Below are 44,251 nucleotides of genomic sequence, written 5' to 3' on the forward strand. Positions count from 1 at the left end.
ACCAGAAACGTCCCGACTGAGTCCAACAGTGCAGACCCGTCCTCCGGTGCAGGTCACCCCTACCTTGAAAAACGATTCCTCCCGGGCCTGAAGGCTCGGGGCTCCTCGCTAGATCCCGCTGAGTACAACCACTTCACGTCGGCCGCTCCACTGTCCCGCCGCCGTGCGCGAGCATTGTCCGGCGTGCGGATCGCCCGTGCCGGCCCGTCCGGATGCGCGGCGCGCCGCGAAGGACGATCCTGGAGACATGTCCGGACGGGCTCCTTTGGTTGTGCATCCGGCCCTGGATACCAGTGGCCGCCAGGTGACCGCGCGGGGTGAGAACCTCGGCGTGGCGTTCTCGGACGAGGACCTGATGGAGTTCCTCGGCCGGGCCGGTCTGCCGGACGCGGAGGATCTGCTGGACGATCCGGCATGGGTGAAGTGGCGCGGAGGCCAGGCGCACTTCTACGGAGCCGGATAGCGGGCCGGGACCGCCGGGAACACGCCGGGGCGTCGGGCGGAGATCGCCCGGGGTGCCCGGCCGTCGCGTTGCTCCGAACGGGGGGCGCGCTCACTCGACCCGGTGGGCGGTCGCGGGGGCGCGTTCCACCGGCACGGACTCACACGTTGCTCCGGCATGGACAGCACTCACAAAGCGTTGCGCCACGTTCCCGTTCGTGCGGGTGCCGGTACCCGCACGAACGGGAACGGGAGCGCCGGCACGGTGACGGGCATCGGCACCGGCAGGCCCTACGGCGATCCGGTCGGCCGTCAGGGCGGCAGGATCGGCCACCCTGCCACCCATCCGCCGATCTACGCCCAGCTCGTCGCGGAGTGGCGGGCCGAGGGCCGTGGGGTCCCGGAACCCCGCGAGGTGCTGTGGGCCACCTTCGCGACCCCCGTCGCGGAAGGGGCGAACGACGGATCCGTCCCGCGGTCCCCGTACGCCGGGGCCTGACCGGCTGGTGAGCGCTACTGCGCGGCCGGGGGCTCCAGGACAGCCAGTGTGCCGTTGGCCTGGCGCAGCGCCAGCTCCAGGGAGAGGTCGGAGTGCAGGGCGCCCGTCCCGTCCGGCGGGATGATCCACTCCAGGGGTCCCGCGGAGCGGTAGGGCGGCGGTACGGCGATCCAGGAGCCCTTGCCGAGGTGGCGGAGTCCCGACCCCACCCACCGGCTGGCCGGGTCGGGGGGCAGGAAGAAGCCGACGCGGTGGGCCGCGCAGTCGACCAGGGTGGGCCCCGGCACCTGGACCGGGTCGGACCACAGGATGTCGAGGGCCAGCAGGCCGAGCTGCTCGGGCACGCTCAGCACGTCCCAGTAGCGCCCGGCCTCCAGGAGTACACCGCCGTTCCCCTGGTCCCACTCCCGTTTGCACGCCCTCGGATTCGTGGCCGCCGCCGCGAGCCACTCCACACTCTGCATCCACATCGCGTTGGTCATGGATCACCCCGGGATATTCCCCTCAGCTCGGCAGGCGCGGAGGGAGGCACGGGCCGAGGGCCCGCAGTTGTCCGTCAGGCCCTCGGCATATGCATGTTGGTAGATATCTCCACATGGCGGAAGGGGTGGCGCGGTATGGCGTTTCCCGATGACCGTTCTACGACGGCTGCGACGGTGCGCGGAGCGATGCCAGGGAGGGGGCGTGGAGCGGGGTCGTGTGCCAGCGCGCCGTGAACGTGCGGTCCGGAAGGGAGCAGGTCACGGTCATGCGGTGCGGGGTCTCCAGGAACAGCACGTCGACGCGCAGGGTGCCCGGGTCGGTCCAGCCCCCGCTCACCGCCGTGGGCGTCGGGCCGGGATCGACGGTCCAGCCGGTTCCGCCGAGCCGCAGCTCGGACCGCCGGTCGCCCTCGACCAGGGTGACGAGCCGGCCCTTGTCGCCCTCGGCCACGACCACTCCCGTCAGCGTGCGCTGGTCCGCGCAGACGCCGCCGTCCGGCACGAAGACCGTGTCCGACCAGGCGTCCGCGGGCTCCGGCGGCTCGGGCTTCGCCTCGACCGGCGGCAGGGCGAGCCGGGCGAGCCGTCGACGCAGCGCACCGTCGGCCCCGCCCCCGGCCGGCAGTGGTGCCGAACCGAACGCCGGCAGCAGATGCCGCCACATCAGGTCCAGCACCTCCTGCAACCGGTCGGTCGCCGCCGTCGTCGCGATCACCGCGTCGTGCTCGGGCAGCACGACGCAGAACTGGCCGTACGCCCCGTCGCCGCGATATCCGTGCCGCGCCCGCCAGAACTGGAGTCCGTAGCCCTGCTGCCAGTCCGACCGGGCCCCCTCGGGGGTGCCGTCCGCGTTCGCGACATGCGCGCGGGACGCCTCCGCGATCCAGGAGGCCGGCAGGAGCCGCCGACCCTCCCAGACACCTTCGCGCAGATACAGCTGCCCGAGCCGGGCGATGGCGTCGGTCGCGGCGTGGAGCCCGCTGAAGCCGATCTCCCGGCCGGCCCGGTTCCGCGTCCAGGCGGTCTCCCCGATACCCAGGGGGTCGAACAGCCGGGGCCGCAGATACGCGGTCAGCGACAGACCGGTCACCCGCTGGACGATCGAGGCGAGGGTGTAGGTGGCGGACTGGTTGTACGCGAACACGGTGCCGGGGTCGCGGTCCGGCGGGATCAGCAGGAAGCCGCGTACGGCCTCCTTGCGGTCGAGCCGGACCGCGTCGGCCCAGGTGTCGGTGAGGTGGCCGCTGGCCATGGCCGCGACATCCCGGACGAGCATGGCGCGGCTGCGCGGATCGGTGATGTCGGCCTCGAACTCGGGGAAGTACGAGATCACCGTGTCGTCCAGGTCCAACAGGCCCTCGGCCGCGGCGAATCCGGCCGCCGTGGACGTGAAGCTCTTGCTGAGCGAGTAGAGCAGCTGGATGCGCTCGGGCGTGTACGGCGCCCACCAGCCGGAGGCGACGAGGTGCCCGTGACGCAGGATCATGAGGCTGTGCGGTTCGATGTCCGGGGCGGCCTCGACGGCGTCGAGGAACGCGGTGATGCCCGAGGCGTCGACTCCCTGCTCGGCGGGCGGACTGACAGGCAGCGGACGGGCACTCATACGGACGGCCTCCGGGTGGCTCGGGCGGTGGACGGCGACTGGGCACGATGATCAAGGGCATTGCTTGCAGGTGGCATCTTTCCCGGACGTCTCTCCCATGTCCATGACCGACGGCGACAGCACGCCCGGGTTCCAGCTCCGGCACCAACTCCCTTCTCCAGCAGGCGACATGCCGAGCATCGACTGTGCGGTGAATCAGTAGGAAACACGGCCTGAACTGTTCGTACGAGTGCGCGACAACGGCGCGGCCGAGCAGAAACAGATATTTCGATCCGTCTCCCGTTGAACACTCTTCGTCACGCCGTGCGTATTTCCGGGAAAGGTGAGGCCGGGCACGCAGCGAGGGATGACGATGGTGAAGGCGCAAGACTCCGCGGGCGAGTTGATCGCCGGGAGGTACCGGCTGCTCGAAGTGGTCCTGCGGGAAGAGGGCCGGGCCTGCTGGCACGGTGAGGACATCGCCTTCGGGCGGCCGGTCGTTCTGACCTGGACCCGCCTCGCGGAGCACCGTCGCGAGGGGGCGCGTGAGCCCGCCGCCGACCGGATCATGCGCGCGGCCGAGATCCTCGGACCGGCCTGCCCCGGCGGGGTGGCCGCGGTGCTCGACGTGGTCGAGGAGCCCGGCTTCGTGTGGACCGTCACCGAGCGGCCCCCGGGCGCCCCGTTGACCGAGCTCCTCGGGCGCGAGCCGCTCGATCACGTGCGGGCGGCCCGCGTCGGGCTCGGTGTCCTCGATGTCCTCACCGCCGCCCATGGCGAGGGAGTCCACCACGGCGAACTCGGCCCGAGCCAGGTGTGGGCCGACGAGCACGGCACGGTCACGGTGACCGGGTTCGGAGTGACGGCGCCCACTGACTCGACGCGCGTCACCTCTCCCTCGTACGCCTCCCCCGAACAGGCCCGTGGTGAGGGCGGCGCACCCGCGGCGGACCTCTGGGCGCTGGGCGCGATGATGTACGCGCTCGTCGAGGGCCGGCCGGCCGTTCAGGACCGGGGGCAGATGGACGCCACGCTCCGGGCCGTGGACCGGCTGCCGGTCAGGGCCCCGGTGAGCGCCGGCCCGCTGGCGCCCGCGATTCAGGGCCTGCTGCGCTGGGACCCAGTGGAGCGGGTGCCCGAAGCCGTCGTACGCGAGGCACTGACACGCATCCTCCGGCAGAACCTCGAAGAGACCACGCCGCCCGAGGAGCTGCCCGGGTTCCCCGATCCCGGCGAGGACCTTCTCGAGAGGGACGCGGACGAGGGGCGCACCCGGCGAGGCCGGTTCGCCGGTCGGCCGGTTCTGCTCGGCGGGGCGCTCGCCGCCACGGTCGTCGCCCTCGCGGTGCTCGCCGCGGTGGACGGGCTGCCGGGCGGCGACGACACGTCCGCGTCCGGCTCGGCACCGTCACGGACGGCCTCCGGCACACCGTCCGCGCCCTCCACCGGTTCCGGCGCGCGCCCCGGCGGGACGCCCTCGGCGTCCGTCACGCCGTCGCCCTCCCCCACCGCGGGCGCGACGGTACCGGCCGGCTTCTCCCTCTACCGGGCGCCCCAGGGCTTCGCCGTCGCCCTCCCACGGGGCTGGAAACCCCTGGAGACGCAGTCGTCCGACGACCTCGCCTACCGGGTGACCTTCGGCGCGAGCGGTGATCCGCGCACGCTGGCCGTCACCTACAGCACCCAGCTGGGTCCGGACCCCGTCGCCGTCTGGAGCGACCTGGAGCCCGCCCTGCGCGCCGTCTCCACCGGCTACGAACGGGTGGGCGACATCCGGCCGGTGACCTATCGCGGCCGGAAGGGCGCCGACATGGAGTGGTACTCCGTGTCCCGGGGAGAGCAGGTGCGCACCTTCGGCCGCGGCTTCCTCATCGGCGGCAGCCGGGGCTTCTCCCTGCGCTGGACGACGCCGGCCGACGACTACGGCACCAAGGCCAACCGGCAGGCGCTGGACGTCTTCCTCAAGTCCTTCCAGCCGAACGCCAACTGAATCAGCGTCACTCCGTATTCATGTCAATGCCCTTCCGGGATACGGAAGTCGGGTCTGCGCTGGGCCAGCCACAGGGCGACCTCCTCGGCGATGGGCTGCCCGGTCTCCAGCTCGACGAAGCCGAACTGGCCTCCCTGGTTGCACTCCAGGAACCACCAGATGCCCTCCGCGTCCTCGGCGAAGTCGAAGGCGGCATAGGCGAGTCCGGTGAAGGCCAGGTAGTCGTGGACGGCGCGGGCGATGCGATCGGGCACCGGTGCGGGCTCCCAGCCGTTCCCCGTCTCGCCGAATCGCCCGTCGACCTGACCGGGCTCGGCCGCCTTGCGGGCGGCGAACAGCCGGGTACCGATGCCGGTGAGCCGGATGTCGGCACGCTTGGGAATGTAGCGCTGGAGCAACGCGGGGCCCGCCGCCACACCGGAGAAGTCCGTGTCGGGTCCGACCAGCGTGGTCGGCAGGGCCGCCGGGGGCTCGCCGGGCGGCGGCCCCGAGGCGGACTTCACCACCACGTCCCGGTGCTCCTGGACGAACTGCTGGGCCACCCGAGGAGCGGTCGTGATCACCGTGGGCGGCACCGCGAATCCGCTGGTGTGGGCCACCCGCAGCTGCCAGGGCTTGTGCCGGGCCTGCTCGGCACGGCGCGGGTGGTTCATCCAGCGGGTCGAGGCCGAGTACAGCATGCCGAACAGGGCTTGCCTGGTCTCGGCGGTGAGCCACGCGGAGGGTTCGGCGGCATGGGCCGCCGGCTCGCCCGGCCTGCGCACCCACACGGAGCGCAGGCCTCCCATGCTGAGCACATGGCCGTTGACCGACAGATAGCCGTCGAAGTCACCGTGGGCGTAGTCGGCGGACAGCACCGCCTTGCCGGGCAGGTCGGCGGGATCGAGGCGCACCATGGGCACGCCCCGCTCATGCAGTTTGGCCACCACCATGTCGGCGGTGACGTCCTGCTCGGCCGTGAGTATGAGAACCGTCATGCGCGCGGGCTTCCGTCAGTCGTCGAAGTGCGTCTGGGAACCGGCCGTCGACGTCGTGGTGCCGGTCGCCATCAGCAGCGCGCGATCACTGACGGCCGGGCGGCCGTCGGGCAGCACGTTCAGTTGCAGGGACACGTCGAAGTGGTACGGGGGTATTGCGGCCGACTGCCCTGAGGGCAGGGCGTAGTTGAGAGTGAACGGTCGCACGAAAGATCCTCCCGCGGTCGCACGATGGTCGATACCCACCCGTACGTGACACGGCCGTAAGGAATTCATCACTTTCTGCCACATCGGGGTGAAGGTCATCACATCGCGTCGTTTCTGGGTTTGCACATTTCGGATTTACTGGGGTGTCCGCTGGGCCGCGGTCTCCGAGTGTCACCTTGATTCCACGCAGACCTTAGGCCATAGCTTCATCCTCCGTGACATCAACGCCCCACCACCCCAGGAGAGTTCCCGGTGACCGAAGCCATCACCTCATCCGAAGACGCCGTCGAGCAGACCGACGTTCCGGACCTCATCGAGCGCGACGCGCACGACTTCGGCGCCTACGCGCGCAACGGTGGCTGGGCCTTCGCGCTCAAGGTGGCGCGCAGCGTCCGTCCCGGCGGACAGTCCGCCGACGACACGCCCAAGGTGTCCGCGAAGGAGTTCGCGGAACTGGCCGGATGTTCTCCCGAGCGCGTCATGCGCTACTACAAGGCCTGGGACAGGGCCGCCGACGACGGGCTGGTCCCCCACTTCGAGACCCTGGTCCCCGGCGAGGACGTCGAACTGCCGGACGGGGAGGCCTGGTCGGCCTACTACGCTTCCCGCTCCAGTGCCGCCTCGGAGCGCGGCACCGCCATCACCCAGGCCGCCGAGGCCGAGGGCATCCGTCCCACCAAGGCCCTGGAGGTGGCCGAGAACCCGACCGCACTGCGGGCCGCGATCCTCGCCGACCCCTCCACCGCCAAGGCCGCGCGGTCCGCGCTGCTGGACCGGGTGAAGGAAGACCCGGCGCTCCAGACCGAGTTGGCCCGTGACATCGCCCGCACGGAGGAGCTGAAGAAGGCGGTCGCCACCGAGAACCGGGCGGCCGACCGCATCGGTTATGTGCGCCAGATCGCGGAGAAGGGCCAGATCAGGACACCGGCCGGGCAGACCCTGGACGCTCCGGCCGAGCTGCGCTCCGAGGCCGAGCGGCACCTGTCCCTCCTCGACGAGCTCGACGAGGGCGAGGACGCGGGTGAGTGGGCCGCGGAGGCGTACGACACCATGAAGAACCTGGTCGTCGAGACGGTGGAGGCCGATCCCGAACTGCGCGTCCAGGAACGCCGGACGAAGTTCTACAGCAGCCTGCAGAAGGCCACGAAGGTCTTCGAGGAGCTGACGTTCGACGACGCCGACGACATCTACGAGGACGACATGGTGCAGCGCCTGGAGGAGCTCCAGCAGGCGATCGGCACCGCCATCGCGGCGCTGCGCGGGGCGGCCGCCCGGGACTGAGCGGGCCGCGGGGCCGCGCGGGGACGGGGGGTGTCCCCCCGCCCCCCGGGGGGGGCGGGGGGGGGGGGGGGGGGGGGGGCCCCCGGGGGGGGGGGGGCGCGGGGGGGTGGGAAAACACCCGGGCGCCCGCGGGGGGGGGGGCCCCCCCCCCCCCCCCCCCCGCGGGCCACCCTACCTCGCCCTTCGGGTCCCTGGGGGGCGTCCGGGGGGCCCCCCCCGGGCCCCCCCCCGTTCCGCTGTCCTTTCGCGGGGTCACCCACCGCCACAGGTCCTTTGCGGTCGGCAAGACCCGGACCCGCGGACACGTGGCGTCGGGCACAGCCGGATAACAAGGTGGACAGAAGGGGTTTTCTAGTTGGTCTACGCGCGTTAATCTGCGGCGAAGCCAGCGCCGAAGCTGAACCGTCGGGCGCTGTATGACAGGAGCACATGTAATGCGCCGGGTTACCCGCATCGCGCTCGCAGGTACTGCGACCGCCTCTCTCGCCCTCGCTCTGTCCGCCTGTGGCGGCACCTCCACCTCGAGCTCGTCCTCGTCGGACGCGAAGGGTGACAAGGGCCTCGCCATCGCGTACGACGTCGGCGGCAAGGGCGACCAGTCGTTCAACGACGCGGCGTTCGAGGGTCTGAAGAAGGCCAAGGGCGAGTTCAAGTACGACACCGCCGACGTCGAGCCCACCGACGGCGAGACGGACGCGGACAAGGAGCAGCGCCTGGTCTCGCTGGCCAAGCAGGGCTACAACCCGGTCATCGGCATCGGTTACGCCTACGGTCCGGCCGTCAAGGCCGCCGCGGCGAAGTTCCCGAAGACCACCTTCGGCATCGTCGACGACTCCACCGTCGAGGCGAAGAACGTCGCGGACCTGGTCTTCTCCGAGCAGGAGGCCTCGTACCTCGCCGGTGTCGCCGCCGCCAAGGCCACCAAGACCAACACCGTCGGCTTCGTGGGCGGCGTGGATGTTCCGCTGATCCACAAGTTCGAGGCGGGCTTCGAGCAGGGTGTCAAGGACACCAAGCCCGGCGTCAAGGTCCTCTCGCAGTACCTGACGCAGACCGCCCAGGAGGGTGGTTTCTCCAGCCCCGACAAGGGCAAGACGGCCGCCGAGGGCCAGATCGAGAAGAAGGCCGACGTCGTCTACGCCGCGGCCGGTCTGTCCGGTCAGGGTGTCATCGAGGCCGCCTCCGCCAAGAAGGTCCTGGCCATCGGTGTCGACTCCGACCAGTACCAGCAGGAAGCGCTGGCGAAGTACAAGGACTCGATCCTGACCTCCGCCACCAAGGACGTCGCCAAGGCGGTCTACAGCCTGGCGAAGTCGGTCGAGGACGGCAAGCCCGAGAGCGGTATCGTTCGGGGCGATCTGAAGTCCGGTGAGGTCGGCCTGGCCGATTCCAACCCGGAGTTCAAGAACAACACCGCGATCCAGGACGCCGTCAAGGCCGCCCAGGAGAAGATCATCAGCGGTGCGATCAAGGTCAAGACCAGCTGACGAGCAGGACCTCAGGAGCAGCCAATGCGGTCCCGGGGAAGTTCGGGCAAGTCTCTGTGCCGTCCGGCACGGAGAGGCGCCTGTTCCGCCCCGGAGTCGCTTGGTAACCGCGGGGTTACGTCCGCTCAACGGGATACGAGGAGTCTGGCTCCCCGTATCCCGTTCTCGCGGCGCGTGGCCCCTTTCGTTGCCGTAGGGGCGCTACGCGCGTAGACGACCCCCTTTCCCTCAGGAGAGTGCGCCATCAACGCGTCCAGCAGCCCTCCGGCCGGCGCGGTCAACGGTCAGGCGACCGCTGTCGAACTCGCCGGGATCACCAAGCGATTCCCTGGTGTCGTGGCCAACCACGACATCCACCTCAGCGTCCGCAAGGGCACCGTGCACGCCCTCGTCGGCGAGAACGGTGCCGGCAAGTCGACGCTGATGAAGATCCTCTACGGCATGCAGAAGCCGGACGAGGGCACCATCGCCGTCGACGGTGAGAAGGTCACCTTCTCGTCGCCCGCCGACGCCATCGCCCGCGGCATCGGCATGGTCCACCAGCACTTCATGCTGGCCGACAACCTCACCGTCCTGGAGAACGTCGTCCTGGGCAGCGAGAAGCTGTACGGCATCGGAGGCAAGGCCCGCCGCAAGATCGTGGAGCTCTCCGAGCGCTACGGCCTCGGGGTCCGCCCCGACGTCCTGGTCGAGGAGCTCGGCGTCGCCGACCGGCAGCGCGTGGAGATCCTCAAGGTCCTCTTCCGCGGTGCCCAGATCCTGATCCTGGACGAGCCCACCGCCGTCCTCGTGCCGCAGGAGGTCGACGCGCTCTTCGACAACCTGCGCGAACTCAAGGCCGAGGGACTGTCGGTCATCTTCATCTCGCACAAGCTGGGCGAGGTCCTCTCGGTCGCCGACGACATCACGGTCATCCGGCGCGGCACGACGGTCGGGACCGCCGTTCCGTCCGAGACGACCCCGCGTCAGCTCGCCGAGCTGATGGTCGGCAGCGAACTGCCGACGCCGGAGACGTCCGAGTCGACGGTCACCGACCAGGCCGTGATCGAGGTCGACGACCTGACGGTCTTCGCCAAGGGCTCGGTGTCGATGGGCAAGAGCTCGGCGAGCCTGCTCATGGACCAGGTGGAGCGCGGCGCCGTGCGGCTCGTGCTCGACCATGTCTCCTTCACCATCCACGCCGGTGAGGTGATGGGTATCGCCGGTGTCGAGGGCAACGGCCAGACCGAACTCATCGACGCGCTGATCGGCCTCAAGGGCGCCGACTCCGGCGTCATCCGCTTCCAGGGCGACGACATCACCGCCCTGTCGACGCGCAAGCGCCGCGAGGGCGGCATCGGCTACATCCCCGAGGACCGCCACCGCCACGGCCTCCTCCTGGAGGCCCCCCTCTGGGAGAACCGCATCCTCGGCCACGTCACCGAGGCGCCCAACGCCAAGGGCGTCTGGCTCGACATCAAGGGTGCCCAGAAGGACACCCGCCGCATCGTCGAGCAGTACGACGTGCGCACGCCCGGCATCGACGTCACCGCGGCCTCCCTGTCCGGCGGCAACCAGCAGAAGCTGATCGTCGGCCGCGAGATGAGCCACAAGCCGAAGTTCCTCATCGCCGCCCACCCCACCCGCGGTGTGGACGTCGGTGCGCAGGCGCAGATCTGGGACCAGATCCGCGAGGCGCGCCGCGAAGGCCTCGCCGTCCTGCTGATCTCCGCGGACCTGGACGAGCTGATCGGCCTGTCCGACACGCTCCGGGTGATCTACAACGGCAAGCTGGTCGCGGACGCCGACCCGGCCACCATCACCCCGGAGGAACTCGGCTCGGCCATGACCGGCGCCGCCTCCGGACACCTGGAGAACGAGGAGCTCGCCGAACAGGCCGAGCTCGAAGAGCCCGCCGAGACCCCGGCAGACGCCCCGGAAGACGAGGCCCGCTGATGAAGAAGTTCGACAAGGAGCGCCTGCTCCTCGGGGTGGCCGGACCGGTCATCGCGCTCGTCGTCGCCGTGGCGCTGACCTCGGTCGTGCTGATCGCGTCGGGCAAGAACCCGATCGAGCCGTACACGCTGATGTTCCAGCAGGCGACGTACTCCGACATCCAGGTCCTGATCATCAACCAGGCCTCGCTGTACTACATCGCGGCGCTGGCGGTGGCCATCGGCTTCCGGATGAACCTGTTCAACATCGGTGTGGACGGCCAGTACCAGCTCGCCGCCATGATGGCCGCGATCGTCGGCGCGCATGTCGCGCTGCCGGCCGCGCTCCAGGTGCCGCTGCTGATCCTGACCGCCGTCTGCACCGGCGCCTTCTGGGCCGGTATCGCCGGTGTCCTCAAGGTCACCCGCGGGGTCAGCGAGGTCGTCGCGACGATCATGCTCAACGCGATCGCGACCTCCGTCATCGCCTACCTGTGGCTGCCCGACGTCTTCGGCGTCAAGCTCGGCAACAACAACACCACCGGCGTGATGCACAAGTCGGGCTGGATTCCCGGCTTCAGCATGGGCGACGCGGGCGAGATCTACGGTCTGGTCATCCTCGCGGCGGTCCTCGGCATCGGCTACTGGATCGTCCTCAACCGCACCCGCTTCGGCTTCGACCTGCGCGCCTCCGGCGCCTCCGAGTCCGCCGCCGCGGCCAGCGGTGTGAACTCCAAGCGCATGGTGCTGACCGCCATGCTGCTCTCCGGCGGCCTGGCGGGTCTCGCGGGCCTGCCGATCCTGCTCGGTGACACGCACACCTACAGCCTGAACTTCCCGACCGGTATCGGCTTCCTGGGCATCGGCATCGCACTGCTCGGCCGCAACAGCCCCGTCGGCATCGCCTTCGCGGCCCTGCTGTGGGCCTGGCTCGAGAAGGCCTCGCCCGAGCTCGACTTCCACGGGTACGACAAGGAGATCGCGGTCATCATGCAGGGCCTGATCGTGATCTCGGTCGTCGTCTCCTACGAGGCCGTGCGCGAGTGGGGTCTGCGCCGCCAGCAGCGCCGCGTCGGCGCGGAACTCGCCGCGGGCCACGCCCTCGGCGCCACCGACAACACCGAGAAGGAGGTGGCTGGCCGATGACCACCGCAACCGACGTCAACCAGCCCACGCTGCAGCCCGCGGCTCCCAAGGGCCGCCGGCTGTCGCTCCCCGTCCTCCTGCTGGTGATCGCGGGCGCCCTGGCGCTGACCTCGATCGTCCGCATCATCACCGGCGCCGACGGCATCACGAACGTCAGCCAGATGTCCACCGCGCTGGAGCTGGCCGTCCCGATCGGCCTGGCCGGTCTCGGCGGTCTGTGGGCCGAGCGCTCGGGCGTCGTCAACATCGGCCTCGAAGGCATGATGATCCTCGGCACCTGGTTCGGTGCCTGGGCCGGCTACCAGTGGGGCCCGTGGACCGGCGTCCTGATCGGCATCATCGGCGGCGCCGTCGGCGGTCTGCTGCACGCGATCATCACGGTCACCTTCAACGTCAACCACATCGTCTCCGGTGTGGCCATCAACATCCTGGCGCTCGGTGCCACCCGCTACCTCTCCCCGCTCGCCTTCGAGGGCGTCCAGGGCGGTTCGGCCAAGCAGTCCCCGCCCGTCGAATCGCTCGGCCACTTCACCGTGCCAGGGCTCTCCGACTGGCTCACCACCCTGAATTCCAAGGGCTGGTTCTTCGTCTCGGACATCGCGGGTCTGCTCGGCGGCCTGGTCACCGACGTCTCCTGGCTGACCCTGATCGCCATCGCGCTGATCCCCGCCACCTGGTGGATCCTGTGGCGCACCTCGTTCGGTCTGCGCCTGCGGTCCTGCGGCGAGAACCCGATCGCGGCCGAGTCGCTCGGTGTGAACGTCTACAAGTACAAGTACCTGGCCGTGATCATCTCCGGCGGTCTGGCCGGCCTCGGCGGTGTCTTCCTCTCCATCGTCGCCAACCCCTTCTACCTGGAGGGCCAGACCAGCGGTCGCGGCTACATCGGTCTCGCCGCGATGATCTTCGGCAACTGGATGCCCGGCGGACTCGCCCTGGGCGCGGGCCTGTTCGGCTACACCGACAGCCTCAACCTGCGCGGCGGCTCGGAGAACGTCCACGCCCTGCTGCTGCTCGGCGCCATCCTGCTCGCCATCGGCGCGATCTGGCTCGCGGTCAAGAAGAAGTACGTGTCCGCCGTCATCACCCTGGTCGTCGGCGTCCTCGTGTTCCTCTGGTACTCCATGACCAACGAGGTGCCCAACCAGATCGTCTCCGCCACCCCGTACGTCATCACCCTGCTCGTCCTCTCACTGTCGGCGCAGCGACTGCGCATGCCGAAGGCGGACGGCCTGCCGTACCGGAAGGGACAGGGCAAGTGACCTCCGCCGGCGCGGACTGCGCGAGCGTCGACTGGGAGGAGCTGCGGGAGGTGGCCCGTACGGTGATGTCCCGCGCGTACGCCCCCTACTCGGGCTACCCGGTCGGCGCCGCCGCCCGCGTCGACGACGGCCGGATCGTCTCCGGCTGCAATGTCGAGAACGCCTCCTACGGCCTCGGCCTGTGCGCCGAGTGCGGTCTGGTCTCCGAGCTGCACACCACCGGCGGCGGCCGGCTGACGCACTTCACCTGTGTCGACGGGCGGGGCGAGATCCTCGTCCCGTGCGGTCGCTGCCGGCAGCTGCTGTTCGAGTTCGGCGGGCCCGAACTGCTCCTGGAGACCCCGGCCGGAATCGTGCCGCTCTCCGAGATGCTCCCGCAGGCCTTCGGCCCCGGCCATCTCACCAGGTAATGCCCCGCGGCCCCTCCCGATCGACCGATCCCAGGGAGGGGCCGCTTATCTTTTGGAAGGAACGCCATGGCCATGGACGCCGTCTCCGTCATCCGCACCAAGCGGGACCGCGCCGAACTCAGCGATCCGCAGATCGACTGGGTCATCGACGCGTACACCCGTGGCGAGGTCGCCGACTACCAGATGGCCGCCCTCAACATGGCGATCCTGCTCAACGGCATGAACCGCCGTGAGATCGCCCGCTGGACGGCCGCGATGATCGCATCGGGCGAGCGCATGGACTTCTCGTCCCTGTCCCGCCCGACCGCCGACAAGCACTCCACGGGCGGCGTCGGCGACAAGATCACGCTTCCGCTGGCCCCGCTGGTCGCCGCCTGCGGTGCCGCGGTGCCGCAGCTGTCCGGGCGCGGCCTCGGCCACACCGGCGGCACCCTGGACAAGCTGGAGTCGATCCCGGGCTGGCGCGCGCTGCTGTCCAACGAGGAGATGCTGCACGTCCTCGACAGCACGGGCGCGGTCATCTGCGCGGCCGGTGACGGTCTCGCCCCGGCCGACAAGAAGCTCTACGCGCTCCGCGACGTCACCGGCACGGTCGAGGCCATCCCGCTCATCGCCTCCTCCATCATGTCCAAGAAGATCGCCGAGGGCACGGGCTCGCTGGTCCTGGACGTGAAGGTCGGCTCCGGCGCCTTCATGAAGAGCATCGAGGACGCCCGCGAGCTGGCCTCCACGATGGTGGGCCTGGGCACGGACCACGGTGTGAAGACGGTCGCGCTCCTCACCGACATGTCGACGCCGCTCGGTCTGACCGCGGGCAACGCGCTGGAGGTCCGCGAGTCCGTGGAGGTCCTCGCCGGCGGCGGCCCGGCCGACGTCGTCGAGCTCACCATCGCCCTGGCGCGCGAGATGCTCGACGCGGCCGGAGTGAAGGACGCCGACCCGGCGAAGGCGCTCGCCGACGGCTCCGCGATGGACGTGTGGCGCCGCATGATCGCCGCCCAGGGCGGCGACCCGGACGCCGAGCTGCCCACCGCACGCGAGCGGCACGTGGTGAGCGCCCCGGCCTCGGGTGTGCTGACCCGCCTCGACGCGTACGACATCGGTATCGCCGCCTGGCGCCTGGGCGCCGGACGCGCCCGCAAGGAGGACCCGGTGCAGGCCGGCGCGGGCGTCGAGCTGCACGCCAAGCCCGGTGACACCGTCACGGCGGGCCAGCCCCTGCTCACCCTCCACACGGACACCCCGGAGCGCTTCGAGTACGCACTCCAGGCGGTCGAGGGCTCGTACGACATCGCGGCGGCGGGCACGGACTTCACGTCCACCCCGATCGTGCTGGACCGGATCGCCTGATCGCACGTCCGCTCCGCTCCACGACGGGGACCGGCGCCCTCGCGCCGGTCCCCGTCGCGTTTCACCCGAGCACGGCCGCGATCACCACGAGCACCGGCACGGCCAGGATCGTCGAGAGCAGGATCGACTCGCGGGCCAGGGTCTCGCCCACCCGGTAGCGCGAGGCGTACGTGAAGAGGTTCTGCGCGGCGGGCAGGGCCGAGGTGACCACCACGTCGAGCAGCGGCGCGCCGCGCAGACCGAACACCCCGACGGCCAGTGCCCAGGCGGCCAGCGGCTGGCCCACCGACTTCAGCACGACGGACAGCAGCACCGGACCCCGGTCCGAGCCGCGGCCCGGCAGGCTGCTGCCGCACAGCGAGATCCCGAACGCCAGCAGCACCGCGGGCACCGACATGCCGCCGATCAGCTGGAGCGGATCCAGAACCGGGTCCGGCACGGTCAGGCCGGTCGCCGACACCGCGACGCCGCTCAGCGAACCGACCGCGATGGGATTGCGCAGCGGTGTGATCAGCCGCCGCCACAGCGGACCCTTCTCGCCCGCCCCGGACAGGTCGAGGACGGTCAGGGCGATCGGCGTGACCATGATCTGCTGGAACAGCAGCACGGGTGCCACCAGCGAGGCATCGCCCAGCACGTACACGGCGATCGGGATACCGAGGTTGCCGGAGTTGACGTAACTGGAGCAGAGCGCGCCGATCGTCGTCCGGCCGAGGCCCCAGCGGCGTACGGCCCCCACCGCGACGAAGACACCGGCCGCCGCGGCCGTGCTCATCGCCGTGACCAGCAGCCGGCTGGAGAAGATGACCGACAGGTCGGCCTGCGCGAGCGTCGTGAACAGCAGCGCGGGCGACGCCACGTGGAAGGCGAGCTTCGTCAGCACCTCCCGCCCGTTGTCCCCGAGGTGGCCCCGCCGCCCGATGACGTATCCGACGCCGATGACGACGGCGATGACCGCGAAGCCCGTCAGCACGCCCTGCACGGCGCCTCCTCGGCGGGGAGGAAGCCGTCGGATATCGCGGGCGGAACTGATTCATGGGGCATGCATCCAACCCAACGGGGAGGAGCGGGCGCAGGTCAATGTGATCCTCCGCGCCGCCCGCGATGAGTTCCGTGTCCCCGGACGGTCTACTGACCGTGGATTCCGCGACACCCGCCGTACTCGTGATGCCAGGACTCGTCACCCGGGACGAGGTGCCCCGGCTCTGCGACGACGTCCGCGCGCTCCTCGAGGTGACCGGGGCCGGGGTCGTGGTCTGCGATGTCGCGGGCCTCGGGCCGCCCGGCCTCGCCGCCGTCGACGCCCTGGCGAGACTGGAGCTGGCGGCCCGCCGGGCCGGAGGCCGGATACGGCTGCGCGACCCGGACCCGGCCCTGCGCGCCCTACTCGACCTGGTCGGCCTCCGCTTCGAGATCTCCGACAGCTCCGGCTCCCGCGTCTCCGTGAGCGCCGACGGCCCCGGGACCTTCGGCCCCTTCGGATCCGTCGAGGTGGAGGGGGAGCCCGAAGAGCGGGAACCAGCGGGCCGTGTCCAGGAAGCAGTGGAACCCGGTGATACGGCCCTTTGAGATCTCCAGCGCCTGCACCGCCCAGGGGGTGTAGCCGCCCGCTTCCTCGTCCGGCTTGTACTGGGCGAAGCCCGGCAGGCCGTTGACCTCGACCGGGATCAGGCGCGATCCGGCGCAGGCGGCGCCCAGCGTCGTCATGAAGCCGGTGATGTCGTCCGTACCGCGCAGCCACAGGTCGAACGGCGGCATCGTCATGATGGCGTCCTCGTGCAGGAGCGCCGTCAGAGCCGTCATGTCGTACCCCTCGAACGCCGCCACATAGCGCTCCAGGAGCTTCTGCTGCTCCTCGTCGAGCGGGTCCGAGGTGGCGGCCTCCGCGCCCGCCCCGTCGCGCTCGGCGAGGGTGGCGCGGGCCCGCTGGAGCGCGCTGTTGACCGACGCGACCGTGGTGCCGAGCAGTTCGGCGACCTCGCTCGCCCGCCACGCGAGCACCTCGCGCAGGATGAGCACCGCACGCTGCTTGGGCGGCAGCTGCTGGAGGGCCGCCATGAAGGCGAGCCGCACCGACTCCTTGGCGACCGCGGCCTCCGCCGGGTCACCGGCCGCGAGCGGCAGCACACGCGCGTCGGGCATCGGCTCCAGCCAGGTGTTGTCCGGGCGGGGGGTGAGCGCCGCCTGGGCGAGCGGCGAGGGGGCCGTGAGATCCATCGGACGAGCCCTTCGGTTGCTCGCGTTGAGCATGTCCAGGCAGACGTTCGTCGCGATCCGGTACAGCCAGGACCGCATCGAGGAACGGCCCTCGAACTTGTCGTAGCTGCGCCAGGCGCGGACCATCGTGTCCTGCACCGCGTCCTCGGCCTCGAAGGACGAGCCGAGCATGCGGTAGCAGTACCCGGTCAGCTCGACCCGGTGCTTCTCCAGCCGGACGTCCAGGTCTGCCGTCGTCGCCGTACCGTCGCTCATAGCCAACCCACCCCTGTGGCCGTTCCGTTCCGCGCGTCGTTGCGCCAGCACTTCGGAAGCTACCGCAGCCCACTGACAATGGCGTGCGGAGCGAGGAAAGGCGCAGCTCACAGGAGGTGTGTCGGAGAGGGGTCCGGGCTCAGTGGGCCAGGGCAGGCGCGCGGCGGGAGGCGGTGCGCGCCGCGTGGGAGCCGAACAGGGTGATCGAGACGACGCCCAGAACCGCGAGCAGGCCCATGGTCACCGTGCCCGCCCAGCCCCCCGCGTGGAAGGCGACCGCGCCGAGCGTGCTGCCGGCGCTGGAGCCGATGTAGTACGCGGACTGGTAGAGCGCCGAGGCCTGCGCCCGCCCCTCGCGCGCGGTGTGGCTCACCGACGACGACGCCACCGCGTGGCCCGCGAAGAAGCCCGCCGTGATCAGGACCAGACCGAGCAGGACCAGCGCCAAGGAGTCCCCGAGGGAGAGGAGCAGACCGGCGGTCGTGGTGCCGCCCGCCAGATAGAGGGAGCCGCGGCGGCCGACCCGGCCGACCAGACGGCCCGCCGTCGACGCCGACACCGTACCGACCAGGTAGACCAGGAAGATCGAGCCGACGATGCCCTGGGGGAGGGAGAAGGGCGCCTCGCCGAGGCGGTACCCGATGACCGTGTAGACCCCGCCGAACACCGTCATGAACAGCGCGCCGATCGCGTACAGCCGGCACAGCAGCGGGTTGGCGAGATGGTCGCGCACCGTGCGGGCCAGCACCCGCGGACGCAGCGAACCCCGCGCGAAGTGCCGCGGCGCCGGGAGCAGCAGCCGGAAGGCCACCGCGCAGGCCACGGCGATCAGCCCGATGGTGCCGACGGCCACCCGCCAGCCCCACTCCTGCGCGACCCAGCCGGTGATGACCCGCCCGCTCATCCCGCCGACGCTGTTGCCCGCGACGAACAGACCGATCGCGGTGATCAACGCCTTGGGGCGGACCTCCTCCGCCAGATACGCCGTCGCCGACGCCGGAAGACCCGCCAGCGCCGCACCCTGCACCGCCCGCAGTGCCACCAGCGCGCCGATCGACGGCGCGAAGGGGACCAGGAGACCGACGGTGACCGCCACGGCCAGGGACGCCGTCATCACCGTACGCCGCCCGAAACGCTCCGACAGCGCGCTCATCGGGAGGACGAAGAGCGCCAGCCCGCCCGTCGCGGCCGACACCGTCCAGCTCGCCTGGCTCGCGCTCGCCCCGAAGTCCGCGGAGACCAGCGGGAGGAGGGCCTGCGTGGAGTAGAGGAGCGCGAAGGTCGCGACGCCCGCGAGGAAGAGAGCGAAGCTCATCCGGCGGTAGCCGGGCCCACCGGGGGCCATACGGGAGTCGGTGACAGGGACGGAGGATGCGGCGCCCACGACTGTGGACGCCTCGGTACTGGCGGAAGGCATGCTTCGAACCTAAGGACGCGCCGTTCATCCGTCCAATGCATGGAATCGCCATAATCGTTCCCATGGCGCATCAGCAGAGGTCAGAAGCTCACCTGTCATCGTTCAGTGACACAGAAGACAGCGCGCACATGTCGAGGCTGCTCGCCCCGCGCCTCGCGTACTTCGCCGGCGTCGCCCGCACCGAGCACGTCACCCGGGCCGCGCAGCAGATGCGGGTCCCGCAGTCGACGCTGTCCAGGGCCATGGTCCGGCTCGAACAGGACCTGGGCGTCGACCTGTTCACGCGTCGCGGCCGGACGGTGTCGCTGACCCCCGCGGGCCGCACCTTCCTCTCCTCGGTGGAGCGCGCCCTCGCCGAGGTCGAGCGTGCCGCCGACGAGGTACGCGCGGACGCCGACCCGGCCACCGGCAAGGTCGCCTTCGGCTTTCTGCACACGATGGGCTCGGAGACGGTGCCGGGGCTGATCCGCGCCTTTCGCGCCGACCATCCACGGGTCCGCTTCAGCCTGGTGCAGAACTACGGGGAGGCGATGCTGGAGCGGCTGCGCTCGGGCGAGTTGGACCTGTGTCTCACCTCGCCGGTGCCGGACGCGCCCGATCTGGTGGGCCGCCGCCTCGACGAGCAGAAGCTCCGCCTGGTCGTGCCGGCCGACCACCCGCTCGCCGCCCGCAAGCGCATCCGCCTCGCCGAGGCGGCCGACGAGACCTTCGTGACCCTGGAACCCGGCTACGGGATGCGCCGGATCACCGACGACCTGTGCCAGGAAGCGGGGTTCAGACCGCGCATCGCGTTCGAGGGGGAGGAGGCGGAGACGCTCCGGGGGCTCGTCGCCGCCGGACTCGGGGTCGCCTTGCTTCCGCCACCGGCCGTCGCCCGCCCGGGAGTTGTCGAACTCACCGTCACCGCCCCGCGCGCCGTGCGCGAGATCGGTGTCGCCTGGCTGGACGGTCACCCGGACACCCCGCCGGTGGCCGCCTTCAAGAAGTTCCTGCTGTCCCGGCGCGGCCACCTCCTGCCCGACTGACCGCCACCGACGGGCCCCGCCCGGGGCCGCCCCGCTACCGGCGCAGCGACTGTCCGAAGCCCGCCGCCAGGGGCATCCGCAGGCCCAGTGGCGGCGGTGCGGCGAACGCGTCCTCGACCGGGCGGGAGAAGGAGTGCCCGAACAGCGTCCCCAGCACGAAGTCCTGTGCGAGAGCCAGGACTTCGCTCCGGTGCTGGTGCAGCGCGTGCCCGTCCGAGTGGACCTCGAAGCGGCAGATGCCGCGGTTGGCCTTCTTGGCGCGCGCAGCGAACCGGAACGACAACTCCGGGTCGGTGCGCTGGTCGTTGGTGCCGTGCACGATCAGCACACGCCGGCCGGCCAGCTGTTTCACCGGTTCGGGTGGCGCGGCGACGTCCTCCTCGGGCAGCCAGGGTGCCAGCGCGAGCACGGAGTTGACTGCCGTGTGCCCGCCCGCGCGCAGCGCCGCCCGGCCGCCCATGTCGATGCCGGCCAGGCACACGGGGACGTCGCCGTAGCGGCGGACGACCTCGTCCGCGGCCCAGGACGCGTCGGCCGCGAGATGCGCCTCGCTGCCGTTCCAGCCGCGGACCCGGTAGTGCACCACGTGGGCGACCAGTCCTTCGGTGCTTCCCGCGCGGGTCAGACGGCGCCCCAACGCGCGTACGGAGGCGGTCGCCATCATGGGGGAGGGTCTGCGGGCCGAGGCCTCCTCGCCGCCCGGCAGCAGCAGAACAACTCCGCTGACCGCCGACGGCTCAGGGCCGAGCGCCCTCCCCAGCCGGGCCCTGCGAACCGGCGTCGCTTGCTGTGCCATGACAGAACAGTCTCAGAAGCGAGGGTGTACGCCACCCGTCCGCACGGTCACCGTTACGTATCGACGGATTCGTACAACAGGAGATCTACGCGCGTAGGGGCTAGAGTGCGAAAATGACGAGCCAGATCCGGAACACCCCGAGCTCGGAACAGATCCGCCGGGCGCCCAAGGTCCTGCTTCACGACCATCTCGACGGGGGACTGCGCCCCGGCACGATCGTCGAACTCGCCCGGGAAACGGGCTATTCCAACCTCCCGGAGACCGATCCCGACAAGCTCGGTCTCTGGTTCCGCGAGGCCGCCGACTCCGGTTCGCTGGAGCGGTACCTGGAGACCTTCGCCCACACCTGCGCCGTCATGCAGACCCGCGAGGCGCTGGTGCGGGTCGCCGCCGAGTGCGCCGAGGACCTGGCCGAGGACGGGGTCGTCTACGCCGAGGTGCGGTACGCGCCCGAGCAGCACCTGGAGGGCGGGCTCAGCCTCGAGGAGGTCGTCGAGGCGGTCAACGAGGGCTTCCGTGAAGGGGAACGGCTGGCCCGGGAGAACGGCCACCGCATCCGGGTCGGTGCCCTGCTGACCGCGATGCGGCACGCGGCCCGCGCCCTGGAGATCGCGGAACTCGCCAACCGCCACCGCGACCTGGGCGTCGTCGGCTTCGACATCGCCGGCGCCGAGGCCGGTTTCCCGCCCACCCGGCACCTCGACGCCTTCGAATACCTGAAGCGCGAGAACAACCACTTCACGATCCACGCCGGCGAGGCGTTCGGTCTGCCGTCCATCTGGCAGGCCCTCCAGTGGTGCGGCGCCGACCGGCTCGGACACGGCGTGCGCATCATCGACGACATCGAGGTGCGGGAGGACGGGTCGGTGCAGCTCGGGCGGCTCGCGTCGTACGTCCGCGACAAGCGCATCCCGCTGGAGCTGTGCCCCAGTTCCAATCTCCAGACCGGCGCCGCCGACTCGTACGCGGCGCACCCCATCGGGCTGCTGCGGCGCCTGCATTTCCGTGCGACCGTGAACACGGACAATCGGCTGATGTCGGGAACGAGCATGAGTCGGGAATTCGAGCATCTTGTCGATGCGTTCGGTTATTCGCTCGACGACATGCAGTGGTTCTCGGTCAATGCCATGAAGTCGGCATTCATTCCTTTCGATGAACGACTGGCCATGATCAATGACGTGATCAAGCCCGGATACGCAGAACTGAAGTCCGAATGGCTGTTCCAGCAGACTGCCTCGACCAGCGGTTCTGTGGGCGATCAGGCCTGATCGGAGCGGGTGGGAAGCGGCCGGGTCTTCACTTCTTCTCCATGGCTCGGCCGCTTTTCGATGTTTGCGGAGGGTGGGTTTGTGTGTTTACGGTTTTAGACCGCTCACATCCCCATGTCACCCATCCAAGGACGCATTCATAATGAAGCAGTCTGCTGCCAAGACCCTCGGTGTCGCCGCTCTCGGCGCCGCTTTCGCCGCTGCCGGCGCGGGTGCCGCGAACGCCGCCCCGGCCCTGCCGGACTCCTCCTCGGCGCTGGACACCGTCACCAGGACGATGCCCGCCGAGAACGTCACCAAGGCGCTGCCCGGTGCCGGTGGGGCGCTCGCCCAGGGCCAGAGCGCGCTCGGCACGGGCCTCGCCGCCGCGCAGCCCACCGCCGCGCAGCCCACCGCCGCGCAGCCCGCCGCCGCGCGTCTGCTCGCCGCCGGGCCGGCCGCGCCCGTCGCCGGACTGCTCGGTGGGCTGCCCGTGCAGGGGCTGCCCACGCACGGTCTGCCGCTGAACGGCATTCCGCTGGGCTGAGGCTCTCCGCCGGACCGAGGCCCCTGCCTGTCCGAGCGCGGGGCCTTCGGGCCGCACGAACGCCGGCTGTAGGAAACGCCGGTGGGGCGCACCCCCGTCGGGTGCGCCCCACCGGCGTTCGCCGTCCGTCCGCCGTGTCCGGCCGGGTCACCAGGCGGTGCGGGAGGCCTTGCCCTCGGAGGGGAAGAGGATCCACAGCGCTATGTAGAGCACGAACTGCGGGCCGGGGAGCAGACAGGACAGGACGAAGATGACGCGCATCGTGGTCGCGGAGGTGCCGAAGCGCCGTGCCAGCGCAGCACAGACTCCGCCGATCATGCGGCCGTTCGTGGGGCGGGCAAGGGCGGTCATGGTGGCTCCTTCGCGAACCGTCGTCGAGTGCCGGCCGGGCCGGCTTCGTCGTTCTCATCGGTGCCTTCACCGATGTCTTCAACGCTACGAGGACGAAGCGGACGAAGCGTCGCTCTACGGAGCGATCCCGACCCTGGGAATCGTCGGGGTCCGACCCTGAGCGGGGTCCTCCCGAAGCACGGCGTCGCGGCGCCTCGTCTCGGCCCTGCGACGGAGACCGGCCCTGGCGGCGGGCACGATCGCGAGGTGGGCGAGGGCCACGCCGAAGGTGTTCAGCGTGATCGAGTCGATGTCCACGACCTGACCCGGGACACCGGTCTGCAGCAGCTCTATGCCCAGCGAGAGCAGGGCACCCGCGGTCATCGTCCGCAGGAGGGAGCCGAGGGGGGAGACGGTGAGCCTGCCGCCCGCCATCGGGAGCAGGACGCCCAGCGGGGCGAGCAGGGCCAGGCCCGCGGCGATGCGGCGGATCGCCGTCTCGGGGCCCAGCGCCAGATCGGCTCTGATGCCCGCGAACGGCCGCAGGTTGGCGGCGCTCACCCAGGGGACGTCCAGCGGTCGCAGCGTGATCCAGGCGACGAGCGCCAGGTATGCGACGAGGAGGACACCTCCTGCCACACGGACGCGGGTGACGGCGCTGCCGCCGTCTGAACCATGACGCTGCACGCCCCACAAGACGCGGGGTCCGGCACGATCGGTTCCGTGGCGGGGGTTTTCGCCCCCGCCGTGTCACGAACCCCCGACCGCCGTCGACGTCGGCGACTCGGTGCCGGGGGAGGCGCGGACCTCGGGGGTGCACTCGTAGCTGCGCAGGGGAGCGGGGGCGGGACCGCCCAGCACGACGGTGCCGTCGTCGCGCGCGGCGGCCGAGTCCGAGAAGGTGCAGACGATCTGGGCGAGGGCCGCCGGAGTGAGGTCCGCCGGCGGCGTGCTCAGCCGGAGGGTGTCCTCGGGGTCCCGGCCACGGGGCCCGCCGACGGTCATGCCGCCGCGTACGTCCGTCGTGTACCCGGCCTGCTGCTCGGGCGTCGACGGTGTCTCCGCGAGCTCGTCGAGCAGTGCCTGGGCCACCAGGACCCGCCGCGCCGCCTCCGCCGTACCGTCCGGGATGCGCACCGACCGGTCGAGGGTCACCAGCTGCGCCGAGCAGAGCAGGAACACCTGGACGGGCACGCCGTGCGAGGTCTGGGTGGAGATGTCGGGGCCGGAGAGGGCGCAGGGCACCCGGGAGGGCGCCGGACCGAAGTCGGTCGGCACCTGCGTGGAGCGGATCCCGCACCCCGCGAGCAGCACGGCGAGCAACGGGACGGCCAGCCAGGGACGCACCCCCGGCAGCCGCGAACGCCGGGACGCGCGGCGGGGTCGCGGGGACTCGGTCTCCCGCGGGCGGTCGGTCTCGGAGGAACGGGCGGTCCGCGAGCAGCCGGTCTCCCGGGAGTCGGCGGTCCGCAGGCAAGGAGCCCCGCCGGCGTGGTCGGTCCGCCGGTGGACGGTTGCCGGGGTGCCGGTGGTCCGCCGGTCGGTGAAGCGTGCGGTCGTCATCCGGCGGTGCCTTCCGTGCCGTGCCCGTGCGCGGAACCGTTACGACTCTGCGGATCGTCGGCGAGCAGTTCCGACGCGTCCTGGGGCAGGCGCAGGGTGAAGACCGCCCCGCCCTTGGACGCGTTCGCAGCGGTGATCTCGCCGCCGTGGATGTGCGCGTTCTCCAGGGCGATGGAGAGGCCGAGGCCGCTGCCCTCGGAACGCGGGCGTGACGCGCTGGCCTTGTAGAAACGGTCGAACACGTGCGGCAGGACGTCCTCGGGGATGCCGGGGCCGTGGTCCTGCACCTCGATGACCAGTTCCTCGCCCTCCACCCGCACCGACACCCGGACCGGCGAACCGCCGTGCTTGAGCGCGTTGCCGATCAGGTTCGCGAGGATCACGTCGAGGCGGCGCGGGTCGAGCCGGGTCGTCATGCCGCGCTCGGCGTCCAGGTCGACGGCGTCCAGCCAGGCGCGCGCGTCGATGCACGCGGTGATCTGGTCGGCGATGTCCACGTCGTCGAGGATGAGCCGGGCGGTGCCCGCGTCGAAGCGGGTCACCTCCATCAGGTTCTCGACGAGATCGCCAAGGCGCCGGGTCTCGCTGACGACCAGCCGCACGGCCGGTTCGATCATCGGGTCGACGCTGCCGGTCTCCGCGTCCAGCTCCTCCTCGAGGATCTCGGTGACGGCGGTGATCGCGGTCAGCGGCGTACGGAGTTCGTGGGACATGTCGGCGACGAAGCGGCGGGACGCCTCGTCCCGCGCGCTCATGTCCGCGACCCGTTTCTCCAGGGACTCCGCCGTCCGGTTGAACGTCCGTGACAGATCGGCGAGTTCGTCCGTGCCGGAGACCCGCAGCCGGGTGTCCAGCTTGCCCTCGCCGAGCCGGCGGGCCGCGATGCCCAGCCGGTGGACCGGCTTGAGGACCGTGGTCGCGGCGGCCTGGGCGAGCAGTGCCGAGCCGATCAGCGCGAGCCCCGTCGCGATCCCCAGCGACCAGGCGAGCGAGTTGAGGTCCTTGGCCTCCGGCTCCAGGGACTTGAGCATGTAACCGGTCGTCGTGCCGTCGATCACCCGCGCGCCGCCCACGAGGTACGGCTTGTCGTGGTCGGTGATCCGCTGCCAGTACAAGTGGTACGCGGACTTGTTGTTCGACGAGAGCGGCTGCTGCTTGTTCACCGCCGTCTGGAGGGACTTGGGCACGTCCTCCAGCGTGAAGGTGTCCAGCTCGGAGTTGCCGGCGATGGTTCTGCCGTTCACGTCCTCGGCGACCAGCAGCACGCTGAAACGCTGGCTGCTGTTCGCCATCTGCCGTGCCGTGCGCCGGAGTTCGTCCTGCGCCGGGTGGACCGGCAGCATGCTCGCGTGGTTGCGCATCTCCTGCTGGAAGTCACGCAGCACCGCGTCCTGCGTACGCGTCAGCACGGCCTCGCGGTTGAGCCAGTAGGCGATGCCCGACGCCGAGACGGCGGCGGTGAGCGCGACGAGCCCGAACACCACGACCAGGCGCAGCCGCAGGCTGGTGAAGCGCAGACCGGACAGCAGTGCCTTGCGCGCCGCGGCCCAGCCACGGAGCTTGTCCTGCGGTTTGGTCACTGAGGATTGTCCAGCCGATAGCCGACGCCGCGCACGGTACGGATCAGGGTGGGAGAGGACGGCACGTCCTCCACCTTGGCACGCAGCCGCTGCACACAGGCGTCGACCAGACGCGAGTCGCCCAGATAGTCGTGCTCCCAGACCAGACGCAGCAACTGCTGGCGGGACAGGGCCTGTCCGGGCCGGCGACTCAGCTCCAGGAGCAATCGCAGCTCGGTGGGCGTCAGTTGCAGATCCTCGCCGTTCTTGGTGACCGTCATCGCGGCACGGTCGATGACCAGCGAGCCGAACGACGCGGAGTCGTTCGCCTCCCGCTCGCCGCGGCGCAGCACGGCACGGATCCGGGCGTCGAGCACCCGGCCCTGCACCGGCTTGACGACATAGTCGTCGGCGCCGGACTCCAGTCCGACCACGACGTCGATGTCGTCGCTGCGCGCGGTCAGCAGAATGATCGGCAGCTGGTCGGTGCGCCGGATGCGCCGGCACACCTCGAATCCGTCGATGCCGGGCAGCATCACATCCAGCACGATCAGGTCCGGCCGCTGCTCGCGCAGCAGCTTCAGACCGTCCTCGCCGGTGGCAGCGGTGGCCACACGGTGTCCCTGGCGCGTCAAAGAGAGCTCCAGGGCCGTGCGGATGGCGTCGTCGTCCTCGATCAGCAACAGGGAAGGCACGGTCGTCATTCTGGCCCATGTCATGGCCGGGTATCGACCGTTGGAGCGCTCCCACTCGTCTCCCGCACGGAACGAAGGCCCTCGCGGACGGCCCGGAGGGTCCGAGTGGTCATCTGCGTAGTCGTACCGCTCTTCTCTGTGATCGTGCTGTGGCGCGCCTGGGGACAGGCCCTGTGACAGGTCTGTGACAGTCGGCGGACACGGCCATGAAGTGGCCCGGGCAAGCTTTTCGACACAAGGCAGGACGCACGACGGAACGAACCGAACAACCGGGACTTCACGACGGGGGGCGCGAGATGAACACGCTGCACAGCACCAGCACTAGCGCAGTAGTCACGCGGCTCCACGACGTCACCCGGGCGACGGAGAAGTCCTGCGCCGATGGGGGCGCCTCCCTGCTCGAGCGAAGTCGAGAGCTCGGGGGAGGGCGGGGGTGCGCTCGCGGCGCCGGGCGTCAGCACACCGCGCACATGACGGTGGTTGACGCCTTCACGGGGGAAAGCGCCACGGCGCCGGCCGCCGTGGGTACGGCCGGGGGGAAGGCTCACGGGGGAGCCGCGTACGGGGAGGGCACGGGGGAGCGACACTCCGGGGCGGGGGCAGGGGACGCCGAAGTGGCGTTCACCGCCTACGTCCAGGAGCGCCGCGCCTCCCTGTACGCAACCGCCTATCACCTGACCGGTGACCGCTTCGAGGCCGAGGACCTGCTGCAGAGCGCGCTGTTCTCGACGTACCGGGCGTGGGACCGGATCAGTGACAAGGCCGCGGTCGGGGGCTACCTCCGCCGCACCATGACCAATCTGCACATCAGCGCGTGGCGCCGCCGCAAGCTGAACGAGTACCCGACCGAGGAACTGCCGGAGACGCCCGGCGACACGGACGCCATGCGCGGCACCGAGCTGCGCGCGGTCCTGTGGCAGGCGCTGGCCCGGCTGCCCGAACTCCAGCGCACGATGCTGGTCCTCCGTTACTACGAGGGCCGCACCGACCCGGAGATCGCGGAGATCCTCGACATCAGTGTCGGCACGGTGAAGTCCAGCATCTGGCGGTCGCTCCGCCGGATGCGTGAGGACGAGGTCCTCAGCTTCGGCCGTGACGAGGAGGAGTCCTTCGGGGAGCTTGTCGCCTGAAGGTCTGGGGGGAGCGGTAACAGGTAACACGGGGGAGTCGGTTCCGGGGGGAGCCGACGACGGGGACCGTCGGTTCCGGGGGGAGCCGACGGGTCACGGGGAAACGGGGTCACGGGGAACACGCCGTGCCACGGGGGAAACGGAAGAAGGTCCAGGCGGACGGGGGTTCGCCTGGACCTCTTTTCGTTGCCCGGGGACCGACAGGCCCAGGGACGTTTCCGTTGCGCGGGGACCGACAGGCCCAGAGGCGCCGCAAGTCGGGCCCGCCCGGGGTCGGGCCGCCGGGAGCCGGGGCCGCGAGCCGGCCGGGTCGTGTCCGTGCCCCGGCTTCGCGCCTACGAGGCTGTCGTGCGGGGGGACGCGTGGCGTCCGGTCGCCGCGGCCGTCAGCCGGCCGAGCGCCTCGTCCCTGTCGCAGGGGTGGGCGCCGAGCGCCGCCTGGCGGGCCACGATGGAACGCTCGGCGCGCATCAGCCGCCAGCCGCGCCGCAGCAGGAAGGGCACCGACTTGCGGCCCTCCTTCAGATCCCGCACGAAGCGCCGCCGGAACGTGGTGACCGCGCCCCGTGACAGACACAGCGCGTCGGCGAGCAGGCCGAGTTCGCGGCAGCGCTCGACGATCTCGGCGGCGAAGATCCCCTCCGCGATGAACAGCGGTGTCCGCTCGATGCGCAGGACCTCGGATCCCGTGCGGGCGCTCAGCGAGATGTCGTAGACGGGGATGGTCGTACGTCCCGTACGGCACAGTTCCTCGATCGCGGTGACGGAGGTGTCCGCGTCCCAGGACGACGGGTGGTCCCAGTCGATGTCCTCGCTGCCCTCGACCTGGGGCAGCGTCGGGTCCGTGGCTTCCTTGTAGAAGTCGTCGAGGCGGAGCACGGGGAGCCCGGAGTCGGCGGCGAGAAGGGACTTGCCGGAGCCGGAGGGGCCGCAGAGCAGCACCACGCGGGTGGGTATCGGGGGATGGGAACCCAATGGTCTGTACCTTCTCTGACGGGTCCGGCGGCGCCGCGCGTCGGCGCGGCTCCCGCCCATTATCCCCGTCGCCGGAACCTGGGCCGACTGGCGCTGATATGCCTGTTGACCCGCAGGGGCGAATCCGCCGCCAGGACCGCCCCGAGCGCGATCCCCGTCAACTACTCTGCGTGTCACTCCCGTTGCTTTCCGCTCTCCGCTAGTCAAAGAGGAAAACCTGATGGCGCGACACGCAGCCCAGCAGAACACCCTGGCCCGTACGACCGCGCGGATCGCCGCGGCGGTCGGCGTGGTCGCTGCCGGTGCGGCCATGGCCTCCCCGGCCTTCGCGGACACGGCTTCCGTCGGGGACGCCGTGCAGGCCCGGCCCGCCTCGCTCGGCAACATCGACCCGCAGGCGGGCCTGCAGGCCCTGACCGGCACCGCGGGGTATGTCACGGGCCCCGTCGAGGGGCTCAAGCCCAATCCGCTGGCCGGCACCGGCGTGGACCCGCTCGACAACGGCGTGGGCACCCAGCTCGCCGACTTCAAACCGCTGTCCTCGAAGGCCCTGACGGGGCCGGTGGCGGAGGCGGAGTCGATCGGCGACCTTCCCGCACTGGGCCGGGTGACCGGACTCCCGCACTGAACTCAGGACACGAGAGAGCCGCGCTCCCCCCGGACGGAGGGGAAGCGCGGCTCTCGTGTGCGCGGGGCCCCGGGGACACGGATCGGGGCCCCGACATCTCAGCGCGTCATCGCGCCGCGGGGTGGGCGCGCACGGCTCAGTAGGACGAGCCCGAGGCGCCCAGGGAGCCGGTCGGGTGCCAGACCGTCTTCGTCTCCAGGAACGCCGTGAGGCGCCCGATGCCGGGAGTGCGCGCGTAATCCACAGGCTGTGGACGAAGAACGCGCTTCACATTGTCCGCGGCCGCGATCTCCAGCTCCTTGGCCAGTGCCTCGTCCGCGCCCGTGAGGTCGATCGCGTTGACGTCCTGGTGCGCGGCGAGGGGAGCGGCGATCTCCGCGGTCCTGCCGGAGAGGACGTTGACGACCCCGCCCGGCAGGTCGGAGGTGGCCAGTACCTCGCCCAGCGACAGGGCCGGGAGCGGGGACTTCTCACTGGCGATCACGATCGCCGTGTTGCCGGTGGCGATCACCGGGGCGATCACCGAGACCAGGCCGAGGAACGACGACTCCTGCGGGGCGAGCACGGTGACGACACCGGTCGGTTCCGGGGAGGACAGGTTGAAATACGGGCCCGCCACCGGGTTGCCGCCGCCCACGACCTGGGCGATCTTGTCGGTCCACCCCGCGTACCAGACCCAGCGGTCGATCGCCGCGTCGACGACGGCAGCCGCCTTCGACTTCGACAGGCCCTCCGCGTCGGCCACTTCGCGGACGAACTGCTCCTTGCGGCCCTCCAGCATCTCGGCGACGCGGTAGAGGATCTGGCCGCGGTTGTACGCCGTGGCGCCGGACCAGCCACCGAACGCCTTGCGTGCGGCGACGACCGCGTCACGGGCGTCCTTGCGGCTCGACTGCGGAGCGTTCGCCAGCCACTTGCCCTTGGAGTCGCTCACCTCGTACACCCGGCCGCTCTCGGAACGCGGGAACTTGCCGCCCACGTACAGCTTGTAGGTCTTGAAGACGCTCAGACGCTGCTGTTCGGACTTCTCGGCTGCACTCATTTATCGCTCGCCCTCCGGGCTCGACGGGGCGAGGTACGCCTCCAGGCCGTGACGACCGCCCTCGCGGCCGAAGCCCGACTCCTTGTACCCGCCGAACGGCGAGGTCGGGTCGAACTTGTTGAACGTGTTGGACCAGATGACACCCGCGCGGAGCTTGCTCGCGACGGCGAGGATGCGGGAGCCCTTCTCGGTCCAGATGCCCGCGGAGAGGCCGTACGGGGAGTTGTTGGCCTTGGCGACCGCCTCGTCCGGCGTGCGGAACGTGAGGACGGACAGCACCGGGCCGAAGATCTCGTCGCGGGCGATGGTGTGCGCCTGCGTGACGTTCGTGAAGAGCGTCGGGGCGAACCAGTAGCCGGAGGAGGGCAGTTCGCACGCCGGGGACCAGCGCTCGGCGCCCTCGGCCTCGCCCTGCTCGACGAGCGTGGTGATGCGGGAGAGCTGCTCGGCGGAGTTGATCGCGCCGATGTCCGTGTTCTTGTCGAGCGGGTCGCCGAGGCGCAGAGTCGACAGACGGCGCTTGAGCGAGTCGAGCAGCTCGTCGTGGATCGACTCCTGGACCAGCAGACGCGAGCCCGCGCAGCAGACCTGGCCCTGGTTGAAGAAGATGCCGCTGACGATGCCCTCGACGGCCTGGTCGATCGGGGCGTCGTCGAAGACGATGTTCGCGCCCTTGCCGCCGAGTTCGAGCGTGACCTTCTTGTGCGAACCCGCGACCTGGCGGGCGATCGCCTTGCCGACGGCGGTGGAGCCGGTGAAGGCCACCTTGTCCACGTCCGGGTGCTCGACGAGGGCCGCGCCCGCGTCGCCGTACCCGGGAAGGATGTTGACGACGCCCCTGGGCAGGCCCGCCTGGCGGCAGATGTCCGCGAAGAAGAGCGCCGACAGCGGGGTGGTCTCGGCGGGCTTCAGGACGACCGTGTTGCCGGTCGCGAGGGCCGGGGCGATCTTCCACGCCAGCATCAGCAGCGGGAAGTTCCACGGGATGACCTGGCCGGCGACACCCAGCGGGCGCGGGTTCGCGCCGAAACCGGCGTGGTCGAGCTTGTCGGCCCAGCCCGCGTAGTAGAAGAAGTGCGCGGCGACCAGGGGGAGGTCCGCGTCGCGGGTCTCCTTGATCGGCTTGCCGTTGTCCAGCGTCTCCAGGACGGCCAGCTCGCGGCTGCGCTCCTGGATGATCCGCGCGATGCGGAACAGGTACTTGGCGCGCTCGGAGCCCGGCAGCGCCGACCACTTCTCGAAGGCCTTGCGGGCGGCCCTCACCGCGCGGTCGACGTCCGCCTCGCCCGCCTGGGCGATCTCGGAGAGGACCTCCTCGGTGGAGGGGGAGACGGTCTTGAAGACCTTGCCGTCGGCGGCCTCGGTGAACTCGCCGTCGATGAACAGGCCGTAGGAGGGTGCGATGTCGACGACCGAACGCGACTCGGGCGCCGGTGCGTACTCGAATGCGGATGCCATGGTGATCAGTCCACCGTCACGTAGTCGGGGCCGGAGTAGCGGCCGGTGGCCAGCTTCTGACGCTGCATCAGCAGGTCGTTCAGGAGCGAGGACGCGCCGAAGCGGAACCAGTGGTTGTCCAGCCAGTCCTCACCCGCCGTCTCGTTCACCAGGACCAGGAACTTGACGGCGTCCTTGGTGGTGCGGATGCCGCCGGCCGGCTTCACGCCGACCTGCACCCCGGTCTGGGAGCGGAAGTCGCGGACGGCCTCCAGCATCAGCAGCGTGTTCGCGGGCGTCGCGTTCACGGCCACCTTGCCGGTGGAGGTCTTGATGAAGTCGGCCCCGGCCAGCATGCCGAGCCAGCTCGCCCGCCGGATGTTGTCGTACGTCGACAGCTCGCCGGTCTCGAAGATGACCTTCAGGCGAGCGGCGCCCGAGGCCTCCTTCACGGCGACGATCTCGTCGTACACCTTCAGGTACTTGCCCGCGAGGAACGCCCCGCGGTCGATGACCATGTCGATCTCGTCGGCGCCCGCGGCGACCGCGTCCCGCACGTCGGCCAGCTTCACGGCGAGCGCGGCTCGGCCCGCCGGGAAGGCGGTGGCGACGGAGGCGACCTTCACGCCGGAACCGGCGACGGCCTCCTTCGCGACGGCCACCATGTCGGGATAGACACAGACCGCCGCCGTGGTGGGCGTCGTGCGGTCGGTCGGGTCCGGGAGTGCCGCCTTGGCGCCGAGCGCCCGGACCTTGCCCGGGGTGTCCGCGCCTTCCAGCGTCGTCAGGTCGACCATCGAGATGGCGAGGTCGATGGCGTACGCCTTCGCGGTCGTCTTGATGGAACGGGTGCCGAGCGAGGCGGCGCGCGCCTCCAGGCCGACCGTGTCGACGCCGGGCAGCCCGTGGAGGAAGCGGCGCAGCGTGCTGTCGGACGCGGCTACGTTGCCGAGTGCGTGGGTGGGGGCACCACCCTGCTCGAGCGGAGTCGAGAGCTTGGGGGAGGGTGCAGAGGTGGGCATGGTCACCAGACGAGCATATCTACGCGCGTAGCGGCTGTACAGCCCAGGGGATGACCAAGGGTTTTTTTGCCCGCCGGGCAGTCCCTCGGACGGTGGAGGCGAGTGCGCTCACGTGGTGGAACGGCGGCGCGGCTGTGGGTGACGGGCCGGGACCGCCCGGGGCGGCCGGAAGGTCCCGGCCGGGGCAGCCATACGGGAGCGGCGCCGCGGGGTGAGCCGTGGCGGGAGGGCGCTCCGGCGTTCCACGGCGGGACGTCCGGCGGTGGGCGCTCCGGGCATTCTTTGGCGGGACGTCCGGCGGTGAGTGCTTCGGCGTTCCTTGGTGGGGCGTCCGGCGGTGAGTGTTCCGGCGTTCCTTGGTGGGGCGTCCGGCGGCGGACGCGCTATCCGGCGGAGGCGGGCAGTGGCGCGCGGGCGTCGATCCGCCAGCAGGCCGCCGTGAAGCGGACCTCCGCGCCGTGCACGAACGGGTCGAACGCGGCGCGGACCGTTTCGACCACCCGTGCGCGGGTCGGTTCGTCCGTCTCGCGCAGGGCGATGCCGACCGGGCCGAACCGGCTGAAGTAGGGGACCAGCTCCGCCTCCGGCAGGACGCAGGTCGCGTCGACGGGCCGGATGTCGATCCCGGCCCAGCCGCTCTCCTCCAGCAGGCGGCGCACCCTGACCGCGTCAGCGAAGGCGAACTGTCCCGGTGCGTCCGGCCGGCGCTCCGGAAGGTCCGGCAGCAGCGGTGCCGCGGCGCGTTCGGCCGTCGTCATGAACGGGTTCTCCGCGATGTCGCGCCAGGCGATGAACCGCAGTCCCGCGTCCCCCTTCGCGGCCCGCCGCAGGTTGGCGAAGGCCCGTACCGGGTCCTCGAAGAACATGACGCCGAAACGCGAGACGACCGCGTCGAAGACCGCGGGCTCGAAGACGTGATCCTGCGCGTCGGCGCGGACGAAGGAGGCCGCGGCCCCCTCCCGCAGTGCGCGGGCCCGGGCGGCCTCCACCATCGGCCCGGAGATGTCGACGCCGACACAGTGGCCCTCCGCGCCCAGCCGCCGCGCGACGGCAACCGTCGTGCCGCCCGTGCCGCAGCCGACGTCGAGCACCCGGCCCCCACGCCCGGCCGGGACCGCTTCGACGAGCAGGTCCTCCAGCGGCGCGAACAACGCGTCCACCACGTCCTGGGCGTCGACCCAGGCGTTCCCGGCCGGGCCGTTCCAGCGCGCCGCCTGCTCGTCCTCCGCCGCCCCGTCCGCCGTGCCGTCCGCCGTGCCGTCCACTGTGCCGTCCGCCCTCCGCATGGATCCCATGACGCCTCCCGTGCTTGCCCTCGTGCCGCGGAGATGACACCGTCCTACTTCAAGTCGACTTGAGGTCAAGAGGATGCCGGACCTGGACATCGCCGAAGTGGCGCGGCGCGCCGGAGTGCCCGCTTCGACCCTGCGGTTCTACGAGGAGAAGGGGCTGATCGCCCCGACCGGCAGACGCGGCCTGCGCCGGCAGTACGACCCCGGCGTGCTGGAACGGCTGGCGCTGATCGCGCTCGGGCGCTCCGCAGGCTTCTCGCTGGACGAGATCGCCCGCATGTTCGCGCCGGACGGGCGCCCGCGCATCGACCGGCAGGCGCTCGCCGACAAGGCCGAGGAACTGGACCGCACGATCCGCGAGCTCGGAGTCCTGCGCGACTCCCTGCGGCACGCAGCCGCCTGTCCCGCGCCGAGCCACCTGGAATGTCCCACCTTCCGCCGCATCCTGGGGGCCGCCGCGTCCGGCGCCGTCGCGGTGCCGGGGAAGCGGGCCGCGCGACCGTCTTCGCGACCATAGTGAGACCCGACCGAGCTCAAGCGCACCGCACGGGTCGTGCACAATCGGTGCCATGACCACCCCGGACCACCAGTCACCCCTCCCGGACACCTCGCGACCCGAGGCCAGGGACCGGATCTACCGGTCGCCCGCCGGTATCGCGGGCGGCATCCTGCTGCTGATCATCGCGGGCTGGCTCGGCGTCGACGCACTGATCTCCGGAACCGGCCGCACCCCCTGGCTGGCGCTCGCCGCGCTGATCCTCGTCGTGCCGCTGGTGACCGCGTTCACCCTGCGCCCCGCCGTCTACGCCAACGAGGACCGGCTGCGCATCCGCAACCCGCTCCGCGTGATCGTCCTGCCCTGGGGCAAGGTCGCGTCCCTGCGCTCGCACTACTCGAACGAGGTCGTCGACACCTCCGGCAAGAAGTTCCAGCTGTGGGCGGTGCCCGTGTCGCTGCGAGCCCGCAAGAAGGCGGCCAAGCAGCAGGCACGGGGCACGGCGGGCCGCGGCGGCGAAGGCCGTACGTCGTCGCTGGGCCGTCCGTCCCTCTTCGGCCGGGGCGCCGTCACCGACGCCTCCACCCGCCCCCAGACCGACCAGATCGTGGACGATCTCCGCGCGCTGGCCGAGGCCAGGGCCACGGAGGAGAACGCACAGGGTGAGGTCACCGTGCGCTGGGCGTACGAGGTGATCGGTCCCGCGCTCGCGGGTGCCGTCGTCCTGGCCATCCTGCTCGCGACGGGCTGACGAAACCCTTCGCGGGGCCGCGCCCCTCACCGGCCCCACCGGACTCCAGCAGCGCGGGCCGGGGCACGCTCTAGGGCGCGCTCGGCCACACCAGGGCCATGTACGCGCCGCAGTACGCCGAACCGAGCACCGCGGCCGTGAGGACCAGGGTCCGGTAGCGGCGTGAGGCGCGGGCCAGGTGCAGGGCCGGGGGCAGCAGCAGGGGGAAGCCGGGGAGCAGGAAGCGGGCACGCGGGAAGTAGACGCCGCCGCTGCCGAGGACGATCAGCAGCAGGATCCCGGTGAAGACGAGCAGCGGGAGCGGCTGGCGGTCCCCCGCGGAGAGCCCGTACAGCACCACCGCCGCCAGCAGGGTCACGGTCACCAGCACCAGGAACAGCTCGGGCGAGGAGTTCTGCGCCAGCACCTCCCGCATCCGGCGCACGGTCTCCGCACCGCCGTCCCACTCGTTGTGCCACAGCCGCTGTACGGCGAAGTAACCGTCCCAGCGGCCCACACGCAGACCCACCCAGCCGACGTACGCGAGCCAGCCGGCCGGGGCCAGGACCGCCGCCGCGAGCGCCCGGACGGAGGAGCCCCGGCGCAGCGACAGCAGCGCGGTCAGGGCGACGGCCGCGCCCACCGCGACACCGGTGGGCCGGGTCAGCCCCGCCAGCGCCGCCAGCGAGGCCGCCCACAGCAGGCGGCCGGTGAGCACCGCGTACAGCGCCCACGCGGCGAACGCCGTGAACAGCGACTCCGTGTAGCCCATCCACTGGACGAGACCCACCGGCAGGGCCGCCCACAGGACGGTCAGCAGTACCCCCACGCGGCGGCCGTGCAGATGGCTCCCCACCGCGTGGATGCCCCAGGCGGCGAGGAACGAGCACACGGCCGCGATCACCAGCCCGGTCGTCGCGCGCGAGCCGGGGGTCAGGGCCGCGACCGCCTTGACCAGGACCGGGTAGAGCGGGAAGAAGGCCAGGTTGTTCGCGTCGAACGCGGTGCCCAGCTGACGCGTGTAGCCGTGGTCGGCGATGCCGAGGTACCAGTCCGCGTCCCACTGCGTCGCCAGGATCGGCCAGACGCCGTGGTGCCGGCGGTGCGCCCAGAAGGCGAGCGCGATCAGGCCGGTGAGGCGGACGGCCGCGTAGGCGAGGAGTGCCGGGGCCGCGTGCCGCAGCTGGGCACGGACCGCGGCGAGGAGGCCTGCCGCGCCCGGCGTGCGCCGGGCGGCTCGGACACCCGGGGCGCCGGGGACGGTCCCGCCCGGGGCGCTTCGGGGTGGGGCGGACGTCGGCCGGGAAGCGGTCGAGGGCACGCGGCAGCTCCTGGGGCTCGATGGTGCGCTACCGGTAACCGTTCCTCGGCCACCCGGCGGCGCACGGGAGCGCTGCGTCAACTGCCGTGCGGAAATCACCCATAAGGGGCTGGTGTGACGCTGTCCGTCGTGGCGACGGGCTCAGGGGGCTGCGGACGCCGCCGCCTCGCACGGGGTGCCGGGATCTGCCGCCTCGCACGGGGTGCCGGAATCCGTCGCCCCGCGGGCGCGCAGGACGGTACGCCCAAGGGGTGCCGGAGAGGTGCACTCAGGGAGGCGCCGGGAGCTGCCGCTCGGCAGGGGGACGCCAGGCGTCGTCGTCGCACCCCACGCCACAAGGGCCCAGAAACGCCGTCCGCCCGGCTGGAAGGCCGGGCGGACGGGGCGTCGATGCCGGGGTGCGGCGGGCGGGCCGGCTCCCCCGGGCGGGGGTCTCAGATGCCGGCCGCGGCCGACAGGTCCCGCTTGATCGCCGTCAGCAGCTCGGTGGCCTTCGCGTGGGCCGCCGGGAGGCCGGCGTGGTCGCCGACGGGCACCACGACCTCCAGGTAGCACTTCAGCTTGGGCTCGGTGCCGCTCGGGCGGACGATGACCCGGGCGCCGTCCAGGGTGTAGCGCAGGCCGTCCGTGGGCGGCAGCCTGTCCGTGCCCCTGGTCAGGTCCTCGGCCTTGGTGATGGCCAGGCCCGCGAGCTCCGTGGGCGGCTGCTCGCGCAGCCGGCGCATGGCGTTCGCGATGACCGACAGGTCCTCCACCCGGACCGAGAGCTGGTCGGTGGCGTGCAGCCCGTACGCGACAGCGATGTCGTCGAGGAGATCGAGCAGGGTCCGCCCCCGCTCCTTGAGCTCGGAGGCCAGCTCGGTGATGAGGAGGGCGGCGGTGATGCCGTCCTTGTCGCGTACGCCGTCGGGGTCGACGCAGTAGCCGAGCGCCTCCTCGTACCCGTACCGCAGACCCTCGACGCGGGCGATCCACTTGAAACCGGTGAGCGTCTCCTCGTACGGCAGACCCGCACCCTCGGCGATCCGGCCGAGCAGGGAGGAGGAGACGATCGACTCGGCGAAGACACCGCGCGCGCCCCGCCGCACCAGGTGCTCGGCGAGCAGCGCGCCGACCTCGTCGCCGCGCAGCATCCGCCAATCGGCGCCGGACTTCACGGCCACGGCGCACCGGTCGGCGTCCGGGTCGTTGGCGATGATCAGGTCGGGTTCCGCCTCGCGGGCCTTCGCGAAGGCGAGGTCCATCGCGCCGGGCTCCTCCGGGTTGGGGAAGGCGACGGTCGGGAAGTCCGGGTCGGGCTCGGCCTGCTCGGCGACGAGCACCGGCTCCGGGAAGCCGGCCCGGGCGAAGGCCGCGAGCAGCACGTCCTTGCCGACGCCGTGCATGGCCGTGTAGACGGTGCGGGCGGTGCGCGGCGAGCCCTCCGCCAGGACGGCGTCCGTACGGGCCAGATAGGCGTCCAGGACGCCCTCGTCGAGGGTCTCCCAGCCGGAGTCGGGGCGGGGCACGTCGGCGAGCGCGCGGACCGCGTCGATCTCGGCGGCGATCTCCGCGTCCGCCGGCGGGACGATCTGCGAACCGTCGCCGAGGTAGACCTTGTAGCCGTTGTCGCGGGGCGGGTTGTGGCTGGCGGTGACCTCCACACCCGCGACCGCGCCGAGGTGCCTTATGGCGTAGGCGAGGACGGGGGTGGGCAGCGGCCGGGGCAGGACGGCGGCGCGCAGGCCCGCGCCCGTCATCACGGCCGCGGTGTCCCGGGCGAAGTCCGCGGACTTGTGGCGGGCGTCGTAGCCGATCACGACGAGTCCGCCGGTCTCGCCCTTGGCCCTCAGGTACGCGGCGAGTCCGGCCGCGGCCCGGATGACCACGGAACGGTTCATCCGCATCGGGCCCGCGCCGAGTTCACCGCGCAGGCCCGCGGTGCCGAACTGGAGGGTGCCGCCGAAACGGGCGGCCAGCTCGGTGACGTCCTCGGCGTCGACGAGCTTGGCGAGTTCGTCACGGGTCTCCGCGTCGGGGTCCTCGGCCAGCCATGCCTTGGCCCGCGCGATGAGTTCGTCCTGCACCTCGGGTGCACCTCTCTTCGGTCGTACGGTTCCGTGCAGCCGGGTCGTTCCGCCCCCGGCGCCGGGGGCGAACACCCCCGTCGACTACAGACGATCCAGCACCTGGGTCAGGAGTGCCCCCATGCGCGCGGCCGAGTCGCGGCCCGCCTGGAGGACCTCCTCGTGGTTGAGGGGCTCGCCCGTCATGCCGGCGGCCAGGTTGGTGACGAGGGAGATGCCGAGCACCTCGGCGCCCGCCTCGCGCGCGGCGATCGCCTCGAGGGTCGTCGACATGCCCACCAGGTCGGCCCCGATGACCCGGGCCATCCGGATCTCGGCCGGCGTCTCGTAGTGCGGGCCGGGGAACTGCGCGTAGACGCCCTCCTCCAGGGAGGGGTCGACCTCCTTGCACAGCGCGCGCAGCCGCGGCGAGTACAGGTCGGTGAGGTCGACGAAGTTCGCGCCGATGATCGGCGAGGTGGCCGTCAGGTTGATGTGGTCGCTGATCAGGACGGGCTGACCGGGGCGCATGCCCTCGCGCAGGCCGCCGCAGCCGTTGGTCAGCACGATGGTCTTGCAGCCGGCGGCGACGGCGGTGCGTACGCCGTGCGCGACGGCGGCGACCCCGCGGCCCTCGTAGTAATGGGTGCGGCCGAGGAAGACCAGGGCGCGCTTGTCACCGATCCGGTACGAGCGGATCTTGCCGCCGTGCCCCTCGACCGCCGGCGCCGGGAAGCCCGGCAGCTCGGTGACCGGGAACTCGGCCTCGGGGGAGCCGAGGGCGTCCACGGCCGGGGCCCAGCCGGAGCCCATCACGAGAGCGACGTCATGGGTCTCGGCGCCCGTGAGCTCGCGCAGGCGCGTGGCGGCGGCGTCAGCGGCGGCGTGGGGGTCGCCCTGGATGTCGTCCGGAAGAAGAGATGCGTTCACGCGCAAGAGGGTAGCTGGTCCAGGCCTACGCGCGTAGATGACGGAGCTCACGGTCTTGCGATCGTTGTCTTGTCGTTTCCGACGAAAGGGAGGGGGAGGGGGCGGTGCCGAGGGTGTTTCGCGGACGGGGCGAGACGGGCCGGCGGGTGGGCAGGGCGGCGCCGCGGAGCGGTGGGGACGCGAGGGCGTCCGGGCAGCGGGGCGGGCCGGGCGGCGGGTGGGCGCAACCGCCGCGGAGCGGCGAAGATCCCGCCGCGGAGCCGCGGGGCGCTCCGTCGGCGACGGACCTCAACAGGGCCGCTTGCGGAGCTCCATGACGTAGTCGTGCGGCGCCCCCGCCGACTCGGCGGCGTCCGCCAGTTCGCCGAGGTACCGCGCCGAGGGCAGTCCCCCCTCGTACCCGTTCAGTACGTACACCCACGCGGGTTCCTCACCCTCCAGTGTGTGCACACGTACACGCATCCGGCGGTAGACGTCGAGGCCGACGCCCTCCCAGCGGTCCATCGAGTCCTCGTCCAGCGGCGCGATGTCGTACAGCGCCACGAAGACCTGGGACCGCGGTGCCTCGACGATCGTCGCGAGCGCGCCCTCCCAGCCCATGTGCTCGCCGCCGAAGGTCAGCCGCCAGCCGTTCAGCCAGCCCGTGGCGCGCAGCGGCGAATGCGGGGCGCGGCGCGTCATGAGCCGCGGGTCGAGATTGCCGGCGTACGCGGCGTAGAGCGACATGGGGTCGAGGGTACGGCAGCGAAACGTACGCCTCTCGCGTAACAAAGTGGCTCGTATGCCCCTACTCGGGACCCCTGGGCGGAAGCACCTTGAAGCGTGCGGGACAATGGAGTACGTGACTCGGATCGTGATCATCGGTGGCGGACCCGGCGGATATGAAGCGGCGCTGGTAGCCGCGCAGCTCGGCGCGGAGGTGACCGTCGTCGACTGCGACGGCCTGGGCGGGGCGTCGGTGCTCACCGACTGCGTGCCGTCGAAGACTCTTATCGCCACGGCCGAGGTGATGACGACCTTCGACTCCTCCTACGAGGAGCTGGGGATCATCGTCGCCGACGACACCCCGCCCATGGAGCAGGCGGCCCGGGTGGTCGGCGTCGACCTCGGCAAGGTCAACCGCCGCGTGAAGCGCCTCGCGCTCGCCCAGTCGCACGACATCACGGCCTCGGTGACCCGCGCCGGCGCCCGTGTCCTGCGTGGACGCGGACGGCTGGAGGGCATGCAGTCCCTGGACGGCTCCCGCAAGGTCGTCGTGAGCGCCGCGGACGGCACCGAGGAGACCCTCACCGCCGACGCCGTGCTCATCGCCACCGGCGGTCATCCGCGCGAGCTGCCCGACGCGCAGCCCGACGGCGAGCGCATCCTGAACTGGACCCAGGTCTACGACCTCGACGAGCTGCCCGAGGAGCTCATCGTGGTCGGTTCCGGTGTCACCGGCGCCGAGTTCGCCGGCGCCTACCAGGCACTCGGCTCCCGCGTCACCCTCGTCTCCAGCCGCGACCGCGTGCTGCCGGGCGAGGACCCGGACGCCGCGGCCGTCCTGGAGGACGTCTTCCGCCGCCGCGGCATGAACGTCATGGCCCGCTCCCGCGCCGAGTCCGCCAAGCGGGTCGGCGACCGTGTCGAGGTCACGCTCTCCGACGGCCGGGTCATCAGCGGCACGCACTGCCTGATGGCCGTGGGCGCCATCCCGAACAGCAGCGGGATGGGCCTGGAGGAGGCCGGTGTCAGGGTCCGGGACTCCGGGCACATCTGGACCGACAAGGTCTCGCGCACCACCGCTCCGGGCGTGTACGCGGCCGGTGACGTGACCGGCGTCTTCGCCCTCGCGTCCGTCGCCGCCATGCAGGGCCGTATCGCCATGTACCACTTCCTCGGCGACGCGGTGGCCCCGCTGAACCTGAAGACGGTCTCCTCGAACGTCTTCACCGACCCCGAGATCGCCACCGTCGGCTACACCCAGGCGGACGTCGACGCGGGCAAGATCGACGCCCGGGTCGTGAAGCTGCCCCTGCTGCGCAACCCGCGCGCCAAGATGCAGGGCATCCGCGACGGCTTCGTCAAGATCTTCTGCCGCCCCGGCACCGGCATCGTGGTCGGCGGTGTGGTCGTCTCCCCGCACGCCTCGGAACTGATCCACCCGATCTCGATCGCGGTCGACAACAATCTGACGGTCGAACAGATCGCGAACGCGTTCACCGTGTATCCCTCCCTGTCCGGCTCGATCGCCGAAGTGGCACGGCAGCTGCACACCAGGAAGACCACGAGCGAGGGCTGACACCTCCGGGCGACTCTTCGCTGGTCACGGGGAGTTGATGACCGCGCGCACGGCATAGGCGGGACGAGTAGGCACGTATACCACTTCGTGCCCTGCCATGCGAACAACTTCTGTTATTCGGCGCAAACTGCTGAAAGCAGACGGTCGTTGGGGTTACTGTCAGTTTCGTGTTCGCTGCAGAACGTCGCCAATTGATCCTCGAAATGGTGCGAGCGAATGGGGCCGTGTCGCTCCGTGAGCTCGCCCGCGTCGTCCAGACCTCCGAAGTGACCGTACGGCGGGACGTGCGCGCACTGGAGGCAGAAGGACTCCTCGACCGCCGGCACGGCGGTGCGGTATTGCCGGGCGGGTTCACGCGGGAGTCCGGCTTTCCGCAGAAATCGCATCTCGCGACCGCCGAGAAGACGGCCATCGCCGATCTCGCCGCGGGTCTCGTCGAAGAAGGCGAGGCCATCGTGGTGGGGGCGGGTACCACCACGCAGGAGCTGGCTCGCCGGCTCGCGCGGGTGCCCGGCCTGACCGTCGTCACCAACTCCCTGCTGGTGGCCCAGGCGCTGGCCCACGCCAACCGTGTGGAGGTCGTGATGACCGGCGGCACCCTGCGCGGTTCCAACTATGCGCTGGTCGGCTCGGGCGCGGAGCAGTCCCTCCAGGGGCTGCGCGTCTCCCGGGCGTTCATCTCCGGGAGCGGGCTGACCGCCGAACGCGGGCTCTCCACGTCCAACATGCTCTCGGCGTCCGTGGACCGCGCTCTCGTCCACGCGGCCGCGGAGGTGGTGGTCCTCGCCGACCACACCAAGCTCGGTACGGACACCATGTTCCAGACCGTGCCGACCGACCTCATCACCCGCCTGGTCACGGACGAGCCGCCCGCTCACGACGACCGTGCGGCCACCGAACTGCAGGCCCTGGCCGATCAGGGCGTACAGATCGCGGTGGCGGGGTCATCGGCGTCGGGCGGTGCGGGGGGAGATCCGCTCCCGGCGGGGCGCCAGCCGCGCCGGGACGTACCGCTCCCGGGCCCGCGCCGCGGTCAGGTGGTCCCGGGCTCGGGGCCGCAACTACGGAGCGCGACGGTGATGGGGGACCAGCCCCAGGCCGAAAGGGCACGGGTGGCCGACCTTCGACGCCGCTGAGCGGCGTCGGCGGGCCTCGGGGCCGGTGGCGGGTTTCCGCGCCCGGCCCGGTCTGCTCACGGCTTCAGGCCGCGCAGGGTCAGGCTCAGCAGACGGTCGGCCAGCGCCGGGTCGTCGGGGGTCTCCTCCGCCGCCAGCGCGATCGCGTTGGTCAGCTGGAGCAGATCACCGATCGAGACGTCGGGGCGTACGGCCCCCGCCTCCTGGGCGCGGAGCAGCAGGGCGCTGCCCGCCTCGCGCATCGGGCCGCTGCACCGGGCGAGGTGCGAACCGTCGTCCCGTGAGGCCGACATGAGGGCGCGTGCGAGCCCTCGGTACTCACTCGCGTGCGTGATGATCTCGCGCAGCCAGTCCACCAGAGCGGTGCACGGCTGCGGGGCCTCCAGCAACTCACGCGAGCGGGTCAGCAGGTCGCTGACCGCTTCCTCGAAGACCGCGCTCATCAGGGCGCGCCGATTGGGGAAGTGGCGGTAGAGCGTGCCGATCCCGACGCCCGCGCGCCGGGCCACGTCCTCCAGGGACGCGTCGGTGCCGTGCTCGGCGAACGCGGAGCGCGCCTCGGCGAGCAGCCGCTCATAGTTGCGCCGGGCGTCCGCACGCATGACGCGCGGCACCCCTGGACCCGGAGCGGGCACGGACGTCCCGGCCGACTCCCACGCGGTCGTGCCCACCATGGCTTCCACCTGCCCTCTCCGGCCGCCCGGTTGCGCTCAAGGATGCCACCGGCGGCTCCTGGGCGGACTCCCCCGCGGATGCGCGGTGGGCGGCTCGAAGCATCATCGCCGGTTGCGCGGACGGCGGGTTCGAGCGCCGCCGCGGGCGGGATCGTACGCCGTTGTCGGTGGGGCGGGATCGTACGCCGTCGTCCGCACAGCGGAGCGCCCGGTGCACCGCAGACGCGGTGCACCGGGCGCTCCGGATGAACGGGTGAGTCACCCGTCCGTGTTGCTCAGTCCTTGATCTCGCAGATCGGGGCGCCCGAGGTGACGGACGCGCCGACCTCCGCGCTCAGGCCCTTGATGGTGCCGGAGCGGTGGGCGTTGAGGGGCTGTTCCATCTTCATGGCCTCGAGGACGACGACGAGGTCGCCCTCCTTGACCTCCTGGCCC

At 71.4% G+C, this 44,251-nt stretch carries 43 protein-coding genes and 1 pseudogene; 20 read left to right on the forward strand and 24 right to left on the reverse strand.

Features of this window, described 5'->3' with window-relative positions; all coding sequences use genetic code 11:
• Positions 1-247: 247 nt before the first annotated feature.
• Entirely contained in the window at positions 248-463 is a 216-nt protein-coding gene (locus ACWD68_RS35295) for a hypothetical protein (RefSeq protein WP_451810545.1), read from the forward strand.
• A 156-nt stretch (positions 464-619) separates the two neighbouring features.
• Positions 620-940, forward strand: a complete 321-nt coding sequence (locus tag ACWD68_RS35300) for a hypothetical protein (protein WP_451810546.1) — start codon at positions 620-622, stop codon at positions 938-940.
• A 14-nt stretch (positions 941-954) separates the two neighbouring features.
• Here the strand turns inward: ACWD68_RS35300 and ACWD68_RS35305 are convergent, their stop codons facing one another.
• Both ACWD68_RS35305 and ACWD68_RS35310 read right to left on the reverse strand, forming a co-directional pair.
• On the reverse strand, positions 955-1,422 hold the full coding sequence (locus ACWD68_RS35305; protein WP_451810547.1) for a hypothetical protein: 468 nt from the start codon (positions 1,420-1,422) through the stop codon (positions 955-957).
• Between the two features lie 157 nt (positions 1,423-1,579).
• Complete coding sequence (locus tag ACWD68_RS35310) at positions 1,580-3,025, reverse strand: serine hydrolase domain-containing protein (protein ID WP_451810548.1); 1,446 nt, start codon at positions 3,023-3,025, stop codon at positions 1,580-1,582.
• A gap of 352 nt (positions 3,026-3,377) precedes the next feature.
• Here ACWD68_RS35310 and ACWD68_RS35315 point away from each other — a divergent pair, with 352 nt between their 5' ends.
• Positions 3,378-4,994 (forward strand): serine/threonine protein kinase, encoded by a 1,617-nt coding sequence (locus ACWD68_RS35315; RefSeq protein ID WP_451810549.1) that lies wholly within the window; start codon positions 3,378-3,380, stop codon positions 4,992-4,994.
• A gap of 23 nt (positions 4,995-5,017) precedes the next feature.
• Here ACWD68_RS35315 and tgmB read toward each other — a convergent pair whose 3' ends face one another.
• Together tgmB and tgmA are read right to left on the reverse strand one after the other, a co-directional pair.
• Positions 5,018-5,971: an ATP-grasp ribosomal peptide maturase gene (gene tgmB, locus ACWD68_RS35320; RefSeq protein WP_356466923.1), complete on the reverse strand. Its 954-nt coding sequence runs from the start codon at positions 5,969-5,971 to the stop codon at positions 5,018-5,020.
• Between the two features lie 15 nt (positions 5,972-5,986).
• Entirely contained in the window at positions 5,987-6,178 is a 192-nt protein-coding gene (gene tgmA / locus ACWD68_RS35325; RefSeq protein ID WP_451810550.1) for a putative ATP-grasp-modified RiPP, read from the reverse strand.
• A 252-nt stretch (positions 6,179-6,430) separates the two neighbouring features.
• On the opposite strand from tgmA, the gene ACWD68_RS35330 reads away from it, so the two are divergent.
• From ACWD68_RS35330 to ACWD68_RS35360, 7 genes are all read left to right on the forward strand, one after another.
• Positions 6,431-7,459 (forward strand): hypothetical protein, encoded by a 1,029-nt coding sequence (locus tag ACWD68_RS35330; protein ID WP_451810551.1) that lies wholly within the window; start codon positions 6,431-6,433, stop codon positions 7,457-7,459.
• A gap of 434 nt (positions 7,460-7,893) precedes the next feature.
• Positions 7,894-8,946 carry a BMP family lipoprotein gene (locus ACWD68_RS35335; RefSeq protein ID WP_451810552.1) on the forward strand — a complete coding sequence of 351 codons (1,053 nt, stop codon included), beginning with the start codon at positions 7,894-7,896 and terminating at the stop codon, positions 8,944-8,946.
• 243 nt (positions 8,947-9,189) lie between these two features.
• Positions 9,190-10,881, forward strand: a complete 1,692-nt coding sequence (locus ACWD68_RS35340; RefSeq protein WP_451810578.1) for an ABC transporter ATP-binding protein — start codon at positions 9,190-9,192, stop codon at positions 10,879-10,881.
• Entirely contained in the window at positions 10,881-12,005 is a 1,125-nt protein-coding gene (locus ACWD68_RS35345) for an ABC transporter permease (protein ID WP_451810553.1), read from the forward strand. Before ACWD68_RS35340 ends, ACWD68_RS35345 begins: the two co-directional genes overlap by 1 nt.
• On the forward strand, positions 12,002-13,267 hold the full coding sequence (locus ACWD68_RS35350; RefSeq protein WP_451810554.1) for an ABC transporter permease: 1,266 nt from the start codon (positions 12,002-12,004) through the stop codon (positions 13,265-13,267). The genes ACWD68_RS35345 and ACWD68_RS35350 overlap by 4 nt, the downstream gene beginning before the upstream one ends.
• Complete coding sequence (locus tag ACWD68_RS35355; RefSeq protein WP_451810555.1) at positions 13,264-13,677, forward strand: cytidine deaminase; 414 nt, start codon at positions 13,264-13,266, stop codon at positions 13,675-13,677. The genes ACWD68_RS35350 and ACWD68_RS35355 overlap by 4 nt, the downstream gene beginning before the upstream one ends.
• Positions 13,678-13,743: 66 nt before the next feature.
• Positions 13,744-15,027, forward strand: a complete 1,284-nt coding sequence (locus ACWD68_RS35360; RefSeq protein WP_451810556.1) for a thymidine phosphorylase — start codon at positions 13,744-13,746, stop codon at positions 15,025-15,027.
• A 61-nt stretch (positions 15,028-15,088) separates the two neighbouring features.
• Here the strand turns inward: ACWD68_RS35360 and ACWD68_RS35365 are convergent, their stop codons facing one another.
• Positions 15,089-16,009 (reverse strand): AEC family transporter, encoded by a 921-nt coding sequence (locus ACWD68_RS35365; RefSeq protein ID WP_451810557.1) that lies wholly within the window; start codon positions 16,007-16,009, stop codon positions 15,089-15,091.
• Between the two features lie 185 nt (positions 16,010-16,194).
• Here ACWD68_RS35365 and ACWD68_RS35370 point away from each other — a divergent pair.
• Positions 16,195-16,371, forward strand: a pseudogene (locus ACWD68_RS35370) (STAS domain-containing protein); the annotation flags it as partial.
• A gap of 39 nt (positions 16,372-16,410) precedes the next feature.
• Here the strand turns inward: ACWD68_RS35370 and ACWD68_RS35375 are convergent.
• Together ACWD68_RS35375 and ACWD68_RS35380 are read right to left on the reverse strand one after the other, a co-directional pair.
• Positions 16,411-17,499 (reverse strand): sigma-70 family RNA polymerase sigma factor, encoded by a 1,089-nt coding sequence (locus ACWD68_RS35375; protein WP_451810558.1) that lies wholly within the window; start codon positions 17,497-17,499, stop codon positions 16,411-16,413.
• Positions 17,500-17,638: 139 nt separating this feature from the next.
• Positions 17,639-18,916, reverse strand: coding sequence for an MFS transporter (locus ACWD68_RS35380; RefSeq protein WP_451810559.1), 1,278 nt, complete (start codon positions 18,914-18,916; stop codon positions 17,639-17,641).
• Positions 18,917-18,978: 62 nt separating this feature from the next.
• On the opposite strand from ACWD68_RS35380, the gene ACWD68_RS35385 reads away from it, so the two are divergent.
• Positions 18,979-19,941 (forward strand): LysR substrate-binding domain-containing protein, encoded by a 963-nt coding sequence (locus ACWD68_RS35385; protein WP_451810560.1) that lies wholly within the window; start codon positions 18,979-18,981, stop codon positions 19,939-19,941.
• Positions 19,942-19,975: 34 nt separating this feature from the next.
• On the opposite strand, the gene ACWD68_RS35390 is transcribed toward ACWD68_RS35385, so the two are convergent.
• The gene (locus ACWD68_RS35390) at positions 19,976-20,737 is read right to left on the reverse strand and encodes an alpha/beta hydrolase (protein ID WP_451810561.1); all 762 of its coding nucleotides are present in this window, start codon (positions 20,735-20,737) and stop codon (positions 19,976-19,978) included.
• A gap of 113 nt (positions 20,738-20,850) precedes the next feature.
• Between ACWD68_RS35390 and ACWD68_RS35395 the strand changes: the two genes are divergently transcribed.
• Together ACWD68_RS35395 and ACWD68_RS35400 are read left to right on the forward strand one after the other, a co-directional pair.
• A complete protein-coding gene (locus ACWD68_RS35395) occupies positions 20,851-22,005 on the forward strand; it encodes an adenosine deaminase (protein ID WP_451810562.1) in 1,155 nt (384 codons plus the stop codon).
• A gap of 142 nt (positions 22,006-22,147) precedes the next feature.
• Positions 22,148-22,531, forward strand: a complete 384-nt coding sequence (locus tag ACWD68_RS35400) for an ATP-binding protein (RefSeq protein ID WP_451810563.1) — start codon at positions 22,148-22,150, stop codon at positions 22,529-22,531.
• Positions 22,532-22,678: 147 nt separating this feature from the next.
• Here ACWD68_RS35400 and ACWD68_RS35405 read toward each other — a convergent pair whose 3' ends face one another.
• The 5 genes from ACWD68_RS35405 to afsQ1 form a co-directional block, all read right to left on the reverse strand.
• Complete coding sequence (locus ACWD68_RS35405; protein ID WP_266762038.1) at positions 22,679-22,882, reverse strand: PspC domain-containing protein; 204 nt, start codon at positions 22,880-22,882, stop codon at positions 22,679-22,681.
• A 114-nt stretch (positions 22,883-22,996) separates the two neighbouring features.
• Positions 22,997-23,548: a VanZ family protein gene (locus tag ACWD68_RS35410; RefSeq protein WP_451810564.1), complete on the reverse strand. Its 552-nt coding sequence runs from the start codon at positions 23,546-23,548 to the stop codon at positions 22,997-22,999.
• A gap of 63 nt (positions 23,549-23,611) precedes the next feature.
• Positions 23,612-24,217 carry a hypothetical protein gene (locus ACWD68_RS35415; protein WP_451810579.1) on the reverse strand — a complete coding sequence of 202 codons (606 nt, stop codon included), beginning with the start codon at positions 24,215-24,217 and terminating at the stop codon, positions 23,612-23,614.
• Between the two features lie 203 nt (positions 24,218-24,420).
• Positions 24,421-26,004, reverse strand: a complete 1,584-nt coding sequence (locus tag ACWD68_RS35420; RefSeq protein ID WP_451810565.1) for an ATP-binding protein — start codon at positions 26,002-26,004, stop codon at positions 24,421-24,423.
• Positions 26,001-26,678 (reverse strand): two-component system response regulator AfsQ1, encoded by a 678-nt coding sequence (afsQ1, locus tag ACWD68_RS35425; protein ID WP_037625670.1) that lies wholly within the window; start codon positions 26,676-26,678, stop codon positions 26,001-26,003. The genes ACWD68_RS35420 and afsQ1 overlap by 4 nt, the downstream gene beginning before the upstream one ends.
• Positions 26,679-26,974: 296 nt before the next feature.
• On the opposite strand from afsQ1, the gene ACWD68_RS35430 reads away from it, so the two are divergent.
• Positions 26,975-27,808, forward strand: a complete 834-nt coding sequence (locus ACWD68_RS35430; RefSeq protein WP_451810566.1) for a SigE family RNA polymerase sigma factor — start codon at positions 26,975-26,977, stop codon at positions 27,806-27,808.
• Positions 27,809-28,143: 335 nt separating this feature from the next.
• Here the strand turns inward: ACWD68_RS35430 and ACWD68_RS35435 are convergent, their stop codons facing one another.
• Positions 28,144-28,782, reverse strand: a complete 639-nt coding sequence (locus ACWD68_RS35435; RefSeq protein WP_451810567.1) for a uridine kinase family protein — start codon at positions 28,780-28,782, stop codon at positions 28,144-28,146.
• A gap of 220 nt (positions 28,783-29,002) precedes the next feature.
• Here ACWD68_RS35435 and ACWD68_RS35440 point away from each other — a divergent pair, with 220 nt between their 5' ends.
• Entirely contained in the window at positions 29,003-29,410 is a 408-nt protein-coding gene (locus tag ACWD68_RS35440; RefSeq protein WP_451810568.1) for a hypothetical protein, read from the forward strand.
• A 136-nt stretch (positions 29,411-29,546) separates the two neighbouring features.
• Here ACWD68_RS35440 and ACWD68_RS35445 read toward each other — a convergent pair whose 3' ends face one another.
• The 4 genes from ACWD68_RS35445 to ACWD68_RS35460 form a co-directional block, all read right to left on the reverse strand.
• Positions 29,547-30,452 carry an aldehyde dehydrogenase family protein gene (locus tag ACWD68_RS35445; protein ID WP_451810569.1) on the reverse strand — a complete coding sequence of 302 codons (906 nt, stop codon included), beginning with the start codon at positions 30,450-30,452 and terminating at the stop codon, positions 29,547-29,549.
• Positions 30,453-31,910 (reverse strand): aldehyde dehydrogenase family protein, encoded by a 1,458-nt coding sequence (locus tag ACWD68_RS35450; protein ID WP_451810570.1) that lies wholly within the window; start codon positions 31,908-31,910, stop codon positions 30,453-30,455. It abuts the gene before it with no gap.
• 5 nt (positions 31,911-31,915) lie between these two features.
• On the reverse strand, positions 31,916-32,911 hold the full coding sequence (gene deoC, locus ACWD68_RS35455; protein ID WP_451810580.1) for a deoxyribose-phosphate aldolase: 996 nt from the start codon (positions 32,909-32,911) through the stop codon (positions 31,916-31,918).
• A 383-nt stretch (positions 32,912-33,294) separates the two neighbouring features.
• The gene (locus ACWD68_RS35460; protein WP_451810571.1) at positions 33,295-34,206 is read right to left on the reverse strand and encodes a class I SAM-dependent methyltransferase; all 912 of its coding nucleotides are present in this window, start codon (positions 34,204-34,206) and stop codon (positions 33,295-33,297) included.
• A 73-nt stretch (positions 34,207-34,279) separates the two neighbouring features.
• Between ACWD68_RS35460 and ACWD68_RS35465 the strand changes: the two genes are divergently transcribed.
• Entirely contained in the window at positions 34,280-34,720 is a 441-nt protein-coding gene (locus ACWD68_RS35465; RefSeq protein ID WP_451810572.1) for a helix-turn-helix domain-containing protein, read from the forward strand.
• 52 nt (positions 34,721-34,772) lie between these two features.
• The gene (locus ACWD68_RS35470) at positions 34,773-35,450 is read left to right on the forward strand and encodes a PH domain-containing protein (protein WP_451810573.1); all 678 of its coding nucleotides are present in this window, start codon (positions 34,773-34,775) and stop codon (positions 35,448-35,450) included.
• Positions 35,451-35,520: 70 nt separating this feature from the next.
• On the opposite strand, the gene ACWD68_RS35475 is transcribed toward ACWD68_RS35470, so the two are convergent.
• From ACWD68_RS35475 to ACWD68_RS35490, 4 genes are all read right to left on the reverse strand, one after another.
• On the reverse strand, positions 35,521-36,750 hold the full coding sequence (locus tag ACWD68_RS35475; RefSeq protein WP_451810574.1) for a hypothetical protein: 1,230 nt from the start codon (positions 36,748-36,750) through the stop codon (positions 35,521-35,523).
• A gap of 434 nt (positions 36,751-37,184) precedes the next feature.
• The gene (locus tag ACWD68_RS35480) at positions 37,185-38,816 is read right to left on the reverse strand and encodes a phospho-sugar mutase (protein WP_451810575.1); all 1,632 of its coding nucleotides are present in this window, start codon (positions 38,814-38,816) and stop codon (positions 37,185-37,187) included.
• Positions 38,817-38,900: 84 nt separating this feature from the next.
• On the reverse strand, positions 38,901-39,725 hold the full coding sequence (locus ACWD68_RS35485) for a purine-nucleoside phosphorylase (protein WP_351550977.1): 825 nt from the start codon (positions 39,723-39,725) through the stop codon (positions 38,901-38,903).
• A gap of 288 nt (positions 39,726-40,013) precedes the next feature.
• Positions 40,014-40,451 (reverse strand): gamma-glutamylcyclotransferase, encoded by a 438-nt coding sequence (locus ACWD68_RS35490; protein ID WP_266762095.1) that lies wholly within the window; start codon positions 40,449-40,451, stop codon positions 40,014-40,016.
• A gap of 106 nt (positions 40,452-40,557) precedes the next feature.
• Between ACWD68_RS35490 and ACWD68_RS35495 the strand changes: the two genes are divergently transcribed.
• A complete protein-coding gene (locus ACWD68_RS35495; RefSeq protein ID WP_451810576.1) occupies positions 40,558-42,006 on the forward strand; it encodes an NAD(P)H-quinone dehydrogenase in 1,449 nt (482 codons plus the stop codon).
• A gap of 203 nt (positions 42,007-42,209) precedes the next feature.
• Positions 42,210-43,142 carry a DeoR/GlpR family DNA-binding transcription regulator gene (locus ACWD68_RS35500; protein ID WP_451810577.1) on the forward strand — a complete coding sequence of 311 codons (933 nt, stop codon included), beginning with the start codon at positions 42,210-42,212 and terminating at the stop codon, positions 43,140-43,142.
• Positions 43,143-43,198: 56 nt separating this feature from the next.
• Here the strand turns inward: ACWD68_RS35500 and ACWD68_RS35505 are convergent, their stop codons facing one another.
• Positions 43,199-43,744: a TetR/AcrR family transcriptional regulator gene (locus ACWD68_RS35505; RefSeq protein WP_406374263.1), complete on the reverse strand. Its 546-nt coding sequence runs from the start codon at positions 43,742-43,744 to the stop codon at positions 43,199-43,201.
• A gap of 347 nt (positions 43,745-44,091) precedes the next feature.
• On the reverse strand, positions 44,092-44,251 hold a 160-nt coding region (locus tag ACWD68_RS35510; RefSeq protein WP_356757689.1), incomplete at its 5' end, for an acetyl-CoA carboxylase biotin carboxyl carrier protein subunit.

Source organism: Streptomyces sp. NPDC005141, from assembly GCF_053599975.1.

Excerpts from the sequence above, each read along its gene's own strand:
- ACWD68_RS35295 (WP_451810545.1), top strand. The coding sequence starts at position 248 with ATGTCCGGACGGGCTCCTTTGGTTGTGCATCCGGCCCTGGATACCAGT.
- ACWD68_RS35300 (WP_451810546.1), top strand. The coding sequence starts at position 620 with ATGGACAGCACTCACAAAGCGTTGCGCCACGTTCCCGTTCGTGCGGGT.
- ACWD68_RS35305 (WP_451810547.1), bottom strand. The coding sequence starts at position 1,422 with ATGACCAACGCGATGTGGATGCAGAGTGTGGAGTGGCTCGCGGCGGCG.
- ACWD68_RS35310 (WP_451810548.1), bottom strand. The coding sequence starts at position 3,025 with ATGAGTGCCCGTCCGCTGCCTGTCAGTCCGCCCGCCGAGCAGGGAGTC.
- ACWD68_RS35315 (WP_451810549.1), top strand. The coding sequence starts at position 3,378 with ATGGTGAAGGCGCAAGACTCCGCGGGCGAGTTGATCGCCGGGAGGTAC.
- tgmB (WP_356466923.1), bottom strand. The coding sequence starts at position 5,971 with ATGACGGTTCTCATACTCACGGCCGAGCAGGACGTCACCGCCGACATG.
- ACWD68_RS35335 (WP_451810552.1), top strand. The coding sequence starts at position 7,894 with ATGCGCCGGGTTACCCGCATCGCGCTCGCAGGTACTGCGACCGCCTCT.
- ACWD68_RS35345 (WP_451810553.1), top strand. The coding sequence starts at position 10,881 with ATGAAGAAGTTCGACAAGGAGCGCCTGCTCCTCGGGGTGGCCGGACCG.
- ACWD68_RS35350 (WP_451810554.1), top strand. The coding sequence starts at position 12,002 with ATGACCACCGCAACCGACGTCAACCAGCCCACGCTGCAGCCCGCGGCT.
- ACWD68_RS35360 (WP_451810556.1), top strand. The coding sequence starts at position 13,744 with ATGGCCATGGACGCCGTCTCCGTCATCCGCACCAAGCGGGACCGCGCC.
- ACWD68_RS35375 (WP_451810558.1), bottom strand. The coding sequence starts at position 17,499 with ATGAGCGACGGTACGGCGACGACGGCAGACCTGGACGTCCGGCTGGAG.
- ACWD68_RS35380 (WP_451810559.1), bottom strand. The coding sequence starts at position 18,916 with ATGCCTTCCGCCAGTACCGAGGCGTCCACAGTCGTGGGCGCCGCATCC.
- ACWD68_RS35385 (WP_451810560.1), top strand. The coding sequence starts at position 18,979 with ATGGCGCATCAGCAGAGGTCAGAAGCTCACCTGTCATCGTTCAGTGAC.
- ACWD68_RS35390 (WP_451810561.1), bottom strand. The coding sequence starts at position 20,737 with ATGGCACAGCAAGCGACGCCGGTTCGCAGGGCCCGGCTGGGGAGGGCG.
- ACWD68_RS35395 (WP_451810562.1), top strand. The coding sequence starts at position 20,851 with ATGACGAGCCAGATCCGGAACACCCCGAGCTCGGAACAGATCCGCCGG.
- ACWD68_RS35400 (WP_451810563.1), top strand. The coding sequence starts at position 22,148 with ATGAAGCAGTCTGCTGCCAAGACCCTCGGTGTCGCCGCTCTCGGCGCC.
- ACWD68_RS35405 (WP_266762038.1), bottom strand. The coding sequence starts at position 22,882 with ATGACCGCCCTTGCCCGCCCCACGAACGGCCGCATGATCGGCGGAGTC.
- ACWD68_RS35430 (WP_451810566.1), top strand. The coding sequence starts at position 26,975 with ATGAACACGCTGCACAGCACCAGCACTAGCGCAGTAGTCACGCGGCTC.
- ACWD68_RS35440 (WP_451810568.1), top strand. The coding sequence starts at position 29,003 with ATGGCGCGACACGCAGCCCAGCAGAACACCCTGGCCCGTACGACCGCG.
- ACWD68_RS35445 (WP_451810569.1), bottom strand. The coding sequence starts at position 30,452 with ATGAGTGCAGCCGAGAAGTCCGAACAGCAGCGTCTGAGCGTCTTCAAG.
- ACWD68_RS35450 (WP_451810570.1), bottom strand. The coding sequence starts at position 31,910 with ATGGCATCCGCATTCGAGTACGCACCGGCGCCCGAGTCGCGTTCGGTC.
- deoC (WP_451810580.1), bottom strand. The coding sequence starts at position 32,911 with ATGCCCACCTCTGCACCCTCCCCCAAGCTCTCGACTCCGCTCGAGCAG.
- ACWD68_RS35460 (WP_451810571.1), bottom strand. The coding sequence starts at position 34,206 with ATGGGATCCATGCGGAGGGCGGACGGCACAGTGGACGGCACGGCGGAC.
- ACWD68_RS35465 (WP_451810572.1), top strand. The coding sequence starts at position 34,280 with ATGCCGGACCTGGACATCGCCGAAGTGGCGCGGCGCGCCGGAGTGCCC.
- ACWD68_RS35470 (WP_451810573.1), top strand. The coding sequence starts at position 34,773 with ATGACCACCCCGGACCACCAGTCACCCCTCCCGGACACCTCGCGACCC.
- ACWD68_RS35490 (WP_266762095.1), bottom strand. The coding sequence starts at position 40,451 with ATGTCGCTCTACGCCGCGTACGCCGGCAATCTCGACCCGCGGCTCATG.
- ACWD68_RS35495 (WP_451810576.1), top strand. The coding sequence starts at position 40,558 with ATGGAGTACGTGACTCGGATCGTGATCATCGGTGGCGGACCCGGCGGA.
- ACWD68_RS35500 (WP_451810577.1), top strand. The coding sequence starts at position 42,210 with ATGGTGCGAGCGAATGGGGCCGTGTCGCTCCGTGAGCTCGCCCGCGTC.
- ACWD68_RS35505 (WP_406374263.1), bottom strand. The coding sequence starts at position 43,744 with ATGCGTGCGGACGCCCGGCGCAACTATGAGCGGCTGCTCGCCGAGGCG.